Below are 57,671 nucleotides of genomic sequence, written 5' to 3'. Positions count from 1 at the left end.
GTAATCCCCTTCTGAAATTGGCGAAGGGATATTCATGTCAACATAATGTTGTTTCAAATATTCAACCGCCATTTTCTGACCTTTTTCTCCAGTTTCACGACCTTCAAATTCATCAGAAGCAAAGGTGTATAACATTTCCTTTAATTCATCAGAAGTAATGCTTGTGCCATACTCCGTTGGATCTATAGGTGCAATGGTCTCGACAGTTGGTGTTTGCTGTTGTGAAGTTCCACAACTTAAGGTGGTCAGGGCAATACCTGCGATAATGAATAGCTTTTTCATTTATATAATTTATGTGTTATAGATTTGCGATATTACGAAAAAACGATACATTTTAACTTTGTTAATGTCTTCATTTAACAAACTTTAACAATCTTAGGCACTAAAATTACATCTTATCTATTTTGAGCCGATCTTTACTATTGGCGAGATACCATGTGGTTGCGAATATAAGTTGGGCGCGCTTTTGCAATAGCCCATAGTTGATCTTATCTGGGGTGTCAGTAGGTTTGTGGTAGTCTTCATGCTCTCCGTTGAAATAGAAGATTACAGGTATACCTTGGTAGGCAAAATTATAATGATCTGAGCGGTAGTAATAGCGGTTGGCATCATCTTCTGCATTATACCTGTAATCGAGGTTTAAATTAGTGAACAGGTTGTTTGTAATTTCAGAGATATAATGGAGTTCTGTACTTAATCTGTCAGCACCAATAATATAGATGTAGTTCTCGTCTTGCTTTTCTTTATGGATGGAATCCACTCGTCCTATCATGTCAATGTTCAAATTTACCACAGTGTTCTCGAGAGCGTAAATAGGATTTTTTACGTAATAATTTGATCCTAAAAGCCCAGACTCTTCAGCAGTCAGGTGTAAAAATAAAATACTGCGTTTGGGGCCATGACCTTCTTTTTTTGCTATGGCGAATGCTTGAGCCATTTCCATCAGTGCCGCAGTTCCTGAAGCATTGTCATCAGCGCCATAATACGTGGCCTCATCTGTAGTTCCCAAATGATCTAAATGTCCTGACACAATAATAATCTCTTCCGGATGTTCTGAGCCCTCAATAAAAGCCACCACATTTTGTGAGGCAGGACTGTCTTTTGTGAAATATGATTTGGGAATGTTTTGATAATAATTGTCGCCTCCCAGTGGCGATAAAACCCCGTTATTTATATAGAAATCCTTTAGAAATTTGGATGCTTTATGAAACCCTTGCCGGCCTGTTTCCCGACCTTCAAAATCTTCTGAAGATAAAGTGTGGACATGTTCGCTCAGTTCGTCAGGCGAAATGGTATTGCTGTATTTGACGACAGTTTCAGGTGAGTCAAAAACGATACTTTCTTTTAAGTTTTCAATTTTTTGGGTATAACTATGATTGGCGCAAGAACCAACCAGCGTTAATGCCGAAGCAATAAGGAGGGCTTTCATTTATAAAGGATTATAAGCAATCAAATAAAAACCAAAAAAAAGGAAAAACAGAAGTGATCTCGTCTTTTTTTTTGAAATGGTCAGGTAGATATTGCTCAGATTTATTCTTCTTGCAACCCTTCTAAATCTTCCGTTTCTATTTCAAGTTCTGACTCGTCTATTTCAAGATCCAACTCTTCCAATAGTTCTTTTGAATCTTCTATGGACGCTTCTTCCTTAAGTTCCAATTCATCGAGGTTCCCAACTTCAGCTACATTGAAAACCGATTTGTAAGTGGTGAGCACCAATGCTATAAAAGTCAATAGAAAAATAAGTTGTATCGATTTTTTGGGATACTGTTTTTGTTTTGCCATATAAAAAGCAATCAAAGCAAAAATTAATGCAGCAACTGCAGGAACGTAAGCAATTTGAGACAACGGAGTTACAGCTATTATTAAAGCCAAAACTGCTGAGATAAATCCTAAAACAATAAATAAACGTCTCATAATCTAATTTTTTAATCCGGTTGCTGATTTGATCTTAAGTTCGCCATTACCTACAGGAATTTTAAATTTTGCATAAACGGGCACTTTGTTCGCATCTGCAGTGAGGTATAATAAATTGTCATTAGAGCTGCCTTTGAGCACAGCGTTATTTTTGAGGGACAACGCCAGTTTATAACACTCCCTCTTGCCAATAGCCGTTTGAATCGTTTCCTTGCCCACGTATTTTACGCCGATAATAAGTTCTTTGTTATCAAAAATAACCTTAAAATTCTGAACGTCACCTGGCATGGCCTTATGGATGTCCAAATTGCGAATATGGTATATGGTAGAAACAATATCTTTAGTGCCGACGTTTATTTGTACATTTGAGTTAACATCATAAATTACACCTTTCCCATTCTTTTTACGCATTAAACTTTTAACGCTGTTTGTTTTATGGCTAAAGGTATACTGCATAAACTTATAGTAACTCCCTTCATTAATGTCACGTTTATATAAATATGGTGCTAAGCTTGTTGGGCTCACATAGCTTTCATACAAATCGCGGATTTTGAAAAAATTATCCCATTTGGTAAATGTGGCTGCCGTACACTTAAGATGCAATAAGGTGGCTTTAGATGTTTTGACCTGCCCGGTTTCCATAGTAACCTGAGCTATGTCTGTCATTAATCCAGACATGTTATAAGATGCTGTAAAGGTCAGTTTTTCACCTACTGCAATAGTAGTGTTTTGAGCAAATTGCATGGAACTGAATAGTAAGAGAGCAATACCAAAGAGTTGTTTCATAAAACTAAATTAAGCGCCAAAGATATTTATATTCCCATTATAAAGCGGAAAATTTCTTAGTCGTCATTAACTTTTTGTACAACAGAAAATTGGGCATCTGTTAATTAACTCCCAAATTAGCTATCGGATTAATTTTTTGGTCTTTTGCGTCATGTGAACGGGAGTTATACTTGTAATTTTATCAGAGAACTTTATATTAACTAAAAAATTTAATAGTATGAACTCAGATCAATTTGAAGGAAAATGGAAACAGATTAAAGGTGATTTCAAAAAGAAATATGGCAAAATTACCGATGATGAGTATACGGAAGCCGAAGGTGACTTTGACAAGTTAGCAGGTAAAGTACAAGAGCGTTACGGCAAATCAAAAGAAGATTTTAAAAAAGAAGTCGATAACTGGTAGAATGCCAAATCGGTCTAAAAAAAAAGTTCTCAAACCTTATGTTTGAGGACTTTTTTATGAAATAACCTAAAGCTATCTTTGCATTTATGAAAACCCTCAGCCTTTATATAGTATTAATTTCAGGAATACTTCTTTGCAATTGTGCATCAACAAAAATCAAAAATATTCAGTACACTCAAGTTTCAAACTCAACTGCCAGTTCCCAGCCCACCTTAAATGTGTTTATGCCAAATAAGGGCAAGGCTTCAAATCCTGTTTTAATTTTTGTTCATGGCGGTTATTGGGAGGAAGGAAAAAAAGAAACCTACGGATTTTTGGGAAGGAATTTTGCTAAAAAAGGCATCGTGACTGTGATCATTGATTACACACTCAGCCCAAAAGCCAACTATGATGACATGGCCAAAGAAGTTGCCCAAGCTATTGCTTGGACAAAGGCAAACATTTCTGAATATAAAGGCGACGAGACCTCTATTTTTTTGACAGGTCACTCTGCAGGCGGACATTTGGTGGCTTTAGTAAGCACAAGTCCTAAGTATATTGAAGATAAAAGCGTCATCCAAGGCGTCATTTTAAATGATGCCGCAGGATTGGATATGTATAGTTATTTGCAAAAGTATCCGCCTACAGAGAAACATCATTACAAGACAACGTGGACGGAAAATCCTGAAAATTGGAAAGCAGCATCCCCCATATATTTTTTAAATGATGGGACGGCTCCTTTCAAAATTTATGTGGGCAGTAAAACACATGAGTCCATCAGTGTTTCAAATGATGCGTTTATAAAAGAATTAAAGAATTATCAGCCGGGCGTCTCTTTGGAGATTTTAAATAAAAAACATGTTCCTATGATGAGTCAGTATTTCTTCCCCTGGAATGATCGATATGACGAAATCATCAAATTTATAGAGGCAAATCAATAAGAAGGAATTTAGATGAGGACTAGTAAAAAAAAAGATTATGGAAAATCGAAAAGAAAAAAAACAGAACAATAGAAAACAGGATGAAACTAGACCGCAAGAGGTAAAAGATAAAACAACGCCTAGTGAAAAAGAGTGGGATCCTGATCGGGATCCTAACGAAGAGGCATTAAGTGATGACGAAAAATTGGAACGAAATAGGGATGTTAGAAAGCCTAACGATTCTGACTCTGCGTAATTATCACAATTAAAAATATATGAAGATGAAAAATAGTTTCAAAACAATCATAAATTCGGACACACCAGTGCTGGTGGATTTCTATGCGGAATGGTGTGGGCCCTGTAAAACTTTGGCCCCTATATTGGAGACGGTCAAGACAGAGATGGGAGAGGCTGTAAAAATAGTAAAGATAGATGTGGACAAAAATCAGTTATTAGCCTCCAATTACCAAGTAAAAGGTGTGCCTACATTATTGCTCTTTAAGAATGGTAAACAGGTTTGGCGACAATCTGGAGTGCTTCAAAAAGATGACTTGATCAAAGTGATTAAATCACATTAATAGGTGTTTATATGTTTAGTTGGTCAATCATAAACTGACTAATATCATAGTTGTCTTTGCGCCATAACGGTATCTTAGTGAGATAAAAACAGATTAATCATGTATATCAACCTAGAAGATAAAGACAGTAAATTTGTTTTGGAAAACAACTATTTGGGACATCTGGCATACATCTATCAAAATAGACCATTTGTTGTACCCATCACCTACTTTTATCATCCTGCAAAAAATGTCATCATTTGTTATTCTGCTGAAGGCCATAAAATGAATGCCATGCGCAAAAACAAGCAGGTTGCTATGAATATCGTTGATGTGGATGCACTTACCAATTGGAAATCAGTATTGGTACATGGCACATTTGAACAGCTATTTGCCAGTGAAGCAAAATCTTATTTGCATGATTTTTCCTTGGGAATTAAATCTTTGGTAGCAGAAAAGGAACTGAAAGATTTGAGTTTTATCAGTGAGTTTTCCAGCAAATTGATCGATGAAAATTCACCAATGATCTTCGTCATAAAAATTGAAGAGATCACAGGTAAAATGAGGATGGACTAACAAAAGGAGCGACAACTCTTTCGTTTGTCATTTTGGGGATTATATTAGTTCATAGTACGTGTCATTTGTACACTACTTCATAATACGGGTCATTTGAAAGAACTTCTTGTAACTTTCAGGAATGGTATTAATGTCCAGTAAAGAGTTAGGTGCCATGGCAGGATAAATTTCGTCAAAAGTTTTTACTTCCAAAAGGCCAATTCTTTTGCTGATATGTTCACGCGTCAATTCACTTGGGTCATTTAAGCCAGCGGCAGCAACAAGCTCCAGGAAACTATGAATGGTGGCCTGATGGTATTTTTTAGCTCTAGGCGCTTTATCTTCTACAACCAATCCTCTTACCAAAGACGGGTTTTGTGTTGCCACACCTACAGGGCAGGTGTTGGTGTTGCACTGTAAAGCCTGAATGCAGCCAATAGCCAACATCATGGCGCGAGCACTGTTACAGCCATCTGCTCCAAACGCGATGGCACGTGCCATATGGAATCCGCTTATAATTTTTCCTGCTACGATAACTTTAATGTCATCTCGTAATCCAAATCCTATCAAGGTGTCATGAACAAAAATCAAACCTTCTCTAAGTGGCATTCCCATCGAATTTGAAAATTCGACAGGTGCTGCACCTGTACCACCTTCACCACCATCAACGGTGATAAAATCAGGACGTATCCCTGTAAAAATCATCGCTTCACAGAAATCCATGAATTCTTGTTTTCTTCCCAAACACAATTTAAAACCAATAGGTTTCCCTTCAGACAGTTCTCTGAGACGCTTAATAAAATACATAAACTGAATGGGGTCAGCAAAAGCAGAGTGGGATGGCGGTGAGTGTAAGGCAATACCTGGTTTTACGTGTCTTATTCGTGCAATCTCTTCAGTATTTTTGGAAGCCGGCAAAATTCCACCATGCCCAGGCTTTGCACCTTGGGACAGTTTTATTTCAATCATTTTTACCTGTGGTAGTAAGGCATTTTTTGTAAAGGTGACCTCGTTAAAGGTGCCATCCTCATTTCTGCATCCAAAATATCCTGTTCCAATTTGCCAAATAAGATCCCCACCATTTTCTAAGTGGTAATCGCTAATACCACCTTCTCCGGTGTTATGGGCAAAATTTCCCATTTTAGCACCTTTGTTTAATGCCAACACTGCATTTTTACTTAAGGAGCCAAAACTCATGGCTGAAATATTCAATAAACTTGAAGAATAAGGTTGTTTACATTCCTTGCCACCAATCAGCAAGCGAGGAAACTCCCCAATTTCTTGAGGATTTTTCTTGGCATACATGGAGTGTTCCATCCATTCATAACCGGAGTGGTATAAATCCATTTGTGTACCAAAAGGTTCTGTATCATTTTCGCCTTTAGCTCTTCTGTAAACCAAAGATCTCAGGATCCGATTTAGAGGTCTTCCCTCGGTATCAGTTTCAACAAAATATTGCATAATCTCAGGACGAATCGACTCTAATATGTACCTGAAACGACCCAATAGCGGAAAGTTTCTACGGATGGTATGACTCTTTTGAAAGATGTCAATTAGACCTAAAACAATTAGAGGAATAACAATAAGGAAAGCCCATAAGATAGGGCTCCATAAAAAAGCGATTCCAACTATGGCTAACACTGAGATAACCGAAATTAAAATAAATATCTCGCGAACTTTCATCTTCAAATTGGTTTAAAAACGCAAATATACCATTACAATACTGGATTGTATACTAAAACGAAATAGTTTAAATTAATTTCTAGCTCATATAAGGTTAGTGTAAAAATGGCTTCCAAATATTCAATCTCAAATTGGATGATTCTCATCCCTATTTAAAACGAAAACAGTTATCTTTTGAATTAAATGTGGTAAAGCGTTTGATTATTTTCACTTTCTTTAAAGTAACTTTTTCAATTGTCAATGATATGATTGCAGCCATTACGCTTTTTTTAGTCGTTTCTATTTCCGCCTTGATCACTAAAATTGCGACTATCGCCTTGGTACATACTGGTTTGTCTACTGATAGCGCCAAATTTCAGTCGCGCTCAGCCTACACAGGGGTTGGATTCAGTACCACTGAATCGGAAAAAATAATGAACCATCCTGTGCGAAGACGGATTATATTCCATTTAATGCTTGTTGGCAACGCAGGAATTGTAACAGTCATGTCCTCATTAATACTGACATTTGTGTTGCCCGAAACGTTGGCCTCAAAACTCTACGGGCTACTCATTGTTGTCTTCGGAATGTCATTTGTCTGGTGGGCCATAAAAAGCAAATGGGTTGACAAAGCCTTGTCTGCTCTAATCAATCGGATGCTGAAGCGCTATACAGATTTACACATACAGGATTTTGCAGCTGTTTTACATTTGAAGGACGATTTTAAAATCAGTGAAAAGTTGATTGATGATGAAGATTGGATGGCCAATAAAACGTTGAAGGATCTCAACTTAATGCACGAAGGCTTAACCATTTTGGGAATTGATAGACATGGTGACGACTATTTAGGCTCTCCTGCCGGAAATGCCATGATTTTACCAGATGATGTCATTACTGTTTATGGCAAGTCGGAAGTTATAAAAAGTGTTTTTGGGAGAAAGCGGGATTTCAAGGCTACCTTAGAGCATGAAGCGTTTGTCAAAATGGAAGAAGAAAGGCTCGAAGATCAAGAACAACGTAAAAAGGAATTGTAAAGGGTCATTGATTCTAAAAAACTTTGATTGAGGTCAACAGCTTTAAAAAAATGTCATCTATCTTAGTAAACGATGATCCCATCGCTATAATTCTGATTTTATCACTTCTAATAACCGTACTTTTGACTGATGCTATCTATGATGTCATTCGATATGTTTCCGTAAAATTACTCACCTATTATAGAATTCCTCAAATATTAAAATAAGAATCAAATTACTTAATGACGTCAAAACTTTCCAATCCAGTCCTATACCTAATGAGCATTTCCGCTGGTTTGGTAGTTGCCAACCTATATTACAACCAGCCTTTACTGCACCTAATTTCAGTTACCTTCAATGTTACGGAATCAGCTGTGAGTAATGTTGCATTATTCACACAATTGGGGTATGCCTTAGGTCTATTGTTCGTGATTCCGTTGGGAGACAAAGTTTCCAATCACAAAATTTTAAAATTTGACTTTCTGCTCATGGTCATTTCTCTCGTAGCAGCAGGATTGTCAAAGTCTTTACTGCTTTTAATTATCAGTAGTTTTTGTATCGGCTTTACATCGGCTATTCCTCAGTTATTTGTACCCATGGCAGCGCAATTGGCGGACGAAAAGGGGAGAGGACGAGCCATCGGAATCGTGATGAGTGGCTTGCTCATTGGTATTTTGGGCAGCCGTATCATAAGTGGTTTTGTTGGCGATCTATTTGGATGGCGGGTAATGTACTATGCAGGAGCTGTTATTATGGTAGCCCTGTTTGCATTATTGCGTTGGAAATTACCTAAACTAACCCCGCAATACAAGGGTACTTATGGTGAATTAATGTCTTCATTGTGGTATTATTTTAAAACAGAGCCCTCATTGAGGCTCGCAGCTTTAAGGGGTGGTTTGGCCTTTGCAGGCTTAAGCGCATTTTGGACGACCTTAGTGTTTTTAATGGAAGATAATTTTGGATATGGGAGCAGCATCACCGGAGCCTTTGGACTAGTCGGAATTGTGGGCGCATTGGCAGCAACAGTAGTTGGAAAATTAAATAACAGATTTAATAAGAACCATATTATTACGTTTTCGGTCATCTTATTAATTATTTCTTGGGTAATTTTCTTGTTTTCAGATTTTTCAATCATTGGATTGGTTATCGGAGTGATTTTGGTGGATCTGGGTTTGCAAGCTTTACATATCACGAATCAAAATATTATATTTTCAAAAAATCCTGAAGCTCGAAATCGCGTTAACACCATTTATATGGTTGGTTTCTTTATAGGCGGAGCGCTTGGTACAACCCTTGGTGCCTTAGCTTGGGAACATTATAGTTGGAATGGGGTTTCGCTACTCGGGCTTTCTTTGTCAATAGTCATAGCTCTAGTGCATTTAATTTTTAAGAAAAAAACACTGTCATAACCTATGTTAGATTTACTTATAAACAACGCAAAATTAGATGCTTCAGAAGGTTCTTTGGAGAGTGCTGTAAAAAAGGTGTCAAATTTTAGGCATTTGAAATCCAGATTATCGAAATTACGCAGTTGATTAAGGGCATGAAAATCAATTGTCTTATCTTTAGTAACGGAGATCAATAACAACTTTTGCTTCATGACCAAGGAGAAAATGTAGTGAAACGTTCACCAATCAAATGAATTATTATCATATTCTAAATGCAAAATTATGACTTATCTAATATCCTTATTTTTTCTGCTATCTAATTTATGTGCAACAGACCAACCGAAATTAACGCTCCACATCCAAAATATTGAATCTGGTAAGGGCAAAATAATTATTGGCGTATTTAACACCGACAAAGATTTTTTGAAGGATGGTGTTGCTGTCAAAAATTATACGGTTGATGTTAATTCTGCCAATGAAACTTTTGTAATTACTGATTTACCAAAAGGGGTTTACGCCATTTCATTGTATCATGATGAAAATTCTGACAACAAATTTAATCGTAATTTTCTCGGTATTCCAAAAGAAGGCTATGGCTTTTCCAATAATGTCAAACCTAGGTTTTCGGCACCATCTTTTGAAGATTGTAAATTCTCTTTAACAACAGATTTGGAGATGAAAATAAAAGTCATTAATTAGAACTACATCAAAGTAAACAGATGGTAGCGAAGTGACCTTCCCACACTGTCCAACATAAAACATAAGGCAGATGAATTCTATCAGAAAAGCAAAATTAGATTTGGAAAGTATCCACAGCATAAAAAAGTTATGCTTCCATGATGACAATTATCCGCTATTTTTCAACAGACAATTAATTGATAGTTCTCAAGATTATTTTTTGGTAGCCCAAAAAGAAACTTTAGTTTTGGGTTATGTGATTGGGAATCACACAAAAGAAAATGATCAAGGCTTGCTGCTTTATTTAGGAGTGCATCCTGATGCGAGAGGAAAGAACGTAGGAGCAAAACTTGCGGAACAGTTGGTGAAACTTTTAGAAAACAGCCAAAGCCGTGAAATTTTTTTAACAGTGCACCCAAACAATGCCATTGCCATTAAACTATACAAAAAAGCCAGATTTGAAGTCACTGCCACCTATGACAATTATTACTTAGACGATGAGCCCCGAGTGCTTATAACTGAGCAAACTGTTTAAGACATGTTCAATTCTTAAAACAATTAAGAGCAGTAGAGTTGGGGCTTGTCAAGACTTTTATAGAAGGTGTATTTTATTGTGATGTTGAAAATAATGCATTATTTTTAGTATGTACCCAGCAAAACGAGTCACAGAAACCTTTATAATTGAAATAAAAACAGTCTATTAAAATTAACCGAAATTTGTGGTTAAACCATCCAGATCATGGTTAGTTGTTTGAAAAAATAGTACAATTGCTATTACCTTTTCTTTAACTTTACCGAAAATAAATATTAAATGATTAGAAAAATATTCCTTACTCCATTTCAGAAATTCGTAAAAATTGAAAGTTTTAGTGGTATTCTACTGATGCTAAGTACAGTTTTGGCTCTCATTTGGGCTAATTCTCCTTTGGGCGACTCTTATCGAGAGCTTTGGCAGTATGATATTGGTATAGTTACTGAAGGTTTTGAGTTCAAAAAACCTTTGATTCTTTGGATTAATGACGGCTTGATGGCAATATTTTTCTTTTTAATAGGTCTTGAGATCAAACGGGAACTATTAATTGGAGAACTTAATTCTACTAGAAAAATCATGTTTCCTCTAGTTGGAGCTTTAGGTGGGATGGTGGTACCAGTGGTATTTTTCTTAGTGTTGAATCAAAATCCTGAGACCGTTAAAGGGTGGGGGATTCCCATGGCTACAGACATTGCATTTTCATTAGCCATTCTAAACGTTTTAGGAAAACGGGTGCCTTTGAGTCTTAAAATATTTTTAACAGCATTCGCCATCGTAGATGATATTGGCGCTGTTTTAGTGATTGCTTTGTTTTACAGCGGTACAATCAATATTATGTTATTGCTGATTGCCTTGGGCTTATTGGTGGTTTTATACTTACTATCCTATAAAGGTTATTATTCAAAATTTGTAATGTTGTTTTTGGGTGTAGCCGTTTGGTTCTTGTTTTTGAAATCTGGTATACATCCTACGGTTGCTGGAATATTATTGGCATTTTCTATCCCTATCCGCCAAAAGATAGATACATCTACGTTTTTAACGCAATTGGAAAATGTCTATAATGACATTAAAACATCCAGCATTCTGCAGACACCCATCCTCTCAGATGAGCAAATAGTGAATATAGACGATTTACAAGATTGGACTTTAAAATTTAGATCGCCTTTGCAACATTTAGAACAGAGCCTACACGGCTGGGTGGCCTATTTTATTATTCCAATTTTTGCACTCGCCAATGCAGGGGTGCTTATTGACAGTTCAGTAGATTTGGATACCGCCTTGGTCATCAATATTATCATTTGTTTGATTTTAGGTAAAGGTATTGGTGTATCCTCTCTGGTTTTGATTGCAAAAAAAATCAAGATCATAGAAGTCCCGAGCGATATCAGCTTTAAGGAAATTATTGGGGTCTCGTTTTTAGCAGGTATTGGTTTTACGATGGCTATTTTTATTGCAAGTTTAGCTTTTGCTACACATCCTGAATACGTCGATTCCGCTAAAATTGGTATTCTTATTGGCTCTTTTATATCTGCAATTATTGGCTATACCATCTTAAGAATAGGATCAGACAAAACGGATTCTTTTAAGCACACTTCCTAATAGAGTTCCAAAAGCCTACAGCCATTTAACGCCTGTTTACTTATCATTCGCTTACACAGATGTATGTCAGAACACACTCATTTTATTCAACTCTTTTAGAATAAGAAAGAACTAACTGATTCAATTATTGACGGTATCAAATAATAAAGCCCATTTTGAAACCGATGTAGTTTTGCCATCCCACTATAACCCCATGCATCCCATATTTTGGTAATAGGAATGTTTCGTACCTTTTGCACAAAGGCTTTCCCTGCCAATTTTCTTAACAAACTGAAATGGAACATCTCCAATCTTATAGCGTCAATAGTTATGTTAAATGCGACAAGGACCCTTACTGAAAAGCCCTAAATTCAATAAAATTAAAAAAATTGCAAGTCATTAAATCACCCGATAACTCTCCAAACAATTCAATAATCCGCGGTATTTAGGCTTTAAGAGGCTATTGAATAACGAAAAAAAAATTGATTTTTCTGAGTTGGTCTTGTAGATTGAAGACAATTTGGCTTCTAATAAAAAAAGAACATGAAAGATAAACATATTGTCATTGTAGGTGGCGGTTTTGCGGGTATTAATTTGGCGAAAGAATTGGACGGCATAAAAGGATTGCAGGTGACTATGGTGGATCGGAATAATTATAATTTCTTTCCACCCCTATTATACCAAGTGGCTACGGGAATGCTAGACATTTCAAGTATAACCATTCCTTTTCGGGCACTTTTCAATAAAAAAAAGAACTTGCATTTCAGGTTGGGTGAATTGGAAGAAATAATCCCAGAAGCTAATAAAATAAAGCTATCCACAGGAGATCTACATTACGATTATTTGGTTATTGCTATTGGTACTAAGAGCAATTTTTTTGGTATGGACAATATTGAGAAAAATGCACTAAAAATGAAAACCGTCAACGATGCGATAAAATTGAGAAATTATCTCATCATGGAAGGTGAAAAATATACCTTTTGTACAGACGAAGATGAAAAACGGAAAATGCGAAACATCGTTATCTCCGGCGCGGGCCCGTCAGGAGTGGAAATAGCAGGAATGATTGCTGAAATGCGGAAACGTAAACTTATTGACATTTATCCAGAGCTCGTAGGAGAGCAATTGAATATTTATTTGGTAGATGGAGCACCAACGGTACTCCCACCTATGCGTAAAGAGTCACAGCAATACACCCTAAAAACCCTTGAGAATTTGGGGATCATCGTGAAATTAAACAAAATGGTGTCTGATTATAAAGATGATAAGGTCTTCTTCAAAGATGGTGAAACCATTGAAACAAAAACCTTAATCTGGACAGCTGGAGTTATCGGAATTAAGTTTAAGGGCATTAAGGAAGACTGTTATGAAGATGGCAACCGACTCAACGTAGATGCCTATAATCAGGTAGTACATTATAATAATATATATGCCATTGGAGATGCGTGTATACAAAAAACGGACCCTGATTTCCCGGAAGGACATCCGCAATTGGGCAGTGTTGCACAACAACAAGGCAAAGCGATGGCTGAAAATTTTATTGCGATGACCAAAAATAAAAAACTTGAAGCTTTTAAATACAATGATAAAGGTACCATGGCCATTATTGGCGATAAAAAAGCGGTTGCTGATATGACTTTTCCAAAAACAACCCTTACAGGATGGTTTGCTTGGTTTTTATGGTTGTTTGTGCACTTATTTTTATTGGTGGGTTATAGAAATAAATTCAGAACCTTCTGGAATTGGTTCAACGCCTACCTAGGCAAAGGCCATTCTCAAGGCGTTATGGTTGGGCAAACAGCAACAGATTCTACAGTGTTAGAACAGAACACTATGTAACTTTTTAAAAAATCTATAATTATGAAAATCTTAGAAGATAAAGTGGCCATTATAACGGGTGCAGCATCTGGAATTGGTAGAGCCACAGCGCTCCTATTCGCTAAAGAAGGTGCCAAAGTAATTGTTAGTGATATTGATGAAGCAAAAGGGCATGAAGCGGTTGAGGCCATTGAAAAAGACGGTGGCACTGCGTTCTTCATCAAAGCGGATACAAGCAGCCCTGAAGCTGTAGAACACTTAGTGAAGCAAACCGTAGCAAAGTATGGCGCACTTCATATTGCCGTGAACAATGCAGGAATTGGAGGTACTCAAGAACCAGTAGCCGACTATCCCATTGAGGATTGGAAGAAGGTTTTGGACATCAATCTTTCAGGAGTCTTTTATGGCGTGAAATATCAAATTCCTGCAATGAAAAAAAGTGGTTCTGGCAGTATTATCAATATGGCCTCCATACTCGGGCAGGTAGGTTTTGGTGGATCTGTAGGTTATGTTGCAGCTAAGCATGCTGTGGTTGGTCTTACAAAAACAGCAGCTATAGATCATGCTAAAGACAACATACGCGTTAATGCCGTTGGTCCTGGATTTATTTATACAGGATTGGTAAATGAAGAGTCTATGGGTAAAGAAGGCATTCAGGGTTTAGAGTCCAAACATCCGATTGGCAGATTGGGAAAACCTGAAGAAGTGGCAGAAATGTGCTTGTTTTTGGCTTCTGATAAATCGTCTTTTTCAACGGGAGATTATTACCCAGTAGATGGTGGCTATCTAGCAGTCTAAAAGCACAACCTAAACTATTTACGAGGCTCTTTTTAGCTAACAAAGTTGATCATTTTAATTAAAATCATATGAAAGATGATCAGGGTCTGATTATAGATTGGATGAATATGCCAACCTATAATACCATTATGTGTTTGGCGGTTGGTGCCGCCTTATGTTCTTTGGCAGTTATGGGAAAACAAATGCTTGAGAAAAAGCCAATAGAACCAAAGGGATGGTCGCTCAATTTGGCCGTTCTCGGGATATTGCTGTTTCTTACAGGGTTGCACATGACGCTGACTTGGCCGTTGGCGAAATATTTTCCGTTTGATAATATTGTATTTGGAGAACCTGCATTAGCTTTTGGAACTTTACTTTTGGCGTTTTCATTCTATTTCTGGAAAGCGTCGCAGCTGTTGCAGACCTCTGAAAACCCGCTCGTTCCTATCGCGAAAATCGGGTATCAATTTAAATATTTTTTCTACGGAATTGGTTTAGCCCTTATTGCTATTGGCGTTGCCGGCGTAAAGTATCAATTGTTTGCCGCACCTCCGGAAGAACCCGTAAGCGGACAATTTGCAGAATATCCTCTTGTAGAAGCTATTTTTATCTCCGGCCTATGGGCATTGACCGGCGTGGCCTCACTATTGATCCCAAGTGTTTTTAAGAGTTTTTCTGAAGGACAAATTATTGCAACCACTAAATTAAAGGCGGCATACATTCTTTTATACGGCTTGGGCATTGTGTTTTTGCTGTTTGGGGCGTTCAACTATTTTTCGCACATCGGCTTAATTGTAAATACCATGAAATAATAAACCTCAATACAAATGAAAAAAGCATATCCTGTAAATTTCTCCCATGTTGGACTCACCGTTCCATACTTAGAAAAAGCCATAAAATTTTACACTGAAGTGATGGGCTGGTACCATATTTCTGGACCTATGCGTGTCTCTGAAGACGAGGGAAACAATCTCAGCAGAATCAGCAAGTTGATCTATGGTAAGGGATGGAAATCCTTTCGCTTTGCGCATCTGTCATCTGCAGATGGGATAGGTTTGGAGCTTTTTCAATTTTCAGAGAATTTTACAGAGGCATCCATAAATACACCTTTTGCAACAGGCATCTTTCACTTTTGCGTTCAACATCCCAATCCCAAAGAACTTTTAGAGCGCATTGAAGCAGGCGGTGGAAAGATTACCATGGAGCCGCAAGTAGAATATCCTGATGAGAAGCCTTATGTGATGGCATTTGCTGAAGATCCGTTTGGGAATAGCATTGAAATATATTCACATAGCTATGAGCTCCATAATATAGGACCAAAAGGGCCTTTAATCTAATTGAAAATGGGTAACTTTATAACTATCGGTTATAAAAAAATCACATGAATTTAATTAGGATCTAAAGATTGATCGATCAAAAACACCAATGAGTTAGAGCTAGTGATAATGTCCAAAACAGTCAAGAATACTAGCTTATAAGCACGATTACCCCAACAAATTAAGGTACTTTGGAAGCAAAACTTTAAGTTTTCAATAGTATTGAATATTCAAAGAAAAATAAATAATAACTTAAATAAAAAACCATGAATACGAATATTGGAATTTCAAAAGAACACAGACAAGAAGTATCTGACATCCTTGCTAAATTGTTAGCAGATGAGTTTGTACTTTATACAAAAACATTGAAAGCGCACTGGAATTTAGAAGGCCATGATTTCCATACCAAACATCTATTTTTTGAGGAGCATTACAACGATATTAAAAGATTTACAGATAGCGTTGCAGAGCGCATCAGAAAGGTAGGGCATTATGCACCAGGAACCTTGAAAGAATTTTTGGAGTTAACGCACCTTTCTGAAAAATATAAGGGCGACAACACAAGTCATGATTACACTGCTACCTTATTAGATGACCATGATACCATCATAAAATATATTCGTGAAAATATCTCGAAGGTGGAAGACGACTTGAAAGATGCAGGAACAGCAGATTTCTTGACTGGAATTATGATGGAGCACGAAGAGATGGCTTGGATGCTCAGAGCAACGATCGCTAAATAAAACGCAACATCACTAAATTTTGATAAGGCTAAACTCAAATTAAATTTTGGGTTTAGCCTTTTTTAGAATGGAGGCTTTCCATTATCATTAAAACTATTACTTTAGTGCATGTCGAAAAGTTTGTTTCACGAGACTATACTTTAAACCTACAGTAACATAAAAAATTGAAATACTTACAAATGACTGAATTTTTTGAAACCTACAAATCACAAATCATTTATGGAGCAGTAGTTATTGTCATAGCGGTTACACTTCGTATAGTCACAAATTTCATCATTAAGTGGTTGATTGAAAAAGAAGCGCAAAAATTTCCGGGCACACCACTTGGGCCAGTTAAAATACTGAAAAGCACTTTAAACACGTTGTGGTTAGTTTTAGGAGTTATTGCATTGAGCTTTATTTTTGTTGACAATGAGAAAGATGCCACCTTAAGGACCTATTTTAAATTGGCAAGCTATTTGGGATTAGTGGCTGTGGTGACCATTGTTGGCGCGACACTTACCAACATGTGGTTTAAACACAAAATTCAAGAGAAAATAGTCTCCCAATATGACCCTACGAGTTATAAATTTATGCGCTATGTTGTTGTTTTTCTTATTTGTTTTGTAGGTTTACTTTTTGGATTATTGGCTTTTCCTTCGCTTAAAGGTGTAGCGCAAACGGCTTTGGGCGGTGCAGGTGTATTGGCTCTCATTGCTGGTGTCGCCTCTCAAGAAGCCCTATCAAACTTGGTTGGAGGGGTGTTTATTATTTCTTTTAAACCCTTCAAAATTGGCGATGTGATCAAAGTTACAGATACCATGTTAGGCACCGTCGTAGACATTACCTTGCGCCATACCGTTATTAGAAATTTTGAGAACAAAATGATTGTTATCCCTAATGCGGTGATCAACAAAGAAAAATTGATCAATTATGACTTGTTCGAAGCCAAGTGTTGCGAACACATTGAGGTAGGGATTTCATATGACAGTAATATTGATAATGCGAAAAAAATCTTACAGGAAGAATGTGAAAATCATCCTTTAATTTATGACAACCGTTCAGAACTTGACATAAAAGATGGGATGCCTATGGTGAGAACAGCCCTAACAAAAATCAACGATTCTTCATATACGATAAGAGCTTGGGCTTGGGCTCGAAATTACACGGATTCGTTTTCTATGAAATGTGATGTTTTTGAAAGTACGATAAAACGTTATAATGCCGCTAATATTGAATTGGCCTATCCAACACGAACTATTTATATGATAAATGATGAGGTGGCGATAAAAGAGAAGTCAAAGGAGGAATAGAGCGTGTTCTTTTAATCAGACAAAACCTATCAAATCTTAAATTTACTGATAATTTAAAAAGCCACCTTTTAAATCGTATATCATTTCAAAACCCATTTCTGCTAGTTTTTTTGCTGCTTGACCGCTTCTATTGCCACTTTTACAGTAAATATAAACTGGTTTGTCTTTCTCAAGTTTTTCAAAATCGGCATTGAACTGTTCTGAAAAGAAATCAATATTCAATGCAGTTTCAATGTGTCCAGCTTCAAATTCCTCAGGTGTTCTCACATCAATCAACTGCACTTTTGCCTGGGCAATGGAATCCTTAAATGTGGTCACTTCTAAGATATGAATACGGTCATCTTGTTGCGCTTGGGCCAGTAATGATGCTCCAAATAGCATTATGGTAAGTATGAATGTTTTCATTTTTATCGTGTTTTATCTAAGATTGCAATTAAACTTCTCAAGAAGTTGAATAGAGCGATGCCTAGATAGCTACATCCAAAATCTTTGGAATGTGCCGTTTTTTGAGATCCGTTCAAAAGTAGAACTATTTAATTAGGGGCACTGTAATCTCTACATTAGAATTTACAAAAATCTATAGACACACTTCCATATCCACCAATGAGCAGTAAAAAATTGAAGTGCGCTAGATTAGATTTTCGTTGAGCAGCTAGCGCCAGCGGTGTTTTTAACACCTAACTTCTGCAAAATTGTTTCCAACAAGCACCATTTTGTAAATGCTGACTGAATTAAATTGATACCTATAAATACGGTAAGCCACATCCAATTTGGGTTGACATAAACAGTCAGTACAACACTCAATAGCACCATAGTGCCCACAATTACTCTAAAATATGTATTTAACATGATGAATTAATTTTAAGATTATATAAACTTCTCTATGGGAACCACAACCGCCTTTATGGGATTGTATGTTTCCAGATTTTTATTAAATTCTTCGATAAGGTTGAACAAGGCCGCAATATGTTCATCTTCTGTAAAGGAGAAAAACATACGCGACTCATTACCCAATTTTGCGCCAGAAAACCAACTAGAGCCCATTAAAACTGACGCACCATCTTTGTGCCCATCAATATCTGAACTACTAAAATTCTCGATATTGGCTAATTTGAAAAGTTTCAAAATATCTTTCTGAAATTCTTCGACTGCTGTTACGATTACTAATTTCATTTCACATTTTTTTGTTTCCCGCAGAATTCGCAGATCTATTACTCTATTCTGCGTGAATCTGCGCTTTCTGCGGGACAATTATTATTTATAATTCTTCTTCTCAATCATATAATAAACCAATGGGACAACCAATAAGGTTAAAACCGTTGAAACAATCGTTCCGCCCATCAACGAAATGGCCAATCCTTGGAAAATGGGGTCAAACAAGATCACGAATGCTCCAATAACCACTGTTCCTGCGGTTAATAAAATTGGTGTCGTTCTGACGGCTCCAGCTTCAATGGCGGCTTGTTTTAATGGGATGCCTTCTGCGGTACGGAGATTTATAAAGTCAATCAGAAGTACCGAGTTTCGCACCATAATTCCTGCCAGCGCAATCATTCCAATAAATGATGTTGCCGTAAAAAATGCGCCCATAATCCAGTGGCCAATAATAATCCCGATTAAGGATAAAGGAATGGCCACCATCATCACAATTGGGGCTTTAAAGTTTTGGAACCAGCCTACAATCAAGATGTAAATCAAGATGATGGCTCCTAAAAAGGCAATTCCTAAATCTCTAAACACTTCTAAAGTAATTTGCCATTCGCCATCCCATTTCACCGTATAATTATCTTCAAAATCAGGCTGACCCAAATACATTTCATTGAGTTCATAACCTTGTGGTAACGGGATTTCCTTTAATATTTCGTCCATGCCCAAAATAGCGTAGGCAGGACTTTCCAATTCGCCAGCCATATCAGCTAAAACATACACCACACGCTTTTGGTTTTTACGATAAATACTTTTATCGCCTATCGTTTTGTTAATGGTCACCAAATCGGCAATTGGGATCATTTTTCCTTGTTTGGATTTGACATTAAGTTGGGAAATATCTGTTATTGTCGATTTCTCTTTTTCATCTAAAGCCAATACCAGTCCCACCTGATTGCTTGCATCTTCATCATATAAAGTGGTGATGGCTCTATTGGATAAGGCCATATTCATGGTATAAGCAATCTGTTGTGGTGCCACGCCGTATAACATGGCTTTTTCCTTATTGATTTCAAATTGATATTCGGTTTGATCAGCTTCAACCATCCAATCCACATCAACAACATCAGCTGTATTATTTAGGATGTCCTGAATATGATCGGCAATTTTAATTTGCTCCTTATAATCTGGTCCATAAACTTCTGCAACAATTGTAGATAATACAGGAGGTCCTGGCGGCACTTCTACCAATTTGACATTCGCATTGTATTTTGAAGCAATCTTTTGAATGTCTGGGCGTAATAATTTGGCAATGTCATGACTTTGTGCAGATCGCTCGCCTTTAGCAATTAAATTCACTTGAATGTCAGCGGTATTACTTCCACCTCGTAAATCGTAATGACGTACCAAACCGTTAAACGTAATAGGAGCAGAGGTCCCAACATAATTTTGATAGTTCACCACTTCTGGACGTGTGGATAGATACTGTGAAATTTCTTGTGTCACAACGCCTGTGCGCTCCAAAGTGGTGCCTTCTGGCATATCGATGACCACCTGAAACTCATTCTTGTTATCAAATGGCAACATCTTTACGGCCACCGAGTTGGTAAAAAACAGGACCATAGTGCCCAATAATACCGCAAAGGTTCCCCCTAAAAACCACCAACGTTTGGATTTGCTTTCCATTAAAGGACGCTCAAACTTGTCGTAAAGACGGTAAATAAGTGTTTCTTCTAAGGGTTTCTCAACTTTTTCAGGTTGCCCTTTCTTTTCTTTTTCTCTTAAGAAAATGTAGCCCAAATATGGTGTTATGGTTAAAGCGACAAATAGGGATAGAATCATCGCAATAGATGCGCCTATTGGCATTGGTGCCATATAAGGTCCCATTAATCCCGAAACAAAAGCCATTGGTAAAACGGATGCAATAACTGTAAATGTTGCTAAAATGGTAGGGTTTCCAACTTCGTTAATTGCGTATAATGCTGCTTGTTTAAAGGGCAGGCGTTTCATTTTAAAATGCCTGTGCATATTTTCGGCAATAATGATAGAATCATCTACCACAATTCCGGTTACAAATACCAACGCAAACAGCGTAATCCTGTTGAGCGTGTAATCCATCATATAATAGCTCAACAAGGTCAATGCAAAGGTAATTGGGACGGATAAAAACACGACCAATCCTCCTCTCCAGCCCATGGCTAGCATGACTACAAGTGTCACTGCAAAGATTGATCCTACCAAGTGCCATAAGAGTTCAGAAACTTTGTCTGAAGCCGTTTCGCCATAGTTTCTGGTAATTTCCACATGCACATCATCAGGAATCAAGGTGCTTCGTAAATGCTCAACCTTATCAATAATGACTTCTGAAATTTTCATCGCATCAGCGCCTTTTCTTTTGGCGACAGATATTGTAACAGCAGGATATTCTGATTTATAATCTGCTGATTTGACGCTGCCTTGTCCAAATCCTAAACTCACATAGTTTAGCGGTACTTCAGGGCCGTCGATAATGGTAGCAACTTGTTTTAAATAAATAGGCCGATCCTGTTGCACTCCGACTACCAAATTCTCAACATCGGTAACCGATTCTAAAAATTTTCCTGTAGTGACAAGGAATTCAGTGTCATTTTTATCAAAACTTCCAGAACTCAATTGGCTGTTGTTGGCCTTGATCATTTCAGATACCGAGAGGAAATCCAATCCGCTGGCAGCCAATTTATCTTTGTCTAAAACCACACGTAATTGACGACTTCTCCCACCAATTTTATGGGTAATGGCCACATCATTTACTTTTTTGATCTCAGCCTCCAGCTCTTGCGCCATTTGGCTCAATTGATAATCATCGTAGTTTTCGCTCCAAAGCGTTAATCCCAGCATGGGCACATCATCAATGGCACGTGTTTTTACTAACGGAAACGTGACGCCTTCCGGCATTTGGTCCATGTGCTTATTGATTTCGTTGTAGAGTTTTACAAACGAGCGCTCAATATCTTCACCCACATAAAACTGGACGATGACCATGCCTTGTTCTTTCATGGAGGTAGAATACACATATTCGACACCTTTGATATTGGAAATCAATTGCTCCAAAGGTTTGATGACCCGTGATTCTACTTCTGTAGGACTCGCGCCGGGATACCCCACAAAGATGTCGGCCATAGGCACGTCAATCTGCGGTTCTTCCTCGCGCGGAATCAAAAACGAACTATACACACCAACAACCATAAATACAATCATTAACAATATGGTTAACTTGGATTGCATAAAGACTTTGGCAATTTTACCTGCGATACCTTCTTTCATAATAAGATCCCCTCTAACTCCCCGGAAGGGGAGAACGATTACGGGATATTTTTTAGTTAATAACTTACTTTTATTAGTTTGTTTCCGTGTCGGCTCCCTTCCCTTCGGGAAGTCCCGAAGCTTCGGGAGGGGATGGGATGATTTTCACCCCATTATAAAGCTTCCCTTCCGCCGAAACGATATACGCTTCGTCTGAATTTAAACCAGATAATACTTCTACTTGATTGCCATAGATTCTTCCCAATCGCAACCAACGCAATAAGGCGGTGTTTGTCTGGCTTACTGTATAAACACCAGAGAGTTGGCCATTAGTTACCAGCGCTTCGGTTGGTATTAAAATGATTTCGGTGTTCGATTGTCTTTCCACTGGAAATTGAACAGTAACGAACATTCCTGAAAGAATATCAGCTTCTGTTTGATCTAAATTGATCTTTACTAAATATTGTCCGCCTGTATTTTTGGCAGAGGTGCTGACTTCTGAAACTTTTCCTTTTAAGGTTTTGTTTATGGACTTCACCAAAACGTCAACTTCCGAATTCTTTTTGATTTGCGAAATTTCTGTTTCAGGTACCATGGCCATGACTTCAAAATTACCTGGACTTTCTATGCTGATCAATGGCACCCCTGGATTTGCCATAGCGCCAGATTGAATGTTTTTACTGGTCACAATTCCGCTAAAAGGTGCGGTGATATTGCTATAGGCAAATTGGGCATTAATTTCGTTTTTCATTTGATTGGCAGATTCCAAACGGGCTTTGGCCATTTCAAAATTAGCGGTCATATCATCCAATTCCTTTTGAGACGCACTGTTGTCTGCAAACAAGCTTTGGAAGCGATTGTAATCTTTTTTTGCATTATTGAAAGCCGCAGTGGCCTCTGTAATCCCGGCGTTTACCTGCGCTCTTTTAGCTTGTAAGTCAGCGTTATTGATAGATACCAAGAGTTGTCCTTTGGTGACTTTATCCCCAACATTCACGTTGACGCTATTCACATATCCCATCATTCTGGTGCTTAACTCAGCACTGTTTGAGGCTTGAATTTTACCGCTTACACTTAAAAACGGACTGTTGCTATTTGATTCTAAAGCATTGACTTTTACAGAAATTGCTGGCGAATTATCTGCGGCCATTTTTTTGTCTTCGTTGCCACAACTTGCTAAAAATAAAGAGGCGGTGGTTAAGGTGAATAAGTAGATATATTTTTTCATTTTAATTGCTTTTTGGTTCCTATCCCTAACCCTTTCCAAAGGAAAAGGCACTGTTATGTTTAGGGTTCTTGTTTTTTCCCTTTAGGAAAGATTAATAAGATGTTTTTTTATGTTAAACTTTAGTTTAGACCTTGAGGGATAAGCCAGCTTATCCGCAAACTTGCTAATTCCCCCTTCGGGGGTCAGGGGGCTAAAAATTGTAAATAAGCCTGCGCATAGTTATACTCGAAAATGGTTTGATAATATTCCAATTGCTTTTGAGAGTATTGGGTTTCGGCTGTTAATAAATCGGATGTTTTTTCGAGACCTTCTTGAAATCTGTTGGTTCTAATTCTCAAAGATTCTTCAGATTGTTCGAGCGCTAGAGAAGTAAGTTTCAACTTGTTTTCTGCGTCAAGAAAAGAGCGTTTCGCTTTATTCAAATCTAAAGTACTTTGCGAGACATATTGCTTGTATTCCAATTTTGATTTTTCAAATTCCGCTCTACTTTTTTGCGCTTTTCCGAATCGTTTGGAACCTTGAAAAATATCCCAGCTCAATTGTGCTCCAAACAAATAGCCATTTGCATCTCCTTGGAACATTTTATCGTCATATAACTCATAACTTCCAAAAGCGTTGAGACGTGGTAGAAATGCCATTTTATCAGCTTTGTTCATTGCTTCGTATGCGTTTGTAGCCAATTGCATTGCTCTGATATCTGATCGGTTTTCAGAAATAGTCTTATCCTCCATAGTTATAGTAGAAATTGTTAAGCTGTCTGTTGGCATATAAGCCACATAAGTATCATCACTCATTAAAAAGGAAAGATAGTTAGACGCATTCTGGACATTGCTTTTTGCCATTTGCAATTGATTTTGCACTTCGGTGACGCGCACTTCTACATTTAGCACATCGGCACGTTGCAAATAGCCTTGCTTAAAACTATTGTCAGCTAATCTTTTGTTAGCGTTAGATGCTTTTAATGCTTGCTCTAATACATCCACGCCTTTGTAAGCCAATTGTAATTGCATGTAAGCTTTTTCTACTTCAAACGCTAGATAGTCGGTTGTTCTTTCCGTTTTCAAAGCCATAGCATCCATTTTTGATTTGGCTGCTTTGCGCTGGAAAATCCCATCTACATTGATTAAGGGTTGCTGAATTTCAAATTTGGTCGCGTAATTCTCAATTTGCGACGGGTTGTTTAATAGCGCCGGATTGAAATCATTCTGCGTTAATATTTCTTGGTTCAGTTTTGAGCCAAAAGCCATTAACGGATTGGTAGTGGCAATACCAGTATGACTTGCTGTGATATTTGGTAAAAAAACAGCATTGGTTTGTCTGTAATCAGCTCTGGCGGCAATAAATTCCTGTTCAGATATTTTTAGTGAGGTATTATCTTGGCTTACCCTGTTTAAAACTTCAGACTTTGTAATAGGGACTAGTTCTTGTGCTTGGATGCTTCCAACCAAACCAAGAAAACCCAGAATTAATATTATAAAGTTGTTTTTCATTTTTATAATCATTTATGAGACAAAAGTACTTTGGATAAAAGTCTTGGTCAGTAACCAATGTTACACTAAAAAAAAACACTCTTAAGAAAGAGTGTTTTCAACATTAACAACCAAACTACTGACAATCACATCAGTTTATTTTTCTCGTGCCTCCATGTCCTCCAGCCACAATGACCATTATTTTAATACTTAAATAAATGAACTTAAAAAATTGGATGATAGGATTCATCATTTTAAATCTTTGATATTTTGAGATACGTTGTGTCATAGTGTTCTTTTTAAAAATATTTAAACTGATAATTTTGCTTTAAAGCATACTGAATACTGCGACTGAAAACTTATTTTATTCAGGAATCAACCACCAAAAAGGGCGCATTTTTGCTTTATAGATAAAGGCATGGTGTAAAGCCAATTTTAACCAATGGCCCGCTAGCCCAATTTCTCCAAAGGTTTTGCCTAATTTTCGGCCTTGTGTTTCTGGATATTTTTCGTAGTCAGGTACAATTGGATATGTGGTGATGCTAACACCACTTCCTGTGGTCATGCCGAAGCCTGCAGAAGCAATGCATGCTGCGCCCATATTTCCCATAGATCCTTTATGGCTTAAAGATTCTTGACCGTTTTTGATGGTGTCTATAATGTTTTCGGCCACAAGTTTTGCGGTAATACCTGAAGGCATTCCAGTACGCGGTGGTGCAGGGAAAATCTCTGTTCCGTTTTTGCTTTTTCTTGGTTTGGAAATACTGTGGGGAGGAGCGAACGCTATTCCGGGTGCGAAAATGTTTTTGTAAGTCGGATTTTGATAGGTTTCTGGCCAATCTTGCACAGACCATTCTTCGTATGGTTTTGGTGTATAATTGGCATCGACAATCATAAATCCTTTGAAGAGCTTTTCTGTAATGTCGTTTTCGTTTTTATTAAAGGCTTTAAAACCATGACCAGAAAACGAGGGGATAAGCATGGCAAAATCATAGAGTTCTGATTTCTGTTCGCCTTCTAAATTCTCATAATGCGCTACACCATCTTCAATTTTATTGACACCAGCACCCAGGATCCATTTGATATCGCGATCTTCAAAAATCATTTCAATCATTTCGTGAGATTTCATGGTCATGCTGCCGTAACTCAGCAACATGCCATCCATTCCGAAATCACCTAATTGGTATTCGTTGGAAATCCAAGTCACTTCAGCCATGTCACGCACCTTATGTTTGCGCAGTTCTTCTTCCACATTTAAAATGTACTCAAAAGCAGCCCCTTGACAGGTAGCTTTGGCATGGCCTGTGCCAATCAGAATTCTCGCTTTTTTGCCCTGTTTCATCTGCTCAATCAATGCCTTTAAACCTTCCCAAGCGTGATCTGCATGGGTATAGGTGCACACTGAGTAGGTTTTGTTTTTACCGGGAATTAAACCTTCAGTAGCCTCAAAATTAAGTTTGGGTCCTGTGGCGTTAATTAAATAATCGTAGGTGATTTTTTCTTGTTGGCCCTTCTGTTCGCCAAATACATATTCAGCTAAAACATAAGGTTTTTGTTCATTTTGATCGCCTTCAGGATAAAACGAAACTGCTTTAGCCTGTTTATAACCAATGTGCTTCCTTTTGTATAAAGGTGCTAATGGGAATAGAATTTTTTCAGATTTCATTCTGCCAATGCCAACCCAGATATTCGATGGAATCCATTGGTAATTACTATTAGGCGACACTACTACAACTTCATGTTCTTTAGGCAGCTTTCTGCGTAAATGAGATGCTGCTACGTGACCTGATATTCCTGCGCCTAAGACAACTATTTTAGCCATGACTTTATTTTTTAATGAAGGTAAGTCTGTTTTTTATAGTGGAGCGTAACATGAGTTACATAAGGGTTAACTTGTTTTTTTATAGCTCCATACCGCTAAACCATTCATGACCAATGCATAAAGTAATGTTTTTAAGACCTGCGGAAGAATATCCATAAATCCAGAGCCTTTGAGCATGACCATGCGCATGACTTCTACAAAGTATTTGATGGGATTGAACTCAGTGACAATTTGCGCCCATTGTGGCATACTCTCAATAGGCGTGAATAAGCCACTCATTAAAATGAAAATAACCGTAAAAAACCAAGCGATAAACATGGCCTGTTGCTGTGTGTCCGTAAAATTTGAGATAAACAAACCAATCCCCAAAACCACTAAAATATATATGGAGGTGTAGAAATACATGAGCGGTAAGCTGCCAATCATGGGGACGTTGAAAACGAGTTTCGCTATGATCAACCCGATAGTCAATAGCGCCATCCCAATGACCCAAAAAGGAAAGAGCTTTCCAATGATGAACTGGCTTTTCTTTATAGGTGTCACATTGATTTGCTCGAGGGTGCCAATTTCTTTCTCACGTACAATATTCATTCCTGAAAGAAACAGCGTGATCATTGTAACCAGCAACACCAAAATCCCGGGCACCATAAAGGTTTTATAATTTAAGGTTTCGTTGTACCAGAATAGGGGAATCGTGTCAATACTTAGGGGCTGAATAACCTGGTCAGAAGGCTGTAACAAATCAACCTTCAAATGTTGGTTAAAACCCTGAATAATCTGATTAACGTAAACATTTTCCACTCCTGCTGCTGCCCCATCAATCGCATTGATGGTAACCCCTAAAGGGTTGTGTTTCTCATTTTGTAAATCGCGCTCAAAGTAACGCGGAATCTCTAAAACCACATCAACTTCGCCCCTCAGCATTGCTGAACTTGCCAAGCCTTCCGAAGGAAAATGGGTAAGCACATCAAAATAAGTGAAGGCACTGAATTTTTCAACCAATGCTCTAGATGTCGAGGTATGATCATGATCAATATAGGCAAATTTGATATTCTTAACTTCGAAAGTGGCTGCGTTTGATAAAATAATAAGTTGGAGTAGTGGCAGCACAAAAATGATGGGAAGCATGCCTTTATTTCTAAAGATTTGCTTGAACTCTTTTTGGATGATATAGCCGATTATTTTCATATTTTTAAAGGAATAAAGAATATAGAGTAGAGAATAAAGATGCTCTATAACGATGTTGATCTTTTGTCTTTTTTCTATTCTCTATTGTCTATTTTCTCTTTTCTCTTTTCCGTTTTTTACTCCAACCTAATTTTATATTTCTTCACACTCAATGCAATGAAGAACACCGTCATTCCCAATAATATCACTGTTTCTTTCCATAGATATTCCAATCCAACACCTTTGAGCATTATTCCTTTGATGATGATGATAAACCATTTTGCCGGAATGATATGGCTAATAATTTGGAGTGGCATTGGCATGCTCGAAATCGGGAAAATAAATCCAGACAATAATATAACGGGTAGCATGAGCCCCATAAGTGAAATCATCATGGCCGTTTGTTGTGTTGCTGAAATGGTTGAGATCAATATGCCCAATGCCAAAGCGCTTATGATGAACAGAATGCTTTCTAAAGCCAATAAAAACAAGCTGCCTTGAATTGGCATTTTGAATACAAAAATGCTTAACAGTACAATCACTACAGCATTGATAATGGACAGAAAAATATAGGGAAACACTTTTCCTATAATGACCTGAAACGGTTTTAAAGGCGATACCAATAAAATTTCCATGGTGCCCAATTCTTTTTCTCTTGTGATGGAAATGGAGGTCATCATTGCAGAAACCAACATCAAAATAATGGTCATGACCCCTGGAACAAACATATACACGCTTTTTAATTCCGGATTATATACCATGCGTGTTTGCGGCACGATTTGATAAGCAATTGTGATGTCCTTATTCAGTTGTTTTTGGTACTGCTGAAGGATGGCGTTGACATAATTGCTAATGGTGTTTGCCGTATTTGGGTCTGTGGCATCTGTGATTATTTGAATGGTTGCTTTGCGGTCTTTGATCAGGTTTTTACTGAAATCCTTTTCAAAATTCAAAACGGCTTTCACATGCCCTTTTTGAAACACAGAAGCGATGTCTGCTTCACGTTCAATCATTTGCTTGATGCTGAAATATTTTGAAGCTGCTATTTTATTGATGATTTCTTTGGTGGTAGCATCTTTTGAATGGTCTAAAATGGCGATGTCCACATTATTGATTTCATTGGTAATGGCAAAACCGAACAGTAAAATTTGGGCAATGGGCATTCCGAAGAGAATAAACAAGGAGCGCTTATCCCTAAAAATGTGGTAGAATTCTTTTTTTATTAAAACCTATGAATCTTTTCTATCCTAAGTCCCTGCGAAGGCAGGGAGCTCTGTTTTTAATTGTTAAAATTTTCTGTTTCCTGCAGATCTCGATTTCTTTCCCGCAGATCACGCTTTTTTTCCCGCAGATCACGCGGATTTTCGCAGATTTTTTTCCGATGATTACTGTTTATTTTTGTAATCTTTTTTCTGCGTGTATCTGCGAAATCTGCGGGACATTTTTTTTCATTTCCCGCTGATCAGGAGATTGGCTCAAATTTTTTCCCCATGATTACTGTTGATTTTCGTATTCTTTTTTCTGCTTGCATCTGCGAAATCTGCGGGACATTTTTTTTCTTTCCCGCAGATCTCGCAGATTGGCGCAGATTTTTTTTTCCTATGGTTACTGTTGATTTTCGTATTCTTCTTTCTGCGTGTATCTGCGGAATCTGCGGGACTTTTTTCCCCAGACATTTTTACAATCCATTCACTTTCCTGAAAATGCCTTTTTCGATATTATCTACATTGAAATTCACGAGAATTCCTAATTTCAAATTAGATAGTTTTAAATATGTCAAAACTTGTTTGTGATGCACTTCCGCTAAATTTTCAACCGATTTTATCTCAACAACTACTTTTTCATTTACTAGTAAATCCAATCTAAATCCTAATTCTAATTTAGTGCCTTCATAAAATACAGGCAATGGCACTTGGTTTTTTACCTCCAATCCTTGTTTTCGTAATTCGAAACTCAAGACCGTTTCATAAACTGATTCCAGTAAACCTGGACCCAATTCGTTGTAAATCTTAAAAATCGCACCTCTAATTAAATATGAAATATCGTTTTCTGTTTTTTGTTCCATAATTTTAGATTTTATTTTTTTCCCGCAGATCTCGCTTTTTTTCCCGCAGATCTCGCGGATAACCGCAGATTTTATTGGGTGTTCTTCCGCGTAAATCTGCGCCATCTGCGGGAAACCTTTTCATCCTCTCGCCAATTTCAAAAACACATCATTCATATTTGTAACTTTAAACTGCTCTTTTAATTTTTTAGGCGTATCCAATGCTTCAATTTTCCCGTTGACCATAATGGAAACCCGATCACAATATTCGGCTTCATCCATATAATGTGTGGTTACAAAAACGGTAGTGCCCTGATGCGATGCTTTGTAAATCATTTCCCAGAATTGACGCCTGGTAATTGAATCCACACCACCTGTGGGCTCATCTAAAAACACGATTTTTGGGTCGTGCAACAACGCCACCGAAAAGGATAGTTTCTGTTTCCAGCCTAGAGGTAAGGAGCCTACTAATTTGGTAGCGACGTTCTCCAAACCCAACTCTTCAATCAGCGCCTCCGATTTTTCTTTGATGCGTTTTCTCGTCAATCCGTAAATGCCACCAAAAAAAGTGATGTTCTCTTTAACGGTTAAGTCATCGTACAAGGCAAACTTCTGACTCATGTACCCAATTGTTTTTTTTGATGTCTTCTGCATGTGTAAACACATCAAATCCTGCGACATTGGCCTTTCCAGACGTTGGTTTGGAAATGCCAATCAACATTTTCATCGCTGTGGTTTTTCCTGCGCCGTTAGCTCCTAAAAACCCGAAGATTTCGCCTTTTTTAACATCAAAAGTGATGGCATCTACGGCTGTAAAATCCCCAAACATTTTGGTTAATCCTTCTACGTGTATGACGTTGTTGTTTATCATCTTTAGTTAAACCTACACGGTTTTTAAAACCTTGCAGGTTATTTTGCCAATTCCATAAAGGTGTCTTCAATAGTAGCTACCGTTGGTTCAATTTCAATGGCCGAAAGATTGTTCGATTCTAAATACTGAAGCAATTCTTTGGGGTTGAAATCTGTTCTACGGTCAGTGTAATGCACATATTCTCCAAAAGGATACACGCTGTGGTTATGTTCATAGTCATTTAAACTTTTAATGAGCTGATACATATTATTGGCCTTAACATTGTAAATTGCCTTTGGATAATGCCTTACAATAGCTTCAGGCGTATCGATTTCCAGTATTTTGCCATCTTGAATCAATGCGATACGATCACACAAAGCAGCTTCATCCATATAAGGTGTGGACACCAAAATGGTAATGCCTTTTAGTTGGAGACGTTTTAGCATTTCCCAGAATTCCTTTCTCGAAACTGGATCAACACCAGTGGTTGGTTCATCTAAAAACAACACCTTTGGTTTATGGATTAAAGCACAGCATAGCGCTAGTTTTTGCTTCATTCCGCCAGAAAGTTTACCAGCTCTACGGTCTTTAAAAGGTTCAATCTGAACATAGATGTCCTTGATCAAGTCATAATTTTCTTCAACCGTGGTTCCAAAAATAGTGGCGAAAAAATTCAAATTTTCGGCCACTGTTAAATCCTGATACAATGAAAATTTCCCAGGCATATAACCCACACTTTTTCTGATGTTTTTATATTCGACAACCACATCAAAACCAGCCACCGTTGCTGTACCCTCATTGGCAATCAATAAAGTGGTCAAAATCCTAAAAAGCGTCGTTTTGCCTGCACCATCAGGACCAATAAGTCCAAAGAGTTCTCCTGCCTCTACTTCAAAGGAAATATCCTTTAAAGCGTTTACTTTTTTATAGGATTTACTGATATGGCTGATGGAGATGCTCATATCATGTTAATTTTGGATACTCACTTTTATGTCCATAGTGATTTTTGAAGTAATGGAGTTTGAAATCAAACATGCCTTTTCTGACTTTTCTATGACGCGTTCTACACGTTCCCGTTGTGACTCGTCTGTGATGACGACTTCAGGAAACAACAACACTTCACTGATGACGAACTTGCCATCTACTTTCTCCAAAATGCCTTTAGAACCGCATTTGAAACTGACGAATTCGATTTTTGAATTTTCGGCGATTGCCAAAAACGTGGTCATTAAACAACTGGCAACTGCAGCCGTAAATAAATGTTCTGGAGACCAAATATGTGGCATTCCTCCTGGAAATTCTGGCGGTGTTGCCACTTCTATGCAGTTGGTCTCCTGGGTGTCTTTATGTTCTAATTCTGGGGAGCACATCATCCCTTTTCGGGCTTCGGTCCAACTGATATCAACGTTATAACTATGTTTATCCATGGTGATTTGTTTTAAATATTATTTGAAATAGGTGTTGTACCCATTGATGTTTTCTTTAATGCTTTGTTTGATTTTTGCAGCATCTTCAACCGTTTTTGTTTCAGATAGCGCTTCAATTTTATCCATTAAAGGCAAGAGCCAGATGTGCAAATTATCATGTGAAGCACCTTGCATCGTGCAGTTTTTTACCACATTATTCTTGTCATCATTTAGCTGTTCTGCTAATTTGTGATAGGCATCCAATGTGTTTGTTATTTGTGATTGGATGGTGTTTTGCATTTTTTGCACACCTTCATTTGTTGGTGCATCGGCTTGCCATTTGTTACCGTTGTTCATTACGATTTCGTTCGTCCAAGCATTTTGATACACGTTGGAAACTTCGTCGCTATGATCGTTGTTCTGTTCATTTGTAGCTTCTACAGATGGTTTGGCGGCTTCTGTTGTTGTGTTTGTTTCTTCATTTTTGCCGTCTTTGCAGCCTACTAAAGCCAATAGGCCCAGTGTGATAATTACATGTTTCATTGTTTCTGATTTTAGTTATTATTATTATTATTATTATTATTATTATTATTATTTAAATTGGTTATCCATAATTCTGCCGGCATGCCAATTTTTAGACTTCCGTCGTTAGTGACGTCCACTTTTACGGCATATACTAACGCGACACGTTCTTCTTTGGTTTGAATTATTTTTGGGGTGAATTCGGCTTCCGAAGCGATCCAGCTAATTGTGCCTTTGTACGATTTCATAGCATCGGCATCATCAATTTTAACGCTTACGTCTTGACCTATTTTAATGTTGGCCAATTGTGTTTCACTGATGTAAACCCGCAATTGCATGGTATTGAGATTGGCAATTTTATAAAGTGGTTTTCCAAAGGCAGTGATTTCGGTTGGTTCTGAATATTTAGTCAAAACAGTTCCGGTTACTGGATTAATGATTTTGCTTTTTTGGATTTGATCATCGATTTGTTTTAACTGAGCATCAATACTCTTCAATTCGTTAACTACAGGCGCATTCTGGATTTCAACACTGCGGATTTGGTTTTTAATGACATCAATTTCGCCTTGCACATTGTCCAATTGCTGTTGTGTTCCTGCGTTGTCTTTTATGAGGTTTTCAGTCCGCGTTTTATTGGTGTTGGCTGTTTTTAATTTGGCTTCCAGCACATTAATTTGAGACAATACACCTTTGGATTTAGAACTGATGACTGACTTTGAAACTTCTAATTGCTCACGCTTTAGCCCTAAGGGAATGGTGTCGATATACCCTATGATTTGATTTTTTTCTAGTTGATCGCCCTCATTGACATCAAATTGGATCAATTTTCCGTTATTCTCGGCAGAAACGGTTACTTCTGTAGCTTCAAAATTTCCGTAGCCATCTGCTTTATCGTTGCCGTTCCCGCAGGATAACAAGCTCAAAGCTAGAATGCTTATTCCTAATATATAGTTGTGGTTTGTCATGATTATCTTTCTTGTTTTTGTCCCGCAGATCTCGCAGATTTTCGCAGATTCTATTTTGAATTATTTCTGCGTCGATCTGCGTAAGCCGCGGGAAATTCTCTTTTTGTGTCCCGCAGATCTCGCAGATTCACGCAGACTATTTTTAATTCATTCTGCATTTATCTGCGTCTATCTGCGTCATCTGCGGGAAACTTTTTATTGTCCTTTAATGACATTATAATTTGCTTTTGCCAGCTGTAGCTGTGTTTTATGTGTGACCAAGGTATTTTCATCCTCATATAAATTTGTGAGTTCCGTAATGTAGGCCGATGCGGTGATGACGCCGTTTTTCAATTGCGAATCAGCTGATTTTAGGACTTCTTTTCGCAAGTCAATAATCTCCAAATCTGAAGTAATAAAGCTTTCAATTTTAGCGATTTCCTGTTGTTGCTGATTCAGCTCAATACCGGTATTCAGTTTGAATAATTCGGTTTCTGTATCGACGATATCTTTAGTAATGGACAAAGATTCACGTTGTTTTTTGTTGGAATTCCAGTCGAAAACATTCCAATTCAATTTGATGCCGACTGTATAAAAGGGTTGAAAGGAATTATCCAACATATTCAACCCTGGATTGCCATAGCCACCGGTCGCAAATCCCAATAACTTGGGTGCATTTTGTTTGGCGATTAAAGCTTCATTGCTTTCAATTTCGTTTTTTTTAAGTTGAAATAATTGGAGTTCAGGTCGGTTTAAGTTGGTGTTTAACTGATTTTCTAACAACGGATTTTCAAAGCTCGTGTAATCGCCCAAAGATTTTCCGATGATGCTCGATAGCGTTTCTATCAAGGAAGCCTTATTGCTCTCAACTTCGCTAAATTGCTGATGGAGTTTCAACAATTCAGCTTCTAAAACCTTATCCGATGTTGGTAAAAGCACACCATATTTGATACCTGATTGTACCTCACCTAATTTTACTTGTAGTAGCTCCTTTTTCGCCGCTAATAATAGTTGCGTTTCCTGCGATAATAATATTGAAAAATACAGTTGGTTGATGTTTTGTTTTAACTGATAGAGATTGACCTCTACTTGTTTTTGCTGTGTTTTCAATTGGGCAGCTCTTACCATTATTGATGCATCTGTCGCCCCAGCATTATAAATAAGTTGATTGACTGATAGGGTTGCGCGATATTGGTCGTTGTTTAAAGCTTCTATGTTGGTGTTGGGAATAGGAATTTCAATCACATCAGACTGATAAGTGGCTTGTGCATCCACACTGAACTGTGGCAATTTAGAATTTGAAATAATGGCTTTATCTAACTTGCTCTGTGCTTCAAAAAGTTGCGATTGTTTTGCTAATGGGTAATTAGTGGTGGCCAGTTCATAGCATTCCTCCAAGCTTATATTCTGCTGTCCTAACATTGGAACGCTAGCAAATACTATTAAAATGAAGGTAAATCGTTTCATCTTAGTGCGGTTTTATGGAATTAATGATAAAATTGGCGACTTCTGTTTTTCGGCTTTCTACGAATGTTTTATAATCCTGTTCATCTTTATTGGTAAACGCTTTGATCAATGGTTTCCCTAAAAAAGGAAAAATGTTGAGTGCAATGATGTTGACGAACAATTGATCAGCATCAATGGGGTTTAGAAGTCCGTCGTTGATTTCAGCATCCACTTGTGCTTTGAATTTATCGAGATTGGGGAAACCCGTATTCTCTTTTAGTTTCACAATGAAATCTTCGTTTCTGTTTAGCTCTTGAATAATAAAATTTGGTAAATACGGATGCTTCATCATAAAAGTGGTATAGTCAACCGTAAAGTTTTTGATCTTATCTTCAATTGAAGATTCATCATTCAAAATGATATTCAATTGAGGCGCCAACAACGAAAAAGCCTGATTGAACACGGCTTCAAACAGCAGTTGTTTGCTTCTGAAATAATAGTGAAGCATGGCTTTATTGATGCCCGCTTCATCGGCTATATGCTGCATGCGGGCGCCATCCATACCTTTGGTTTGAAATACGGTTTTTGCTGCAACCAATATTTGTTCTTCTGTATTTTCGTCCTTCGTTTTCGCCATTGTTAACTGTATAGTTTAACCATTTGGTTAACAAATGTACAAAAAATACTCGAACAAGTGTCCTATTTGAGTAGTTTTTAAACTCGTATTTTAAATTATACGATCATTTCATTCATCTCTTATCAGTTTGACAGCGATCAATCAATTAGAGCGGAAACCAAGATATTTATCGCAAAACAAAACACCGTTTACATTTCCTGTTTTCAGTATCGACATGGCATCAAAACCCAGTCTTCCAAAAATTCCTGCAACGGTGTTTCTTACTAAAGCTTGGGTTCCATAAAGTCAAAAATAAATATGGAGGTTCGTTTGCTTACCACCATCGATGACCATTCCTCAATTAATGCCTCTCAACATGGTTGCTAATGCAATTCCAAAAAGTAAGGCCGATAACAAATAATCTTGGAATAAGATGCGGTTCTTTTTATTATTTTTGCTCGTCATCAGCGACCACTTCAACAAGGTGTTCTCAAATGCTGTATTTTTATCTTTTATACGTATCGTCAACCATGGATAACATTATAAATCACCTTATAGAAGAATTTCAGCTCCCACTACACAATCCCGTTTTAATTTTTTCATTGATTCTCTTCATTATATTATTGGCGCCTATAGTGCTGCACAGAATACGGATTCCAGGAATTATTGGATTGATTGTGTCCGGAATTATAATAGGCCCGGCGGGTTTGAATATTTTGGAAAAAAGTTTGTTTGTGGATGTTTTTTCTACCATCGGACTGCTATATATCATGTTTATAGCAGGCTTAGAGTTGGATTTAAACGAATTTAAGGCGACAAGAAATAAAAGCCTCATGTTTGGGTTTTTAACCTTTGCTATTCCAATTAGTATAGGGTTTCCAGTGTGTTATTATGTGTTGGGGTTTGAATTTAATGCAAGTCTGCTAACGTCAAGTATGTTCGCAACGCACACCTTGGTAACATATCCAATAGTGAGCAAATTGGGGGTTTCAAAAAACGTAGCAGTGGCTGTAACAGTTGGGGGTACCATTTTAACAGATACTGCAGTACTTATTTTATTGGCAATTATATTGGGCTCTCATGATGGCGGGCTTACCACTGAGTTTTGGGTCCATTTGGGAATATCTTTGGTACTATTTTCTGCCTTTATGTTTTTGGTAATTCCTAAAATCGCAAAATGGTTTTTCTAAAAAACTAGGAAAGTGAGAAGCATTCGCACTATATTTTTGTGCTCTCTGTAGTGTTTTTCTCTGCGTTTTTAGCGGAATTGGCAGGTTTGGAATCGATTATTGGTGCCTTCGTTGCTGGCTTGGCGCTTAATAAACTTATTCCACATTCGTCGGCGCTGATGAACCGGATTGAATTTATTGGCAATTCATTATTCATTCCCTTTTTTCTTATCAGTGTGGGCATGATTGTCGATGTCAGTGTAATTTTGAGCGGACCAATGGCTCTTATTATTGCGGGGACATTAACGCTTGTAGCTGTTTTTAGTAAGTGGACCGCAGCATTTTTTACACAGATAATTTTCAAGTTTTCTAAAGGTCAACGAAAATTAATTTTTGGTTTAAGTAGTGCACATGCTGCCGCAACTTTGGCAGTCATATTAGTGGGTTATAAAGCGGGAATTTTGGACGCCAATATTCTAAATGGAACTGTAGTGCTTATTCTTGTAACCTGTATCATCGCTTCTTTTGCTACTGAAAGTGCAGCGAAAGAGATCATCCGTAATTCTAACGAGGATGACCATCTACAGCTTACTTCCAAAACTAACAACGAAACCATTCTTATCCCAATTGCCAATTTGATAAATATTGAAAAAGTTTTGGACTTTGCAGTCTTGATCAAAGAGAAAAAATCGAATAATCCACTTTCCATTTTGACTGTAGTTCCTAATACAGATGAAGCAGAAAAAACCATTGTCAAAGCTAAAGAAGGGCTGGAAAGTTATCTCAAAGAAACGACAGCTTCTGACACCAACGCTACCATTATGGCGACTATTGACTATAATGCTGCTAGTGGCATTTCAAGAACCGCAAAAGAGATTATGGCCGATATTATTTTGTTGGGGTGGCCTCAAAAGACTGGGTTTTTGGATAAATTAATCGGTGATAAAATGGAAGGTATTTTACAAAATACAGAGAAAACGCTGTTTATTTGTGATTTTGAGATACCCCTTGTGAATCATAAAAAGTTAGTGTTGATCGTGCCTCCAAACGCTGAGTTTGAAGAAGGCTTTGCGATCTGGTTAAACAAAATCGCAAAATTATCATTGGAACTTTCCATACCTGTCCATTTAAATTGTGTCGAAGAAACGCATCAAGCCATATTGAAGTTTGCAAAAGATAATAAGGTGACCTTGACTGTAAATTATTTTTATTTTAATGATTGGGACAATTTCCTTGCGCTTTCCAATATGTTTGGTGACACTGATTGTATCGTTTTGGTATCGGCCCGAAGAGGCTATATTTCGCACTTTGGACAATTGGATAGAATACCCGTCAAACTTGAAAAATATTTTCCAAAATTAAGTAAAATGGTTATTTATCCGCAGTAATTTAGTGATAGGACTCAGTGCAATCCTATAGGTAAATGACATTTTTAATTTGCTGTAATTGAAGCGATAGTAACTATGGGCTGCTTTTTAATATGAATTTAACACAGCTAGGTAACAAAGGTTACACAGCGGCCGAATTCTTTCACTTATGTTTGCAACATTCTTGAAAACTAGAACTTACATAGCAGTCGTATTGACATTTATCTTTTTGGCAAAATTTGTTGCTATAGATGCCCATGGCTTAAAAACGCTCTTCAGTGCAACTGATACCGTTTTTGTGAATCCCTATTGTAAGAAGCAAGCTACTGTGGATGCCACAGAGACATCACAAAACTTTTCTCAACAAGATCATCATCAAGAACAGCTTATAATATTAAGCGGTCAATGTACTACGCCGTTTCATTTAGAGCTCTTTACTTGGGAAATCAATTATTCTGATCCTATTGCAGTTTTGGATGATCATGTACCATCACGCTTAAATTATCGCTACTTAGAAAGCGTTTCTCCACCGCCTCGTTTAGTCTAACCTCTATTAACGGACTCAATTTGAGAGCTCGCGAGTGTTCTTTAGCTCTAAAATTATAGCTAATAGGCTCGGGTAAGCTTCTAAAAACATCAAACAATCTCTTTTACATCTCAATAATGACGACAAAAATTTTAATCAGTCGCCGTTCCATACAGCTATTGCGCATCTTGGTAAGCGGTATATTTTTAGTAGCCGGCTTTAATCATTTGCTCAATGTAGAAAAAACCGCACAACGGATAGAGCAGGCCAACTTTGCGGGTTTCGCCAATTTTTTTGGCGAGCCGCAATGGCTCATCATCCTATCTGGTATCGTAATGTTGGTAGCGGGTTTTCTATTTCTTATTGGATATAAGACCAAATGGGCGGCAATAATATTGATGGCGGTGTTAATTCCCATCACTTTAACGGTTCAAGTAGGACAGATTACAACCCTTGGACCACTATTTAAAAACATTGCAATTTTAGGTGGACTTCTTTTTTTTATACTGAATGATACCAATAACCTTTTAAAATAAATCAAAATGAAAACATATCTTTTTAGTTCACTATTTTTAATGCTCACCTTGTTTAGTGCCACTAATCTTGAGGCACAACAAATGGACAGCAGCAAAAACAATTATGTGGTGCTTACCAAAAAAGTAGCACAATTACAACCTATAATCCTCACTGCAGAAGCACTTAAGACTGAAGAAGGTGATGCATTTGGTGACTTCCAGATCATCATCTGTGGTAAGGAGATTGGAGATATTACCGATTCCGAAAAAATGGGAGAGTTTATAAAAAAGGCCGAAAAAGCAGGGGTACAATTAGTGGCTTGTGGTTTTTCTCTCAATAAATTCAAAGTAGATAAGACGAAAATACCCAAGGAAATGATAACGGTTGAAAATGGCATTCTTTACAATTTCCAACTTCAGAAAAAAGGATATAAAAGCTTGAGCCTGTAACTATGAAAACAATTAATAGAAAAATTTTGCCAACTGTATCCATTTTAGGGATCTTGCTACTATCAGTTGCCTGTAAAACTGAAAAATCGGACGCCATGGCAAAAGACGCTACTTTAAAGGATACCTTGAGTATTACCATTTTACAAACTGCGGATATTCATGGACAGTTGGACCCGCATCCAGAACTGTTTTGGGAAGATGAAAAAATCGTCTTTAAAGAGCGGGGTGGTCTTGCAAACATTAAAACACTTTTTGATCAAGAACGCCAAAAAAATCCCGATAAAACCATCATTGTTGATGGGGGAGACCTCATACAAGGTAGTGGTTATGCCGCTTTATCTGAAGGTAAGGTGATGCAAGATGTAGTTAAGAACATGGGTTATGACGTCATTATTCCTGGAAACTGGGAAGTAGTTTATGGCAAGGAGATCATGATGAATGTGATGCAGGGATATGACACTCAAATAATTGCCCAGAACATGTATCATGAAAATAATGAGGAATCATTGTTTCCACCGTTTTGGGTTAAGGAAATTGAGGGCATTCGTATTGGTTTTGTGGGACTTAACGATCCTGATGTTCCAATCCGGCAAAACCCCATTTTCAGCAAGGGCATTGGTTTTAGCGGACTTGATGATAAATTAAAAAAAATAGTAGATGACATTAAAATCAATGAGAAAATAGATGTGCTTTTTCTGGTCACACATATTGGCATTTTTAAGCAATTAGAACTTGCCAATAATCCAATAGCCGAAAATGCAGATTATGTGCTTGGTAATGATACCCATGAAAGAGTCCGCGAACTCATACAAGGTAAATATGCCAAGGTTACTGAACCAGGCGCGTTTGGTTCTTTCGTTGGTAAACTGACACTCCATTTTGTAGAGGGCAAATTAGTAGGCGATGATTATGAGCTCATTGATGTGGATCCAAAAGTTTTTCCCGCAAATGAAGCTATACAAACTCTTGTGGATAAGGAAAAAGCGCCTTATAAAGATTATTTAGAAACCGTTGTGGGATACACAGAAACACCCATCTACCGATACTTGACTGTAGAAAACCCTATGGATAATATGATTACTGATGCGGCACGTTGGAAAACTGGAGCAGATATCTCAATTTCAAATGGTTTTCGTTTTGGTAACCCCATTGTTCCTGAAGATGGAAAACTTGCGCCCATTACAAGAGCAAACCTATGGAACTTGCTTCCTGTTAACGAAAAAGTTAAAACTGGAAAAGCTACAGGTAAACAGATAATAAACTGGTTGGAAAAAGAAATGCACAATGCTTTTGCCCAAAACCCAACCGAGCGCTTTGGTGGTTGGTTGGTCCGATTCTCAGGAATGAAAGTCAATTTTAATAGTCAAAATGATAGAGGGCAGCGTATTTCGGAGATTACAGTCAACGGTGAACCGATGAATGATGATCAATACTATACGGTGTCTGCTTGTGTGCGCCCAGGGGATCCCATCGATAATCTCTGTAGAATGCCTAATGTGAAAGACGTTGAGATTAAAGACTATACCATTCATGAAGTGGTTGAGGAATATCTCCAAAAAAATTCTCCCGTATCACCAGTTTTAGAAGGAAGAGCTTATTGTGATTACCTCGGTGTTTATTCCTTTTCAACCGTACCAGGAACAGATTATAAATTTCAGTAAAAATTAAATATATGGACAAGAATAAAAAAAGCAAAGACACAAAGAAAACCTGGATTCAATATGGGGTTTTCGCCGTAGTAGCAGTGGTGTTATACGCCACAGGATTGCATACCGAAGTCATTGGTTTTGCGCAACGCGGATTATTAGCAACAGGTTTGATGAATCCGGATGTGAAGGAAATTACAGAGGTGCGACATAATGAAAGCACCTCTGCCGATTTACCAGCGTCAACCAAAGCAGACTTCAATCTGAAGTTGATTGATAAAGATGGAAATATATCTTCTTTGGAAGCATTGAAAGGTAAAGTGATCTTTATGAACTTTTGGGCCACTTGGTGTCCACCTTGCATTGCCGAAATGCCGAGCATCGATAAATTACACGAAGAAATGGGAGACGAAGTGGCTTTTGTAATGCTCTCACTGGATCAGGATTTTGAACTGGCCAAAGCGTTTGACAAACGAAAAGGTTACAACCTACCTATTTATGCACCAGCAAGCAATCTCCCAAGTATGTATCAATCTTCTGCAATTCCTACCACGTATATTATTGATGCCGATGGAAATCTCGCTTTAACACATAAGGGAATGGCCGATTACAGCGATGAGGAATTTAAAAAATTCCTGAAAAGTTTGAAATAATAAGTTACCAAATGAATTAAAAAACCGCATCGGAATTAAAAGCTGATGCGGTTTTTCTATGTTTATAGACCTAGTCAAATTGAAGACGGCTTAGGTCTCATCAAAATGTACGTTTATAGTTTTCTAAAGAAACCGTCGTGTCCTTTTCTTATAATCATGATACTCTGAAAATTTGTTACACAAGAGCTTTTCTTCATAAACGGATTTATAATAAAAGAGGATTAAAAGCATCAGTGTGATCACTGTCTTATAGAGCGATGTCTGAAAAATAGCATATCCAAACCCTGAAAAGATTAAAGCGGTGTAAATGGGATGTCTCGATAACCGGAATGCTCCTGTGGTGATCAACCTGCCAGAACTAACCGGAGATGGAAAAGGAGAGAGTTTTGTGTTTAATTGCAAAAGGGCTACCATTCCGAAAATCACAGAAAGTCCTAAAATTATTAAACCCGAATAGTTTAACCATTCGGGTAAGTATATGTTGGACAGTTTTAAGGGTACAACGTATGCCACAAAAAGCAGCAGTTGTAGCATTACAAATACATAGTCCTTGATTGGGTTTTTTAGGTTCAATCTTTAAATTGTTCTATATCATCACTTAAATCATAAACGGTTATCCCATGCAATTCGTTTTCAAGAATGCTGCTTCCGGCAGCACTCCGGTAGCCTCCGGCGCAATGCACCACAATAGGCTTGTTTGTCGGAATGTTTTCTGCGGTATCCCGCAAGGTATTCAAAGGATGTGCGAGTGCTTTTTCAAAAAACTTGCCTTCATTGATTTCACTTTGATTACGAATATCTACAATAGTATAATGGTCAGGATTCTTTTTGAAATCTTTCAAATCCAATTTCGGCGTATTCACGAGGTTTTCTTCAGAAAGTGTAATAACCTGTGCAACCTGTTTTTCGTAACCTATTTTCGCTAACCGGTTCAAAATTTTGTCCTTGTTTTCTTTACTGTCGATGACTAAGGTAAAGGCTTCTTTTGGAGTCACGATGGCGCCCAACCAGGTTTCGAATTTTTCAGTATCTGTTTTTGCTTGTATGTTAATACTTCCCTCCAAATGTCCTTTTTTAAAGTCTACTTCATTTCTCATGTCAATAATAAGTCCTGTGGCAGTGGTATTTTCTTTGAATGGAATTTTAGAGATGGCAGCCGCTACATCTTTGGCACCTGTTTTATTGATGTCCACATTAAATCCAAAATAGGATGGAATAAAGGGTTGACCATCGAGCAAAGTCTGGATAAATTTTTCCTTGGATTGTTCTTTAAAAGCCCAATTGTTTTTCCGTTCCTCACTTAAGGTACTGCTGGCAGCCTCGCTCAGATTTTTTCCGCAAAGTGATCCAGCGCCATGAGCAGGGTAAACCACAGCATCATCTGGTAGTTTATTAAACTTTGAGGTCATGGTGTGGTACATCATTTCAGCCAATTCTTCGCGTTTTGCTTTCATATTGCCAACTTTTTCACGAAGATCGGGACGTCCAACATCTCCTATAAAAAGAGTATCACCTGTAAAAATAGCAGTTTCATCACCTTCTGTGGCAACAATTGTAATACTATCTGGGGAGTGACCTGGTGTATTGATGGCTTTAAGGGTAATAGTCCCCAACGTGATATGATCACCTTCATCAAAACCCTGATGTGGATAATCAGCACCCAACTTTTCACTGTTATAAATAGTTGCTCCGGTTTCTTTGTGGATCTCAAGATGGGAACTCACAAAATCAGCGTGTGGATGCGTCTCGATTATGGCAACAATTTTAGCGTTATTTGCTTTCGCAAAAGTGTAGTATTGTTGTGGATCACGTTCAGGATCAATAACTGCCATCTTACCATCACTAACAAGAGCGTAGGAATAATGGGCGAGGGGTTTGTATTCAAATTGTTTAATGTCCATATGCTATAGTTTTAAATTCTACAAAAATTCATGAAAAATCAGTCTTGGCTTTTAGAAACCGAGACTGATAGTCAGAAATTAAATATTTTTCTTTGCCAAATACCAATCTACTTTCTCGAGAGAATCGTCTGCTAATCGAGCGTTAAGTTCATCCAATGTTTTTGGTGGACCCACAATTACTTTATCACCTTTTTTCCAATCTAAAGGCATGGCTACTTGATACTCATCTGAAATTTGAAGTGCTTCTAAAACGCGTAAAATCTCGTTCATATTTCTACCTACGTTCAATGGATAATACATCACCAATCGTATTTTTTTACTTGGGTCAATGAAAAATACGGCACGCACGGCAGCGGTTTCACTTTCGTTAGGTTGCAACATTCCATATAGTTTTGCAACTTTCATATCAATATCTGCGATGATAGGAAAATCAAAATAAACGCCAGTGTTTTCTCTCACATTTTGAACCCAACCTAAATGGGCGTGGATACTATCGATACTTAAACCTAAAAGTTGCGTGTTGAGCGCGTCAAACTCACCCTTTCTTTTTGCAAAGCCACTTAATTCTGTGGTACATACAGGCGTAAAATCGGCTGGATGAGAAAACATGACAATCCATTTATCTTTGGCAAAATCTGAAAATTTAATTTTTCCCTTTGTTGTGACTGCTTCAAAATCTGGAGCAGTATCGCCAATCCTCGGCATCGAATTTACTTGTTGCATTTCTAAATTTGTTTCCATCACTATTAAATTTTTTTATTAGTATAACTTTTTATTAAAGTTAAGCTATAATAATGTGTTAGCCAGTAACACAAGTTACAGTGTTTTGTATTAATTGCACCGAAGTCAATATTTTGAAATTAGGTTTGCTTATGTATAGCTCTAATTTTAGGTTCATTGGATTTCTTAAAACTGCAAAATTGAAAGTTTTGTACGGTGTCGAAAGGCGTGATATGATCTGCGGTAAGACATTTGACCTTTTCAAAGTTGTGTTCAAATACTTTTGTCAATCCAATGTCATCATATTGGGAAATTTCCAAACCACTGCATTTTTCAGGACCTTCTTTTGAGAAAGTGCCAATAATTAAGTTTTGCGTTACAGATTTACTAACAATTGCTACATAACTCTCAATTTGCTGTTTTGAGGTTAAAAAATGAAAAGCAGCCCGATCATGCCATAAATCGTACATATTGGGAGGTTGAAACGAAGTTATATCACTAACAATCCATTGTACCTTGGCAGCATTATTGCCCAAACGTTTTTTTGCTTTTTCAATTGCTATGGCAGAAATATCCAGCACAGTAATATTTTTATATCCACCTTCAAGTAAGCAATCGACCAATTTACTATCACCACCGCCTATGTCTATTATTTTAGCAGATTTTGATATACCACTTTCCTGAATTAATTTTAAGGAGATTTCTGGTTTTTCTTGCGTCCAGCTAACTTGGTATGGACTTTTGTGTTTATAAACTTTTTCCCAATGTTCTTTTGTATCCATTTGTATGAATTTTTGATCGGATCCTTAAAATGTATTATTTCAAAAACGATTCATCTCGAAGGGCTTTTGTGCAGTTTAAGTCAAATCACTAGTCAAATATTATTGTGAGTAAATGATTAATAACAATAACTCTTCTCTTGAAAGGTTAATTTTTAAATGAATATGAAGATAATAGACAATGAGCAGAATGGATGTAACCTTTGTTTCAAAAGTTGAGGCTATAACAGAGAATTGCAAAACAAAAATAGGGTAGTTTAAAGTGGATAAACTTTTAAGTGGGTCGAACTAAGTATACCAAGCTAGCGTTTTAATAATAAGGACTTCAATTTATCAGAAGTGGGTAAAGGATAAAAAATAATTTTCTCAAAATCATGTATGTCTTCTGTAATTGCTAAAGCTCCGACATAATCTTGATTAATATTGAAGCTGAACACATTAATCTTTTCAAAATTACCAACTAAAGCTCGTGGTACAGAATGCAGCCCTTCAGTGACAGATAGTTTTATTAAATCATCATCAATACCTTTGCCTATGGCTTTGACAATTGCTTCCTTGCGTGTCCAATATGTATAAAAAGTATGATGTTTATTTATACTATTCTGAATCTTATCTATTTCAAGTTGATTAAATACCGTTGGTAAAATCTCCTCATATTCAAAATCCTTATTCACATATTCGACATCAACGCCTACGGGACATTTCGCTATCGCAATAACGGCATAATCTCCAGAATGGCTAACATTAAAAAAAACTGATGGATGAGATGATAAATAGGGTTTTTTGTTAGAGTCAATGTCAATAATAATTTTATTGACATCTAAACCAATATGTTCCGCCAAAAGGAATTTTAATAGCGTTCTACATATTATAAATCTATTTTTATCTTTTACGAAGTGATATCTATCCGCGCGACTGCGTTCAGAGTCCGACAAAACGGTTATGGTGCTCGAAGCTAACTCTTGGTATTTTGATAGCTCAATTTTATAAATCTTTATCAAGAAATCATCACCCTTCTTGCGATTTAAATCAGGTATGGAAGTTTCTAACGTCCCACAAAATAATTGACTATACACTTTTTAAGTTCTTGGTGTCCAGTACATTTTGAAGGCTTTTTGCTAAGGCTTCTACATAGGGCTCATCAAACATATCAACGTGATTACCAGGTACCATGTGTTTTCGAATGCCTCTACCACCCATTTTTTTCCATCCCAATAAATCGTGATCGTGGACAAAATTAATTTCTTCCTGTGCTCTAAATAAATCAATCACAATATCCTGTGGCGTTATGGTATAGGCGTTGGTGGCTATGCTATGATTGTGTTCCATTTTATAAGGCACGTTAAACTGCATTTCGTATTGCTTCTCTGTTCCATGTTTTAACTTTAAAAACAAGCCCGAAATTTGGATTTTCAATAGTGCCTTTCTTCGTATAAAATGCTTTTTGCTGGCAAACATGTTGAAACTTAAGTACACTACTTTTCCCATCTGGAATAAGTTCATTAGTAGTTTTTTCTTAAAAGGACTTGTGTAATAGTAAGATGGATATACATAAGTGTCAAATTGTGCTAAAATGGTTACTTTTTTCCCTTGTGCCAGCAATTGCCTTGCCATTTCATAAGCGACAATGCCGCCATAAGAAAAGCCACCCAAAGCATAAGGTCCGTCTGGATTGGAGGCAACAATTTCAGCAATATAATCTGCTGCCATTTGATCAATGGAATCATGAGGTTCGTCTACACCACTTAATCCTCTAGACTGAAGGCCATACACAGGCTGGTCTTTATCTAGTCTATGAGCCAACGCATTGAACATTAAAACATTGTGATTAGCTCCGTGAACTACATATAACGCTGGTTTGGTTCCTCCCGTTTTTAAGGGGACCAATGAATCCCAAGTAATGAACTCTTTGTCCATATAGGCAGCCAATTGTTTAATTGTAGGGTGTTTGAGCAATGCAACCAACGGCAATCTATTTTCAGTTTCCTTTTCAATTCGAGCCATCACCTGAACACCAACAATGGAATGTCCACCAATCTCGAAAAAATCGCTGTTGGCATCTATCTTATCTATTTTTAGACAGTCTTGCCAAATGGTCGCAATAATCTTTTCTGATGGCGTAGTAGGTTCCGTAAAACCGATCTTTTCAGATGTATTCGCTACAAGCTGAAGCAAGGCTTTCCGATCTAATTTGCCACTTAAGGTTTTAGGAAATTCTTTAACTAAAATAAATTGTTGTGGCAACATGTGCGCCGGAAGCTCTTTTTTCAGCGTTGCTTTCCAGACATTCACCTTATTTGTTTCATCAATGGTCTTTTCAGTTGAAATCACAAAGGCTATTAAAAGATCTTCATTGACCAATACTACGGAAGAATGTACTCCATCCAACGCATCCAAAGCCTGCTCTATTTCTCCTAATTCTATTCGTTGTCCTCTAATTTTAACTTGATCATCTATACGACCCAAACAATGGACATCTCCATTTGGAAGTAGTTTGGCTAAATCTCCTGTGCGATATAAAACAGCGCCTATCTCCGTTTTAAATGGATTCTCTACAAACTTTTCAATAGTCAAATCCTCTCGCTTCCAATAGCCTTTTGAAACGCCATCTCCAGCAATACAAAGCTCGCCAGTTTTACCTGGTGCTACCAATCTATTCTGTTCATCTACAATATAAAGTTGGGTGTTGGCCATAGGACGACCTATGGTAATGACATCATCAGTCTTCAAAACTTGCTTCATTGCAGACCATATCGTAGTTTCCGTCGGACCATACATATTCCAAAGTTCAGTTACCCTCGCCATGATGCTTTTTGCCAAAATCATAGGTAACGCTTCTCCTGTGGATATGGCTCTAATCGGCAACGGTTCTTCCCATCCAGAATAGAGCAGCATTTGCCAAGTTGCTGGAGTCGCCTGCATCATTGTGATCCCTTCATCTTTCATAAGATTTAGAAGTAAACGCGTATCCTTGGCAGTTTCTTCGTCGGTTAGAACCAATTTGGCGCCTTTTAAAAGTGGCGCAAATAATTCCGCCATAGCAATGTCAAAAGAAATTGTTGTTATTGAAATTAGAATATCTGTTTCTATTATACCTGGTTTTTCCAAAAAACTGTAGAGAAGATTTACCAAATTCCTGTGCGAAATTGGGACTCCCTTGGGCCTTCCTGTCGAGCCTGAAGTATAAAGTATATAAACGGCTTGATGAATATCTACCTTTTCAGTTAATGGCGTATGCGGATATTTGTATAATTCAGGTAAAATATCCTCTAAAAGAAATAATGTCGCGTTAGACAGTAGAGCTGACGACGCGGATTTTGTAGAAATAATGAATTTGGCTTCCGAGTCTTCCAACATAAATTCCAAGCGTTGGATAGGATAGCTGGGATCTAATGGGAGGTAAGTCGCACCACATTCCATAATAGCAATCAATGTGATTAGCAAATCAATGGATCTTGGTAATGAAACTCCTACACAATCACCATTTTCCACACCATTATCTTTCAAATAATGCGACATTTGGTGCACTTTTTTCTCTAAATCGCCATAGGAAATTTCTTCTTTCTTAAATTTCAATGCTATTTTTGAGGGATTGAAAAGCGCTTGTTTTAAAATTAATTCATGCAATGGCAGCTGCGGATAAGCAGCGGAAGTATTGTTCAGCTCTAAATACGCCGAATCATCTACCTTAAGAATATCACCAATTTTAATATTGGGATTAGCAACTACAGTAGTGATGATGTCTTCAAAAGAAGCCATCATCTTTTGTATGGTTTCTGGTTTGAAGAGACTTGAATTATAAGACCATTCTAAAATGAGATCTTTTGCCGATCCAGATGCATTTAGGAAAATTTCGAAGGTTTCGTAGGCTCTTGGATTACTTTTTAGTTCGTAATTCAATCCTGAAAACGACACTGCGTCGTCCATGCCCATATCAATATTAAAAACGACAGGAACTAAAGGGACTCGCGATGGATCTCTCGCGATAGAAAGCTTTTGGAGCAATTCCCCAAAACTAAATTTTTGATGTTCGTAAGCATCAAAAAGTTGAGGCTTTCGTAGTTTAAGATAATCGTTAAAACTGATATTCGCATCAATTTCACTTCGTAAAGGCAACAGGTTGACACAATGTCCAATCATTTGGGTTTTTCCGCTGGCAGCTTGATCTGCCGATGGCAATCCCAAGACAATGCTGTTTTGACCGGTTTGTGTGTATAGAAAAATCTCAAAAGCGGATAGGAGTGTGGTTACAAAACTTGATCCTTGCTTTAGTCCCGTTTTTTTCAGTGAGTCTACCAAATCCATGTCCATCGGTAGATCAATACGCTCACTTTTGAAGGTTCTGAACTGTGGTCTTGGAAAATCAGTAGGCAATGTCAATTGCGGAACCTCACCTTTAAATTGATTGAGCCAAAAGGTTTCATTGATTGAATGTGCCTCACTTTCTAAATACGCCTGTTGCTCGATGGCATAGGCAGAAAAACTTTCAGGCTTTGGTAAATTGTGATTTGTGTTTTGAATAGTCGCAGAATAGAGACTTCCCAACTCCTGAAGCATAATTCCCAAAGACCAACCATCGCAAACGATATGGTGTCCTGTGAGTACCAAGTGATGTTCAGTTTCAGACAGTTTAATTAATCCCACTTTTAAAAGGGGTCCTTTTAATAAGTCAAAAACGTAATTGGCATCTGCGGATAGATAGCCTTTTACAACTTTAATTTTTTCAGAATCGCTTAAACTTGAGGCATCGTGTTGATGTGATTGAATGGGAAGTTCTTTAAAAACAGTCATAAATCGCCCGTCGGTACTGAAAACCGATCGTAACGCCTCATGGCGTTTTACCAAATCTTCTAAAGCTTTTTGAATTGCAGTTTCATTCAAACTGCCCTTTAAGATTAAAGATATGGATTCGTTATAGGCTCTGCTGGCATCCTCATCTCCTAATTTGCAGGCAATCCATATTTCCGCCTGTGATTGCGTCGTATAAATTACTTTTTCAATTTCTGGTCCTGCAAAAGGATTGAAATTATCAATAGTGTTCAAAGAAGTGGATTGGTTCATCAATTTGAATTCAAGAATTTAAAACGCTTTTATAAGTTATCGATAAAGATAGAAAAGTTTCCAAATAGATATTAATGGTAATTTTATCAAAAAAATAGGTTTTTTCTAAATTGAAAATTTGGCATTTTGAACTAATTGTTTACTCAATGTAAGCACAGCAAATTTTTTTCAAATTTTTATAACTCAATTTTTACAAAATTACCTTTTTCTTTCGAATCTTCCACAAACCACGCTGGATTGCCTAACTGATCCATGCCTAAACGTGCGCCAGGCACTGGTGGTTTGTTTAAAGCTTCGATCGGAGATTCAGTATGATTTATTACCGTATCATTTTGATGGGAATTTAAAATACCAGCAGATATAAGTTCATCAACACAAGATATAAATGTATTTTTAAGGGTATGTATATCTTCCATTTTATAGGCAGTCGTCATAAAACAAGGAAAACCATCCCAAACGTGAATGCCTTTTTCCCGCATCATAACAAAAAGCAATTCAGCATAAGGAATATCTTCCAATATTTTGAGTCGCCATAAAGAACCAAAATAGTTTATCTCCATAGGTAGGCTGCGCTTCGCAAACTCTCTGTTTAAATCTTTTGCATAATTTTCGGTTAAAAGATTAAGATCTCTTTGAAGGGATTCTCCTTTTTCTTTCATGTGTAATAAAGAAGCTTTTGAAGCAGCAAGTGCCAATGGATGACGCACAAAAGTACCAGCAAAGTAGGTGACACCAATTTCTGGATAGGAATCATCTCCGTATTGCCAAAATCCACCGTCAAGTGCATCCATATACGTTTTACTTCCTACAATGGCACCAATGGAAATACCACCACCTATGACCTTTCCATAAGTAGCTAAATCTGCTTTAATGCCGAACAACGCTTGCGCACCACCTGGATGAATTCTGAAACCCGTAATAACTTCATCAAATATAAATGCGGTATCTGTTGCTTTTGTAATTTTTCGTATTTCTTTAAGGAATTCAACCGGCTGAAATTCAGGTCTACGGCTTTGCACAGGTTCAACAATAACCGCAGCGAGTTCATGCGAACGGTTACGGATAATTTCTAAACTTTCGTCGGTACCATATTCTAAAATCAATACATTTTGTACCGAATTGCCGAGAATACCAGCAGAAGCTGGAAAGGTTTTCAATTTTTTGGATCCTCTTACCAAACCTTCATCATTGATTCCATGGTATGCACCAGAGAAGGCAACAATTAGGGAACGTCCTGTAACCGTTCGAGCAATTCGCATCGCACCTAAAACGGCTTCTGATCCTGTATTGCAAAGTGCAGCACGTTCAAGACCCGTAAATTCACAAAGTAGTTCGCATACTTCACCCGCTAATGGATGCTGCGGACCTACCTCATAACCGCTTTCTATTTGTTCATGTAGCACCTTGGTTATAAATTCTGGTTGGTGACCAAATAAACTCGAACCAAAGCCATTTAGAGTATCGATGTACTCATTGCCATCAATATCCCACAGCCTATTACCGGATGATTTCTCGACTACAATAGGATATACCAATTCTTTTGTAAATGGTTTAAAGCCAGATACCACTCGCGGATCGGACATATGCGGACGATGTTTTTGGGTATACGCTTTACTACCAGCCGTTTTTTTATTGTAGGAAAACGTTAATTTATCAATAAATGATTTTTGCTGCTTGTTGAGTCCAGTAGAGGACTTTTCAATTCGAGGAGAAGCTCCGAATGGTTTCTTGAGTTCCTTTTTTTCTTCTTCTGTTAAAGAATCTTCAGACGTATCATCACTGTTTGTTAAAGGTGTTTTGTAAGTTCCATTCATCTGATCAAGACTGAACGGTATTGGATTAGCATTTTGGCTTTGAACTTGAAAAGGTTGAGATGATACATTGCCTTGTAATAAATCCAATTGTTTCCCTAATAATTGCAGCTGTTGTGCGATAAGGCCTATGGCAGAATTATCGATATTGTTGTTATTATTATTATTATTATTGGAAGTTACATTCGGTTGCGAAACAAGGCTGGGATTGTTATGATGAACAGTTTGTTGTACAGGAATCTGTAGAGGCTCTGGAGCAAAAATCTCTTTAGGTAAATTATCATCCAAGTAAGTGGCCAAAAGATTCGGTGTGCTAAATTCTCCATTTAGCTGACGGAATGTTATTGGAATTTTAAATTCATTTTTACAGGTTATTGCCATTTGCGTCAGAACAAGTGAATCGAGACCAAGTTCAAGAAAGTTTTGGTCGTGTTCAGAAGATTCTAATTCCATTCCTGAAGTATTCATGACGATATCCGAAATTTTTTCAAGAAGTATTGCTTTTCTGTTAGGTTGTAATGCGGTATTCATTTGAGTTTGTATCGGTTGATTGAGGTTCGATTCTGTTTGCGTATTAAAATTAATAGTAGATGTTTCTGTTAATGGTGGATCTACCCAACAATGCTTGCGGTCAAACACGTATGATGGCAGTAAAACCTTTTGTCGAGATTGACCTTCGTAAAATGCTGACCAGTCAGGTTCTATTCCTTTTAACCATAGTTGGCCTAAAGCAGATAAAACAGTATGATATGAATTTTCATTTTCGTCAGGAACAACCAATGTTGCAATTGAACTTGCGGATTTCGTTTTCTTTTTTTGTTGTGATAAGGTCGTTAGGGCACGACCTGGACCAATTTCCAATAACACAATATCTTCTAGTCCAAGCGCTGTTTCCATAGCGTCGGAAAAACGAACAGTGGCGCGTAAATGGTCAGACCAATATTTAGGATTGGTGGCTTCTGAATCGCTTAACCATGTTCCAGTGACTGTTGAAACAATTGGTATTCTGGGAATGCTTAAGGACAGTTTACTGACTTCGGATTCAAATTCTTCGAGAACAGGATCCATCATCGTAGAATGAAAGGCATGACTCGTTAAAAGTAATCGATTGGGAATTTCCTTTTCCTCTAATAGTTTGGCGAATTCTTCTATGTCTTTGTCTTCACCTGAAACCACACATAATTGATCGGAATTTACAGCAGCAACACAGAGCGTTTCTGGTAATATTTCAGACAGATTCTCAAACGTCGTTCTAACGGATAACATACTGCCACCAGGAAGATCACTAACCAATTTCCCACGAACGGCAACCAATAATAAGGCATCTTTCAATGTAAATATGCCAGCCAAATGAGCGGCAACAAATTCACCAATACTATGTCCGCAGAGCATTGTAGGTTGAATTCCCCAGCTCATCCAAAGTTGAGATAAAGCATATTCTACAACGAATAATGCTGGTTGCGTGTATTGGGTATCCTTTAATCGGTCTTCAGCTTCTTGTGAATTGCTTTCAGGATAAATAATTGTTCGGATGTCATAATTATAGGCTTCCTGTAATAATTCGGCACATTGATTTACTGCTTTTTGAAACACTTCTTCATGCTCATAAAGTGCTTTTCCCATTTGTAAATATTGTGCACCTTGTCCTGGAAAAAGGAATGCCAAATTGCTTGGTACAGCTTTCAAATCAGAATTCTTTACAGACGTTGAACCATCAAGCAATAATTGATCTATGGCGTTTTCTGAATCAGTTGCTAAAACGAAACTACGTTTATTAAACGTGTCTCTTGTCGCACTTAACGAATATGCAACGTCAGCTAAATTTAATTCAGTTGACGACTTTATATAATTGCCCAAAGCTATTTTGTAGCCTTCAAGGCTGTTGTCTGTTTTTGCAGACCATGTCAAAATCTGTAAAGGCTTACTATCTCCAGAAGTTATTTGTTTAGTTTCAGCCTCTTCAACGACAATATGAACATTCGTACCACCAACTCCGAAAGAACTGATGCCTGCACGTCGCACATTTTTAGATTCCCAATCACGTAAAATAGTATTGACAAAGAAAGGACTGTTAGCAAAATCAATGGCAGGATTAGGTTCTGAAAAGCCCAAAGAAGGAGGTAACTGACGATGGTTTAGAGCCAATATAGTCTTTATAAAACCAGCCACACCAGCCGCTGCAGTCAAATGACCCATATTACTTTTTATGGAACCAATCGCGCAATAGCCTTTCTGACTCTGCTCACCAAACGCTTCTTGCAGACCTTCAATTTCTATAGGATCTCCTATTGGAGTTGCTGTGCCATGTGTTTCAATGTAACTAATATCAGAAGGAGATATATTCGCATCGTTTAATGCTCGAAATATGGCTTCAGATTGTCCTTCGACACTTGGAGCTGTGAAACTTCCTTTCTCGCCACCATCGTTATTTATTCCAATGCCTTTTATAGTACCGTAAATATAATCGCCATCTTTTTTTGCGGCTTCCAAGCTTTTCAGAAGTACGACACCACATCCATCACTAAAGACAGTTCCTTTTGCTTCCGCATCAAATGAGCGACAATGTCCATCGGGACTCATGATGGAGCCTTCTTGATATAGGTGACCACTGTATATTGGGGCAGTTACGCTAGATGCGCCAGCGATTGCTACATCACATTGTCCATTTCTTATAGCTTCAACTGCCTGTGCAATTGCAAGTAGAGACGTAGAACATGCAGAATGAACGCTGACGGCTGGTCCTTTTAAATTTAAATGATAAGCCGTTCTGGTAGCAATATAATCTTTTTCGTTAAGCGAACTTGCCTGTAAATCACCAACTTGATTTAATAGTTCTCTATTGGGAATGACATTATTTAGATAATAGGTATTCATCCCAGTACCAGCATACACACCGATGCTGCCATCATAATGTTTAGGAAGATATCCTGTTTGTTCAAGGACTTCCCATGCTGATTCTAAAAATAAACGTTGTTGAGGATCCATTACTGATGCCACCTTCGGATTTAAACCAAAAAACCCAGCGTCAAATTGTTGTGCTGATGGAATGATGCCACGAGCTCTCACATAAAGAGGGTCATTTCGCAACCCATCAGGAATCGTTTTATCCAATTCTTCTTTAGTGAAAAAGGATATCGTTTCTCGTCCCTCTTTGAGAACGTCCCATAATTCTTGAATGGTATTGGCTCCAGGAAATCTCCCTGCCATGCCAATAACAGCTACGTCTTTAGAAGTACCGTCAACAGGGCCTTTTTTAATAGTTTTTTTAGTCTTGGTACTTTTGTTAGGGTCTAGGTATTTGGAAATTTCCGCAATTCTTGGGAATTGATAGAGTTTAGTTACAGGTAATGAATAGTTGTAATCCTTTAAGAGAATGGCAACTACTTTTTGGGCTAATAATGAGGTTCCACCTAATTCAAAAAAGTTATCATCAATACCGATTTTAGGGATGCTCAATAAATCAGCCCAGACTTTGGCGATATGTTTCTGAATTTCGGTCGTTGCTGCTTTATAAGGAGGCGCAGAACTCGGTCTACTGTATTGAGGCGCGGGCAATTTCTTTTTGTCGATTTTACCGCTCGACGTCCGAGGAAACTCTTCAATTAATGTAAAATAGGAAGGCATCATATACTCTGGTAATATATTTGAAACCTTTTGGCGAATTTCAGCGACATCCAGAGTTTTTTCACTCGGCTGAATATAGGCGACCAATCGCGTTTGGCCTGCCAAATGATTGGAAGCAATCACCACTGTTTGCTCGATACCAGATACCGAATTAATTGCCAATTCTATTTCTGCGAGTTCTATTCTGTGACCGCTGATTTTAACTTGATCATCTTCACGCCCAAGAAATTCTATATTGCCATCTGGTAAATACTGTGCGATATCTCCCGTACGATAAATACGTGTGTTTTTCCCATCAGGGGAATTCCAATTGATAAATTTCTCGTCGGTTAATTCTTTATTGTTCAAATAGCCTTCTGCCATACAATCTCCAGCGATATAAAGTTCTCCAATCGTTCCATCAGGTACTAATTCTTGATTTTTATTGAGAATCAATATCGAAGTATTGCTAATAGGCTTGCCAATGGTTGGCAGTGTTGGCCAATTGGCAGGATTACCATCTAATTTTAGTTCCGTGACTACATGACATTCCGTTGGTCCATATTGATTGTAGAGTACGCAATCACTTATTTTGCTAAAAAAGTTACTTACTTGGGGTGTGATTTTAAGTTGTTCTCCAGCAGTCATTACTTCTTTAAGAGACATTGGAAATAGCCCAATACTCGAAGCGGCTTCAGCCAGTGCCTGTAATGCTACAAAAGGTAAAAACAATCTATTCACCTGTTGCTTGTCTATATAATTTAAAAGCGCAACCATATCAAGTCTTAAAGCGTCGTTAATAAGTACCAATGTGCCGCCATTGCTTAAGGTTGCCATGATTTCTTGAAAAGAAACATCAAAGGTCAGAGGCGCAAATTGTAGAGTGCGTGAGCCGATTTTACTTGTTGAGTTGTTATTTTGCCAAGTAATGAGATTAACCATTGCTTTCTCACCCATACAAACGCCTTTAGGTTCGCCTGTTGAACCTGACGTATATAATATGTAAGTGCTTAAATTTTTGGTGTTTGATTCTATGATTGCATGATCGACAGGTTGATCGATGTTACTAACAATTAATGGCTTAAGGCCAATTGATAGGACATTAGTCTCGTCTTTATGTGTAGTTAAGCAAAATGATAGTTTCGAATTGCCAATGATGCTTTCCAGCCTTTTTTCAGGGTAACCAAAATCAATGGGAAGATATGCTTTACCCGCTTTTAATACAGATAATACAAAGATTATTTGATCAATACATCGGGATGTTGGGACGCCAATAATTTCTTCATTCCTGGCATGACCTAAAATAGTATTATAAACTTTTAAAATTTCCTCTTCGGTCTGTCTATAGGTTAGTTGGTCTGTTTCGGTTAGGATGCAAAGACCATCAGGATAAGACCTTGCTGCCTTTTCAAAAAGTAGGTAAACGTTGTTAGGGTTGTGCATTTTATTCCAATTTGATTAGCGAGGTATAGTAAATCCAATCTATGTAAGGTATCATCTTTTATGCCCGCTTAACTAATTTTAAGAACAAATTTATCCATAAAAAAATTTAGTATGAGTAATGGGTCTTAGTTTGTTATCATTAACGTTGCGAGAAACTATTCAAGAAAATTAGAT

General features: G+C 37.6%; 53 protein-coding genes and 2 pseudogenes (1 of these 55 running past the window's edge). 24 read left to right on the top strand and 31 right to left on the bottom strand.

Annotated features, from left to right (window positions below; all coding sequences use genetic code 11):
• The 4 genes from A9996_RS12765 to A9996_RS12750 form a co-directional block, all read right to left on the bottom strand.
• Positions 1-282: the beginning of a M28 family metallopeptidase gene (locus tag A9996_RS12765; RefSeq protein WP_066435570.1), read on the bottom strand. It extends 1,287 nt beyond the left edge of the window; only the first 282 of its 1,569 coding nucleotides appear in the window; it begins with the start codon at positions 280-282; its stop codon lies off the left edge, out of view.
• 106 nt (positions 283-388) lie between these two features.
• Positions 389-1,429, bottom strand: a complete 1,041-nt coding sequence (locus tag A9996_RS12760; RefSeq protein WP_066435566.1) for a M28 family peptidase — start codon at positions 1,427-1,429, stop codon at positions 389-391.
• Between the two features lie 101 nt (positions 1,430-1,530).
• On the bottom strand, positions 1,531-1,914 hold the full coding sequence (locus A9996_RS12755; protein WP_066435563.1) for a hypothetical protein: 384 nt from the start codon (positions 1,912-1,914) through the stop codon (positions 1,531-1,533).
• Between the two features lie 3 nt (positions 1,915-1,917).
• Positions 1,918-2,700 carry a DUF3108 domain-containing protein gene (locus A9996_RS12750; protein WP_066435560.1) on the bottom strand — a complete coding sequence of 261 codons (783 nt, stop codon included), beginning with the start codon at positions 2,698-2,700 and terminating at the stop codon, positions 1,918-1,920.
• A 217-nt stretch (positions 2,701-2,917) separates the two neighbouring features.
• Between A9996_RS12750 and A9996_RS12745 the strand changes: the two genes are divergently transcribed.
• The 5 genes from A9996_RS12745 (at position 2,918) to A9996_RS12725 (ending at position 5,135) form a co-directional block, all read left to right on the top strand.
• The gene (locus A9996_RS12745) at positions 2,918-3,103 is read left to right on the top strand and encodes a CsbD family protein (RefSeq protein ID WP_066435558.1); all 186 of its coding nucleotides are present in this window, start codon (positions 2,918-2,920) and stop codon (positions 3,101-3,103) included.
• Positions 3,104-3,189: 86 nt separating this feature from the next.
• A complete protein-coding gene (locus A9996_RS12740; protein WP_066435556.1) occupies positions 3,190-4,023 on the top strand; it encodes an alpha/beta hydrolase in 834 nt (277 codons plus the stop codon).
• A gap of 37 nt (positions 4,024-4,060) precedes the next feature.
• Entirely contained in the window at positions 4,061-4,258 is a 198-nt protein-coding gene (locus A9996_RS12735; RefSeq protein ID WP_066435551.1) for a hypothetical protein, read from the top strand.
• Positions 4,259-4,283: 25 nt separating this feature from the next.
• Entirely contained in the window at positions 4,284-4,580 is a 297-nt protein-coding gene (trxA, locus tag A9996_RS12730) for a thioredoxin (protein ID WP_066435584.1), read from the top strand.
• A gap of 99 nt (positions 4,581-4,679) precedes the next feature.
• A complete protein-coding gene (locus A9996_RS12725) occupies positions 4,680-5,135 on the top strand; it encodes a pyridoxamine 5'-phosphate oxidase family protein (RefSeq protein WP_066435548.1) in 456 nt (151 codons plus the stop codon).
• A gap of 72 nt (positions 5,136-5,207) precedes the next feature.
• Here the strand turns inward: A9996_RS12725 and A9996_RS12720 are convergent, their stop codons facing one another.
• Entirely contained in the window at positions 5,208-6,797 is a 1,590-nt protein-coding gene (locus tag A9996_RS12720; RefSeq protein WP_066435540.1) for an FMN-binding glutamate synthase family protein, read from the bottom strand.
• Between the two features lie 197 nt (positions 6,798-6,994).
• Here A9996_RS12720 and A9996_RS12715 point away from each other — a divergent pair, with 197 nt between their 5' ends.
• The 12 genes from A9996_RS12715 (at position 6,995) to A9996_RS12665 (ending at position 17,911) form a co-directional block, all read left to right on the top strand.
• A complete protein-coding gene (locus A9996_RS12715; protein ID WP_245905289.1) occupies positions 6,995-7,810 on the top strand; it encodes a TrkA C-terminal domain-containing protein in 816 nt (271 codons plus the stop codon).
• A 50-nt stretch (positions 7,811-7,860) separates the two neighbouring features.
• Positions 7,861-8,016: a hypothetical protein gene (locus A9996_RS19915; protein ID WP_157487220.1), complete on the top strand. Its 156-nt coding sequence runs from the start codon at positions 7,861-7,863 to the stop codon at positions 8,014-8,016.
• A gap of 15 nt (positions 8,017-8,031) precedes the next feature.
• Positions 8,032-9,198, top strand: coding sequence for an MFS transporter (locus A9996_RS12710; protein ID WP_066435538.1), 1,167 nt, complete (start codon positions 8,032-8,034; stop codon positions 9,196-9,198).
• A gap of 261 nt (positions 9,199-9,459) precedes the next feature.
• On the top strand, positions 9,460-9,876 hold the full coding sequence (locus A9996_RS12705; RefSeq protein ID WP_066435532.1) for a DUF2141 domain-containing protein: 417 nt from the start codon (positions 9,460-9,462) through the stop codon (positions 9,874-9,876).
• A 70-nt stretch (positions 9,877-9,946) separates the two neighbouring features.
• Positions 9,947-10,390: a GNAT family N-acetyltransferase gene (locus A9996_RS12700; protein ID WP_066435529.1), complete on the top strand. Its 444-nt coding sequence runs from the start codon at positions 9,947-9,949 to the stop codon at positions 10,388-10,390.
• A gap of 276 nt (positions 10,391-10,666) precedes the next feature.
• Positions 10,667-11,986, top strand: a complete 1,320-nt coding sequence (nhaA, locus tag A9996_RS12695; RefSeq protein ID WP_066435526.1) for a Na+/H+ antiporter NhaA — start codon at positions 10,667-10,669, stop codon at positions 11,984-11,986.
• Positions 11,987-12,508: 522 nt separating this feature from the next.
• Positions 12,509-13,804 carry an NAD(P)/FAD-dependent oxidoreductase gene (locus A9996_RS12690; protein WP_066435524.1) on the top strand — a complete coding sequence of 432 codons (1,296 nt, stop codon included), beginning with the start codon at positions 12,509-12,511 and terminating at the stop codon, positions 13,802-13,804.
• Positions 13,805-13,825: 21 nt separating this feature from the next.
• A complete protein-coding gene (locus tag A9996_RS12685; RefSeq protein ID WP_066435518.1) occupies positions 13,826-14,581 on the top strand; it encodes an SDR family NAD(P)-dependent oxidoreductase in 756 nt (251 codons plus the stop codon).
• A 68-nt stretch (positions 14,582-14,649) separates the two neighbouring features.
• Positions 14,650-15,372: a DUF981 family protein gene (locus A9996_RS12680; RefSeq protein ID WP_066435515.1), complete on the top strand. Its 723-nt coding sequence runs from the start codon at positions 14,650-14,652 to the stop codon at positions 15,370-15,372.
• Positions 15,373-15,387: 15 nt separating this feature from the next.
• Positions 15,388-15,897, top strand: a complete 510-nt coding sequence (locus tag A9996_RS12675) for a VOC family protein (RefSeq protein ID WP_066435512.1) — start codon at positions 15,388-15,390, stop codon at positions 15,895-15,897.
• 245 nt (positions 15,898-16,142) lie between these two features.
• The gene (locus A9996_RS12670) at positions 16,143-16,619 is read left to right on the top strand and encodes a Dps family protein (RefSeq protein ID WP_066435509.1); all 477 of its coding nucleotides are present in this window, start codon (positions 16,143-16,145) and stop codon (positions 16,617-16,619) included.
• Positions 16,620-16,783: 164 nt separating this feature from the next.
• The gene (locus A9996_RS12665) at positions 16,784-17,911 is read left to right on the top strand and encodes a mechanosensitive ion channel family protein (RefSeq protein ID WP_346210617.1); all 1,128 of its coding nucleotides are present in this window, start codon (positions 16,784-16,786) and stop codon (positions 17,909-17,911) included.
• A 42-nt stretch (positions 17,912-17,953) separates the two neighbouring features.
• On the opposite strand, the gene A9996_RS12660 is transcribed toward A9996_RS12665, so the two are convergent.
• The 19 genes and pseudogenes from A9996_RS12660 to A9996_RS19910 form a co-directional block, all read right to left on the bottom strand.
• Positions 17,954-18,316, bottom strand: coding sequence for a rhodanese-like domain-containing protein (locus tag A9996_RS12660; RefSeq protein ID WP_245905288.1), 363 nt, complete (start codon positions 18,314-18,316; stop codon positions 17,954-17,956).
• A 228-nt stretch (positions 18,317-18,544) separates the two neighbouring features.
• Complete coding sequence (locus A9996_RS12655; protein WP_066435502.1) at positions 18,545-18,760, bottom strand: YgaP family membrane protein; 216 nt, start codon at positions 18,758-18,760, stop codon at positions 18,545-18,547.
• An 18-nt stretch (positions 18,761-18,778) separates the two neighbouring features.
• Positions 18,779-19,084 (bottom strand): hypothetical protein, encoded by a 306-nt coding sequence (locus A9996_RS12650; RefSeq protein WP_066435499.1) that lies wholly within the window; start codon positions 19,082-19,084, stop codon positions 18,779-18,781.
• 81 nt (positions 19,085-19,165) lie between these two features.
• Entirely contained in the window at positions 19,166-22,360 is a 3,195-nt protein-coding gene (locus tag A9996_RS12645; protein ID WP_066435496.1) for an efflux RND transporter permease subunit, read from the bottom strand.
• A 73-nt stretch (positions 22,361-22,433) separates the two neighbouring features.
• Positions 22,434-23,567: an efflux RND transporter periplasmic adaptor subunit gene (locus A9996_RS12640; RefSeq protein WP_066435493.1), complete on the bottom strand. Its 1,134-nt coding sequence runs from the start codon at positions 23,565-23,567 to the stop codon at positions 22,434-22,436.
• Between the two features lie 182 nt (positions 23,568-23,749).
• Positions 23,750-25,057 carry a TolC family protein gene (locus A9996_RS12635; protein ID WP_066435491.1) on the bottom strand — a complete coding sequence of 436 codons (1,308 nt, stop codon included), beginning with the start codon at positions 25,055-25,057 and terminating at the stop codon, positions 23,750-23,752.
• 130 nt (positions 25,058-25,187) lie between these two features.
• Positions 25,188-25,325 carry a hypothetical protein gene (locus tag A9996_RS20130; protein WP_169817258.1) on the bottom strand — a complete coding sequence of 46 codons (138 nt, stop codon included), beginning with the start codon at positions 25,323-25,325 and terminating at the stop codon, positions 25,188-25,190.
• A gap of 75 nt (positions 25,326-25,400) precedes the next feature.
• Positions 25,401-26,858: an NAD(P)/FAD-dependent oxidoreductase gene (locus tag A9996_RS12630; RefSeq protein WP_066435489.1), complete on the bottom strand. Its 1,458-nt coding sequence runs from the start codon at positions 26,856-26,858 to the stop codon at positions 25,401-25,403.
• Positions 26,859-26,924: 66 nt separating this feature from the next.
• Entirely contained in the window at positions 26,925-28,046 is a 1,122-nt protein-coding gene (locus A9996_RS12625; RefSeq protein WP_066435486.1) for an ABC transporter permease, read from the bottom strand.
• 116 nt (positions 28,047-28,162) lie between these two features.
• A pseudogene (locus A9996_RS12620) lies at positions 28,163-29,258 on the bottom strand (ABC transporter permease).
• Positions 29,259-29,703: 445 nt separating this feature from the next.
• Positions 29,704-30,090 carry a GxxExxY protein gene (locus tag A9996_RS12610; protein WP_066435573.1) on the bottom strand — a complete coding sequence of 129 codons (387 nt, stop codon included), beginning with the start codon at positions 30,088-30,090 and terminating at the stop codon, positions 29,704-29,706.
• A 120-nt stretch (positions 30,091-30,210) separates the two neighbouring features.
• Positions 30,211-30,898 (bottom strand): annotated as a pseudogene (locus tag A9996_RS12605) (ABC transporter ATP-binding protein).
• Between the two features lie 80 nt (positions 30,899-30,978).
• Complete coding sequence (locus A9996_RS12595) at positions 30,979-31,881, bottom strand: ABC transporter ATP-binding protein (protein ID WP_066435465.1); 903 nt, start codon at positions 31,879-31,881, stop codon at positions 30,979-30,981.
• A gap of 6 nt (positions 31,882-31,887) precedes the next feature.
• A complete protein-coding gene (locus tag A9996_RS12590) occupies positions 31,888-32,346 on the bottom strand; it encodes an OsmC family protein (RefSeq protein WP_066435463.1) in 459 nt (152 codons plus the stop codon).
• Between the two features lie 18 nt (positions 32,347-32,364).
• Positions 32,365-32,868 carry a hypothetical protein gene (locus A9996_RS12585; protein ID WP_066435462.1) on the bottom strand — a complete coding sequence of 168 codons (504 nt, stop codon included), beginning with the start codon at positions 32,866-32,868 and terminating at the stop codon, positions 32,365-32,367.
• Positions 32,869-32,879: 11 nt separating this feature from the next.
• Complete coding sequence (locus A9996_RS12580) at positions 32,880-33,812, bottom strand: HlyD family secretion protein (protein WP_066435461.1); 933 nt, start codon at positions 33,810-33,812, stop codon at positions 32,880-32,882.
• A gap of 195 nt (positions 33,813-34,007) precedes the next feature.
• The gene (locus A9996_RS12575) at positions 34,008-35,258 is read right to left on the bottom strand and encodes a TolC family protein (RefSeq protein WP_066435459.1); all 1,251 of its coding nucleotides are present in this window, start codon (positions 35,256-35,258) and stop codon (positions 34,008-34,010) included.
• A 1-nt stretch (position 35,259) separates the two neighbouring features.
• Entirely contained in the window at positions 35,260-35,874 is a 615-nt protein-coding gene (locus A9996_RS12570) for a TetR/AcrR family transcriptional regulator (RefSeq protein ID WP_066435456.1), read from the bottom strand.
• A gap of 336 nt (positions 35,875-36,210) precedes the next feature.
• Positions 36,211-36,381 carry a hypothetical protein gene (locus tag A9996_RS19910; RefSeq protein ID WP_157487219.1) on the bottom strand — a complete coding sequence of 57 codons (171 nt, stop codon included), beginning with the start codon at positions 36,379-36,381 and terminating at the stop codon, positions 36,211-36,213.
• Positions 36,382-36,383: 2 nt separating this feature from the next.
• Between A9996_RS19910 and A9996_RS20850 the strand changes: the two genes are divergently transcribed.
• The 7 genes from A9996_RS20850 to A9996_RS12540 all read left to right on the top strand — a co-directional run bounded on the left by A9996_RS20850 (position 36,384) and on the right by A9996_RS12540 (position 42,179).
• Complete coding sequence (locus A9996_RS20850) at positions 36,384-37,043, top strand: cation:proton antiporter (RefSeq protein ID WP_282955927.1); 660 nt, start codon at positions 36,384-36,386, stop codon at positions 37,041-37,043.
• Positions 37,044-37,081: 38 nt separating this feature from the next.
• A complete protein-coding gene (locus tag A9996_RS20600) occupies positions 37,082-38,410 on the top strand; it encodes a cation:proton antiporter (RefSeq protein ID WP_282955926.1) in 1,329 nt (442 codons plus the stop codon).
• 148 nt (positions 38,411-38,558) lie between these two features.
• Positions 38,559-38,936, top strand: a complete 378-nt coding sequence (locus tag A9996_RS12560; protein WP_083993951.1) for a hypothetical protein — start codon at positions 38,559-38,561, stop codon at positions 38,934-38,936.
• Positions 38,937-39,052: 116 nt separating this feature from the next.
• The gene (locus A9996_RS12555; RefSeq protein ID WP_066435455.1) at positions 39,053-39,451 is read left to right on the top strand and encodes a DoxX family protein; all 399 of its coding nucleotides are present in this window, start codon (positions 39,053-39,055) and stop codon (positions 39,449-39,451) included.
• A gap of 6 nt (positions 39,452-39,457) precedes the next feature.
• Positions 39,458-39,880 (top strand): DsrE family protein, encoded by a 423-nt coding sequence (locus A9996_RS12550; RefSeq protein WP_066435453.1) that lies wholly within the window; start codon positions 39,458-39,460, stop codon positions 39,878-39,880.
• Between the two features lie 2 nt (positions 39,881-39,882).
• The gene (locus tag A9996_RS12545; RefSeq protein ID WP_066435452.1) at positions 39,883-41,541 is read left to right on the top strand and encodes a bifunctional metallophosphatase/5'-nucleotidase; all 1,659 of its coding nucleotides are present in this window, start codon (positions 39,883-39,885) and stop codon (positions 41,539-41,541) included.
• Between the two features lie 11 nt (positions 41,542-41,552).
• The gene (locus tag A9996_RS12540; RefSeq protein WP_066435447.1) at positions 41,553-42,179 is read left to right on the top strand and encodes a TlpA family protein disulfide reductase; all 627 of its coding nucleotides are present in this window, start codon (positions 41,553-41,555) and stop codon (positions 42,177-42,179) included.
• 123 nt (positions 42,180-42,302) lie between these two features.
• Here the strand turns inward: A9996_RS12540 and A9996_RS19665 are convergent, their stop codons facing one another.
• The 7 genes from A9996_RS19665 to A9996_RS12510 form a co-directional block, all read right to left on the bottom strand.
• Complete coding sequence (locus A9996_RS19665; RefSeq protein ID WP_083993952.1) at positions 42,303-42,713, bottom strand: methyltransferase family protein; 411 nt, start codon at positions 42,711-42,713, stop codon at positions 42,303-42,305.
• A 35-nt stretch (positions 42,714-42,748) separates the two neighbouring features.
• Positions 42,749-44,080: an MBL fold metallo-hydrolase gene (locus A9996_RS12535; RefSeq protein ID WP_066435445.1), complete on the bottom strand. Its 1,332-nt coding sequence runs from the start codon at positions 44,078-44,080 to the stop codon at positions 42,749-42,751.
• A gap of 78 nt (positions 44,081-44,158) precedes the next feature.
• Positions 44,159-44,821, bottom strand: coding sequence for a peroxiredoxin (locus A9996_RS12530; RefSeq protein WP_066435444.1), 663 nt, complete (start codon positions 44,819-44,821; stop codon positions 44,159-44,161).
• A 119-nt stretch (positions 44,822-44,940) separates the two neighbouring features.
• Positions 44,941-45,582: a class I SAM-dependent methyltransferase gene (locus A9996_RS12525; protein ID WP_066435442.1), complete on the bottom strand. Its 642-nt coding sequence runs from the start codon at positions 45,580-45,582 to the stop codon at positions 44,941-44,943.
• Positions 45,583-45,881: 299 nt separating this feature from the next.
• Complete coding sequence (locus tag A9996_RS12520) at positions 45,882-46,655, bottom strand: 4'-phosphopantetheinyl transferase family protein (protein ID WP_083993950.1); 774 nt, start codon at positions 46,653-46,655, stop codon at positions 45,882-45,884.
• The gene (locus A9996_RS12515; protein ID WP_083993949.1) at positions 46,648-50,640 is read right to left on the bottom strand and encodes a non-ribosomal peptide synthetase; all 3,993 of its coding nucleotides are present in this window, start codon (positions 50,638-50,640) and stop codon (positions 46,648-46,650) included. The genes A9996_RS12520 and A9996_RS12515 overlap by 8 nt, the downstream gene beginning before the upstream one ends.
• Before the next feature lie 176 nt (positions 50,641-50,816).
• The gene (locus A9996_RS12510; RefSeq protein ID WP_066435435.1) at positions 50,817-57,497 is read right to left on the bottom strand and encodes a type I polyketide synthase; all 6,681 of its coding nucleotides are present in this window, start codon (positions 57,495-57,497) and stop codon (positions 50,817-50,819) included.
• Positions 57,498-57,671: the final 174 nt, after the last annotated feature.

It is taken from the genome of Gelidibacter algens (assembly GCF_001678675.1).
In the GTDB taxonomy this organism is placed as follows: domain Bacteria; phylum Bacteroidota; class Bacteroidia; order Flavobacteriales; family Flavobacteriaceae; genus Gelidibacter; species Gelidibacter algens.
Note: the sequence above shows the minus strand (reverse complement) of the source record. Positions and strands in the feature narration are given on the sequence as shown.

What these genes read in the sequence shown, in the direction of transcription:
- A9996_RS19665 (WP_083993952.1), bottom strand. Translation starts at nt 42,713, where the DNA reads ATGCTACAACTGCTGCTTTTTGTGGCATACGTTGTACCCTTAAAACTG.
- A9996_RS12750 (WP_066435560.1), bottom strand. Translation starts at nt 2,700, where the DNA reads ATGAAACAACTCTTTGGTATTGCTCTCTTACTATTCAGTTCCATGCAA.
- A9996_RS12595 (WP_066435465.1), bottom strand. Translation starts at nt 31,881, where the DNA reads ATGAGCATCTCCATCAGCCATATCAGTAAATCCTATAAAAAAGTAAAC.
- A9996_RS12530 (WP_066435444.1), bottom strand. Translation starts at nt 44,821, where the DNA reads ATGGAAACAAATTTAGAAATGCAACAAGTAAATTCGATGCCGAGGATT.
- A9996_RS12675 (WP_066435512.1), top strand. Translation starts at nt 15,388, where the DNA reads ATGAAAAAAGCATATCCTGTAAATTTCTCCCATGTTGGACTCACCGTT.
- A9996_RS12610 (WP_066435573.1), bottom strand. Translation starts at nt 30,090, where the DNA reads ATGGAACAAAAAACAGAAAACGATATTTCATATTTAATTAGAGGTGCG.
- A9996_RS12755 (WP_066435563.1), bottom strand. Translation starts at nt 1,914, where the DNA reads ATGAGACGTTTATTTATTGTTTTAGGATTTATCTCAGCAGTTTTGGCT.
- A9996_RS20130 (WP_169817258.1), bottom strand. Translation starts at nt 25,325, where the DNA reads ATGACACAACGTATCTCAAAATATCAAAGATTTAAAATGATGAATCCT.
- A9996_RS12760 (WP_066435566.1), bottom strand. Translation starts at nt 1,429, where the DNA reads ATGAAAGCCCTCCTTATTGCTTCGGCATTAACGCTGGTTGGTTCTTGC.
- A9996_RS12705 (WP_066435532.1), top strand. Translation starts at nt 9,460, where the DNA reads ATGACTTATCTAATATCCTTATTTTTTCTGCTATCTAATTTATGTGCA.
- A9996_RS12645 (WP_066435496.1), bottom strand. Translation starts at nt 22,360, where the DNA reads ATGAAAGAAGGTATCGCAGGTAAAATTGCCAAAGTCTTTATGCAATCC.
- A9996_RS12585 (WP_066435462.1), bottom strand. Translation starts at nt 32,868, where the DNA reads ATGAAACATGTAATTATCACACTGGGCCTATTGGCTTTAGTAGGCTGC.
- A9996_RS12725 (WP_066435548.1), top strand. Translation starts at nt 4,680, where the DNA reads ATGTATATCAACCTAGAAGATAAAGACAGTAAATTTGTTTTGGAAAAC.
- A9996_RS12625 (WP_066435486.1), bottom strand. Translation starts at nt 28,046, where the DNA reads ATGAAAATAATCGGCTATATCATCCAAAAAGAGTTCAAGCAAATCTTT.
- nhaA (WP_066435526.1), top strand. Translation starts at nt 10,667, where the DNA reads ATGATTAGAAAAATATTCCTTACTCCATTTCAGAAATTCGTAAAAATT.
- A9996_RS12655 (WP_066435502.1), bottom strand. Translation starts at nt 18,760, where the DNA reads ATGTTAAATACATATTTTAGAGTAATTGTGGGCACTATGGTGCTATTG.
- A9996_RS12735 (WP_066435551.1), top strand. Translation starts at nt 4,061, where the DNA reads ATGGAAAATCGAAAAGAAAAAAAACAGAACAATAGAAAACAGGATGAA.
- A9996_RS12525 (WP_066435442.1), bottom strand. Translation starts at nt 45,582, where the DNA reads ATGGATACAAAAGAACATTGGGAAAAAGTTTATAAACACAAAAGTCCA.
- A9996_RS12630 (WP_066435489.1), bottom strand. Translation starts at nt 26,858, where the DNA reads ATGGCTAAAATAGTTGTCTTAGGCGCAGGAATATCAGGTCACGTAGCA.
- A9996_RS12720 (WP_066435540.1), bottom strand. Translation starts at nt 6,797, where the DNA reads ATGAAAGTTCGCGAGATATTTATTTTAATTTCGGTTATCTCAGTGTTA.
- A9996_RS12680 (WP_066435515.1), top strand. Translation starts at nt 14,650, where the DNA reads ATGAAAGATGATCAGGGTCTGATTATAGATTGGATGAATATGCCAACC.
- trxA (WP_066435584.1), top strand. Translation starts at nt 4,284, where the DNA reads ATGAAAAATAGTTTCAAAACAATCATAAATTCGGACACACCAGTGCTG.
- A9996_RS12635 (WP_066435491.1), bottom strand. Translation starts at nt 25,057, where the DNA reads ATGAAAAACAACTTTATAATATTAATTCTGGGTTTTCTTGGTTTGGTT.
- A9996_RS12710 (WP_066435538.1), top strand. Translation starts at nt 8,032, where the DNA reads ATGACGTCAAAACTTTCCAATCCAGTCCTATACCTAATGAGCATTTCC.
- A9996_RS12660 (WP_245905288.1), bottom strand. Translation starts at nt 18,316, where the DNA reads ATGAAAACATTCATACTTACCATAATGCTATTTGGAGCATCATTACTG.
- A9996_RS12515 (WP_083993949.1), bottom strand. Translation starts at nt 50,640, where the DNA reads ATGAACCAATCCACTTCTTTGAACACTATTGATAATTTCAATCCTTTT.
- A9996_RS12555 (WP_066435455.1), top strand. Translation starts at nt 39,053, where the DNA reads ATGACGACAAAAATTTTAATCAGTCGCCGTTCCATACAGCTATTGCGC.
- A9996_RS12650 (WP_066435499.1), bottom strand. Translation starts at nt 19,084, where the DNA reads ATGAAATTAGTAATCGTAACAGCAGTCGAAGAATTTCAGAAAGATATT.
- A9996_RS12685 (WP_066435518.1), top strand. Translation starts at nt 13,826, where the DNA reads ATGAAAATCTTAGAAGATAAAGTGGCCATTATAACGGGTGCAGCATCT.
- A9996_RS12545 (WP_066435452.1), top strand. Translation starts at nt 39,883, where the DNA reads ATGAAAACAATTAATAGAAAAATTTTGCCAACTGTATCCATTTTAGGG.
- A9996_RS12510 (WP_066435435.1), bottom strand. Translation starts at nt 57,497, where the DNA reads ATGCACAACCCTAACAACGTTTACCTACTTTTTGAAAAGGCAGCAAGG.
- A9996_RS12745 (WP_066435558.1), top strand. Translation starts at nt 2,918, where the DNA reads ATGAACTCAGATCAATTTGAAGGAAAATGGAAACAGATTAAAGGTGAT.
- A9996_RS20850 (WP_282955927.1), top strand. Translation starts at nt 36,384, where the DNA reads ATGGATAACATTATAAATCACCTTATAGAAGAATTTCAGCTCCCACTA.
- A9996_RS12560 (WP_083993951.1), top strand. Translation starts at nt 38,559, where the DNA reads ATGTTTGCAACATTCTTGAAAACTAGAACTTACATAGCAGTCGTATTG.
- A9996_RS12550 (WP_066435453.1), top strand. Translation starts at nt 39,458, where the DNA reads ATGAAAACATATCTTTTTAGTTCACTATTTTTAATGCTCACCTTGTTT.
- A9996_RS12700 (WP_066435529.1), top strand. Translation starts at nt 9,947, where the DNA reads ATGAATTCTATCAGAAAAGCAAAATTAGATTTGGAAAGTATCCACAGC.
- A9996_RS12670 (WP_066435509.1), top strand. Translation starts at nt 16,143, where the DNA reads ATGAATACGAATATTGGAATTTCAAAAGAACACAGACAAGAAGTATCT.
- A9996_RS12690 (WP_066435524.1), top strand. Translation starts at nt 12,509, where the DNA reads ATGAAAGATAAACATATTGTCATTGTAGGTGGCGGTTTTGCGGGTATT.
- A9996_RS12575 (WP_066435459.1), bottom strand. Translation starts at nt 35,258, where the DNA reads ATGAAACGATTTACCTTCATTTTAATAGTATTTGCTAGCGTTCCAATG.
- A9996_RS12580 (WP_066435461.1), bottom strand. Translation starts at nt 33,812, where the DNA reads ATGACAAACCACAACTATATATTAGGAATAAGCATTCTAGCTTTGAGC.
- A9996_RS12540 (WP_066435447.1), top strand. Translation starts at nt 41,553, where the DNA reads ATGGACAAGAATAAAAAAAGCAAAGACACAAAGAAAACCTGGATTCAA.
- A9996_RS12570 (WP_066435456.1), bottom strand. Translation starts at nt 35,874, where the DNA reads ATGGCGAAAACGAAGGACGAAAATACAGAAGAACAAATATTGGTTGCA.
- A9996_RS12535 (WP_066435445.1), bottom strand. Translation starts at nt 44,080, where the DNA reads ATGGACATTAAACAATTTGAATACAAACCCCTCGCCCATTATTCCTAC.
- A9996_RS12590 (WP_066435463.1), bottom strand. Translation starts at nt 32,346, where the DNA reads ATGGATAAACATAGTTATAACGTTGATATCAGTTGGACCGAAGCCCGA.
- A9996_RS12740 (WP_066435556.1), top strand. Translation starts at nt 3,190, where the DNA reads ATGAAAACCCTCAGCCTTTATATAGTATTAATTTCAGGAATACTTCTT.
- A9996_RS19915 (WP_157487220.1), top strand. Translation starts at nt 7,861, where the DNA reads ATGTCATCTATCTTAGTAAACGATGATCCCATCGCTATAATTCTGATT.
- A9996_RS12640 (WP_066435493.1), bottom strand. Translation starts at nt 23,567, where the DNA reads ATGAAAAAATATATCTACTTATTCACCTTAACCACCGCCTCTTTATTT.